The sequence below is a fragment of the Chloroflexota bacterium genome (assembly GCA_016197225.1).
Classification (GTDB): domain Bacteria; phylum Chloroflexota; class Anaerolineae; order Anaerolineales; family VGOW01; genus VGOW01.
This window is the reverse complement of the sequence record JACPWC010000095.1, coordinates 1-57,671: the sequence shown is the minus strand read 5'-3', so window position 1 is coordinate 57,671 and position 57,671 is coordinate 1. Positions and strand designations below refer to the sequence as shown.

The window sequence follows — 57,671 nt, the reverse complement described above, 5'->3', positions numbered from 1 at the left end:
TCACCGTCACCCCGGTGCGGGCGATTCGTGGTCCGTCGTGGATGAGCGTGGTGTGACCCACCCACACGCCGGGCACGTCGGTGATGGCGTTGTTCGGGCCAGCGGGATAAGTGCCGATAGTGATGCCGAGATCACGAAGTCGAGCGCGGGTCATAAAATTCCTCCTGAGAATGAAGTGCGACAAGTATAACCCGGTCTCTCAAACAGCCGCTTGACATCATTCGCTTTGACTCTATACTGTGACAAATCTTCGCTGGAGGCCGACATGAACACAACCCGTCCATCACGTTCGTGGCTGTATCAATCAACACTCCTTCTATTGCTGGTTGTATTGTTGACGATGCTGATCAGCGCCGGGAGCGGCGCGGGACTCAAGGCCAAGCGCCGTAGTGGAACGGTGCTGGCGAGTGTGGTGAATGCGCCGGTCGTTCAAAGGACGACGGCGGCTTTGCCGCCGCTGGCTGGCGGCTTCTCTGCACAAACCCGACTCGGCTACACTTCGGGCGATCAATGGGAACCGGCCATTGCCGCCGATCGTTTCGGACACGTCTACATGCTCTACCCGCAATACCTGGGCGTTCCGGGTTGCCCGTCTTGTCCCAACCCGACCATGATTCTGCAAATCAGCAATGATCGCGGCGCGACATGGGCCGCGCCGACGCAGATTGCCCCGCCCGGAACCGGCCAGTGGGATGCGCAAATTGTGGTTGACCCGGTTGACGGTCAAACCATGTACGCTTCGTGGTTGCAGAACGGAAAGAGCGACACTGTCGTCGCCAAGTCCATTGACTTTGGAGCAACGTGGTCGGTTGTCACCGCCGAAAGCACCAACGCCGGAACCGACAAGCCCATCCTGGCCGTGCGCGGCCAGAACGTGTACGTGGTCTTCAACCATGCCCAAAAAGTATGGGCGGCTTCGTCGCACAATGGCGGCGCAACGTTCACTGTTGCTCAGATCAATCCAAATGCCAAGCTGGGCTGGTCGCTGGCGGGCGGCGGCACGGTAACGCCCGACGGCAGTGTGTACTTCTCGTGGGCCGGTTACAAACAAAACGGCGGCGCGAAAGGGCCAGTGAATTTGTACGTGAGCAAATCGTCGGACGGCGGGGCCACTTGGACAAACACTGTGCTCGACGTGTCAGGCGCGCCGCCGGACTGCTCGGCCTACTTATGCGGCTGGGCTTACCTCGGCGCACAAATGACGATGGCCTCGGACGCGGCAGGCACTTTGTATGCGTTGTGGAATTCAAACGTGACCGACAAAACCCCGAGCCGCATCTACTTCGCCAAATCCACCAACGGCGGTGGGACATGGTCAACCAAAGCGGACGTGTCGCTCGCGCCTGCCAACACGCCGCACGCCTTCCCGGCCATCGCCGCCGGAGCCGCTGGCGACGTTCGCATCTCGTGGATGGATGCTCGCTCGCCCAGCGGATTCTGGAATACTTACTACCGTAGTTCCACCAACAGCGGCTTAACCTGGTCGTCTGAAGTTGACATTTCGACCTTCGTCGCCGGGCATAGTTACATCACCGCCGACGGCTTCCGCTTCCCGTTCGGCGACTACTACGAGATGGACATTGACGATCAGGGCAACACCCATGTGATTATGGGCGAAGGCTACAGCTACGACAGCCCGGGGTCAATTTGGTATACGAAGGGCAGGTAAAAACACCAGCCACGAATTGCACGAATTTACACGAAGAACAAAGGTTTCGTGATCATTCGCGCAAAGCGATTCGTGGCAAAGCCTTATGTTTCTCTTCTATTTTTCCATCAGCCTTGCCGTCGTCTCCAGCGCTCTCTATCACCTTTTTCAAAAGCTCACTCCAGTCAACGCCAATCCGGCCCTTGCCCTCCTCGTCACTTACGCTACGTCGCTTGTGCTCTGCCTGGGCCTCATCCCTTTCTACCCGATCAAAGATGGGCTGAGCAACGCCTTCAAGCAGTTGAATTGGGCCAGCCTCGCGTTAGCCTTCGCCCTCGTCGGCCTGGAAATGGGATTTTTGCTCGTCTACCGTTCGGGCTGGAATCTCGGCATCGCTGGCACGGTCACCAACGTCGCCAGCGCCTTGATTTTGATTCCTGTGGGGCTGTTGCTGTTCAAAGACAAAATCACACTGACGAATCTGATCGGCGTGGTGGTTTGCATTGTTGGGTTGGTGATGGTCAATCGAAAATAGAATTGGTAGGCCCGAGAGTCGCCATCTAATCCGCCCATCACCTTTGATCTTAAGTTACCCGGCCCCTGCTGGGATGCCGCCGCCGAAGGAACAAAGGGCATCAAAGAACCAGAGACTATTAGCGGATTAGAGAGCACCCCTTACTGCCCTCTGACTTCAAAAGAAATGCAAATCAAAACCGCCCTCCCTCACCCCACTCGCGAAATCGAAAACACCTTCATCCCGCTGGCCGACGGCACAAAGCTGGCCGCCCGCATCTGGTTGCCGGTTGACGCTGAAAGCAATCCTGTTCCCGCCATTCTCGAATACATTCCGTATCGCAAGAATGACGGCACGGCCCTCCGCGACTCGATCCGGCATCCCTACGTCGCCGGGCACGGCTACGCCTGCGTGCGGGTGGACATGCGCGGCAGTGGCGACTCCGACGGCCTCCTGCTCGACGAGTATTTGCTTCGAGAGCAGGACGATGCGCTCGAAGTGTTGAAGTGGATCGCGGCGCAAAAATGGTGCTCTGGCAACGTCGGCATCATCGGCAAATCGTGGGGCGGCTTCAACGGCTTGCAAATCGCCGCCCGCAGGCCGCCCGAACTCAAAGCCATCATCACCGTCTGCTCCACCGACGACCGCTACGCCGACGACGTGCATTACATGGGCGGCTGTCTGCTGGCCGACGAAATGCTGTCCTGGGCGTCCATCATGCTCCTCTACAACGCCAAGCCGCCCGATCCAAAATTCGTCGGCGAGCGCTGGCGCGAGATGTGGCTCAACCGGCTCGAAAACACGCCGCCCTTTGTCGAGGCCTGGCTTACGCACCAGCGGCGCGATGCGTTTTGGAAACACGGCTCGGTGTGTGAGGAGGGGCGGTTCGTGAACCGCCCCTACGGCGACATTACCTGCGCCGTCTATGCTATCGGCGGCTGGGCCGATGCTTACACAAACGCCATCCCGCGTTTGTTCGAAAATCTCTCCTGCCCGCGCAAGGGCCTCATCGGCCCGTGGGCGCATAACTATCCCGAAGAAGGCGTGCCGGAACCGGCCATCGGCTTCAACCAGGAATGTTTGCGCTGGTGGGATTACTGGCTCAAAGGGACCTACGGCACTGGCATCATGGAAGAGCCAATGTTGCGCTCCTATATTTTGGATAGTGTGCCGCCTGCCGCGCATCACCCTCGCTGGCCGGGCAAGTGGGTTGCCGACTCCACCTGGCCGCCAGCCTCAATAACCAATCACCAATTACTAATTACCAACAACGGCCTCTCCAAGACCTCTGCCCCAGAATCTCAACTCACTCTCACCGGCGCGCAAGCCAATGGCTTGATGGCGGGCGTGTGGTGTGCCTATGGTCTGCCCGGCGATTTTCCGACCGATCAGCGCCCCGACGACGCCCTCTCGCTCTGCTTCGACTCGGCGCCGCTCGACTCGCCACTCGACATTCTCGGCTTCCCCGAAGCAACTCTGAGCGTGTCGGTGGATCAACCGAACGCGCTGATCGCTGTCCGACTGTGCGACGTTTCACCAAGGGGGACTTCGACGTTAATCACCCGAGGCCTGCTCAACCTCACCCACCGCGACTCTCACGAGGAGCCGTCGCTCGTTGAACCGGGCAAACGTTATACCGTGACAGTGAAGCTAAACGCAATCGGGTATTCGATAGCCAAAGGCCACCGGATTCGAGTGGCGGTCTCCCCGACGTATTGGCCGTTTGCCTGGCCCTCACCCAAGCCTGTCATTCTTACCCTCTTCACAGGATCAAACAGTTATTTGAATCTGCCTACGCGATTTGCTCAGCCTGCCGATTCGACTCTCCAGCCGTTTGAGCCGCCCGAAGTTTCCACGCCGCTCTCGTTGACAACCTTGCGCGTCGCCAACCGCTCGCGTGAAGTGCATCATGATTTGATCAGCGGCAAACACACTCTGGTGGATCACAACGACTCGGGGCGCGCGCGCTATCCCGACGGTTTGGAGTACGACAACGACGACACTGACACTTACACCATCGTCGAAGGCGACCCGCTCTCGGCAACGGTGAAGTGTGATCGTTCGGCTGAACTGCGGCGCGGCGACTGGCGCGTTCGCATTGAAACGTCGAGCCTGATGACCTCAGACGCGACGACTTTCCGGGTCACGAACAGTGTGAATGCTCACGAGGGGAACACGCGCGTCTTCAGCAAAACGTGGACATTTGCCGTGCCGCGTGACATGGTGTAGAACATGGATGCGTGGAACGCGAAGCGAACAGATCGATCCGTTAAATTCCACGCATCCGTGTTATGACTCTGATTGCCCGATCCAAATAATCGTGCTACTCTAAGGGCACAAAACGCCGTGTGGCCGACGGCCACAACTTACAACCAAATCATCAGGAGGAGACACATGTCCACGAAACGACACTGGTATTTACCCGTTCTACTGACCCTGACCATTATGGTTTCGGCCTGCGGCAGCGGGAGCGCCACCACTGCCGCGCCCGTCGCCACCCAACCGGCGGCCACGACCGCGCCCGCTTCGGGTGAGCCGGTGGTGATGAAAATTGGCAGTCAATTCCCCCCTGACACGCTCAACCCGGCTTATGCCTTTTTGGCCGCGTCCTATACCATCTTCGATCTGGTCTACAGCTCGCTCGTCAAGGAAGGCCTCGACGGCCAGTACTACGGCGACCTGGCCGCCAGTTGGTCTCACTCCGACGATAACCTGACCTGGACGTTTACCCTCAAAGACAATATCAAGTATCACAACGGCACGCCGCTCACAGCGGAAGATGTGGCCTGGAGCATCAACGAGATTCACAATGACCCCGAGGGCTGGGCCACCCTGGTCAACTACACCAACGGCTTCAAAGAAATAACTGCCCTCGACGACAAGACGGTGCAGATCACCCTCGACTATCCCATCAGCAACATGGAATACCGGGTGTCGTTCCTGTACGCGCTCTGGCGGGCAGACTTCGAGCCTCTCGACACCACCGAGGCCTTACAGAACTTTACCAACGACCAGTTGATTGGAAGCGGGGCCTTCAGCCTCAAAACGTGGGAAAAGGATCAAAACGTCCTGATCCTCGACGCCGACCCGGATTTCTATGACGGGCGGCCCGTCGTCGATCAGCTCATCTTCCAGACGTTCGACAACTCGGACGCATTGGTGCAAGCCTTGAAGGTGGGCGATATTGACGTGATCAACCTCGTGCCGAACAGCGCCTTTGAGACGGTGAAGACATTTGATAACGTGGTGGCCGTCAACCTGCCGAGCCGTTCGTTCGACGAGTTGATTGTCAACTCGGTGCGCGACGACAACGACACGGCCCCCACCGGCAACCCGGCGCTGAAAGACCCGCAAGTGAAGCTGGCCATTGCTCAGGCCATCAACAAACAAGACCTGGTGGACATTGTGTTTCAGGGGCTGGGCAAGCCCGGCTGGTCAATCGTCGCTCCGGCTTTGGGCGGCGGCTTCTGGCACAATTCCAACGTGCAGGATGTTCAGTTTGACCCGGCAAAAGCCAACCAAATTCTCGACGATGCCGGTTATGCCAAAGGCGCGGACGGAATCCGGGAGAAAGACGGGGTGAGGTTGGAGATGCGGTTGCAGTATGATGCGACCTCGTCCGAATATGCCCGCGACGCCGATTTGATCTCCAACTGGCTCAAGGACATTGGCATCAAGGCCAGCCCGGAGGCCGTGGACGCCGACACGCTGATCGCCGCCACCACCGGCGTCGGCGATTACGACCTGGTCATTTGGGGCTGGGGCGGCGACCCCGACCCGGACTTCATCCTGAGCATCATGCTCTGCGATCAGTTCGTCGTGGGCGGTTGGAGCGACAGCGGCTATTGCAACTCGGACTACGATCAGTTGTATCTCGATCAGCAAAAGTCCGGCGACCCGGCAGACCGCCAGCAGATCATTTGGAAGATGCAGGAGATGTTGTTCAAGGACAATCCGTACATCGTACTTTACAATTACGACGATCTCTACGCCTACCGCTCAGATCGTTTCACCAATTTCCAGCTCGACCAGCCTAACGCCAATATTACCGACGCGCTGGTTCTGCAACATGCCGAGCCAGTGAAGTAGCCTGCCTGAAGCCTGAAGGAGGTCCGATGAATCGACGCGATTATCTGCTCCGCAAAGTCGTCATCGCTCTGATTACATTGGCCGTGGTGGTGACGCTGGATTTTCTGCTGTTCCGCGTCTTGCCCGGCGATCCGGTGCGCGCCGTCATCGGGCGTAATGTCCGTATTTCCAAAGAGTCGCAGGATGCGTTACGCGCACAGTTCGGGCTGGATAAACCCGTGTTCCCCGATCAGTTCTTTGCTACTTTAGGCCAATGGGCTAAAGGCAACCTGGGCATCTCGTGGTCACTGCGCCGCCCGGTCTCCGACATCCTCACCACCAAACTCGGCAACACGCTTTTGCTGGTCACTCTCGGCCAGACCTTCTCGATTGCGCTTGGCATCGCCCTGGGGTTGTTTGCGGGTTGGAAGCGCAAGACAGCGGTGGATGTTGGCTCGTTGACGTTTTCGCTGGTCACCTGGGCCATCCCCACTTTTTGGCTGGGCATCATTTTACTGGCGGCGGGTAGCACCTGGCTGGGCCTGCCCACCGGCGGCACGGTTCAACCGGAGAACATTGGCAAGCCGCTGTGGGAGGTGTGGCCGGACGTGGCCGTTCATCTCGTCCTGCCCACCCTCACTTTCACCGTCGTTTATCTCGGCGAGTACATGCTCATCATGCGTTCGTCGGTGCTGGAAGTGTTGAGCGAAGATTACATCCTCACCGCCAAAGCCAAAGGATTGAGCCACTGGCAGGTTCTGCGCCGCCACGCGCTCAAGAATGCCATGTTGCCCATCGTCACCCTCGTCGCTCTCAACCTGGGCTTCACCGTCGCCGGGGCGATTTACATTGAGACGGTCTTCTCCTACGATGGCCTGGGCAAGCTGTTTCAAGAGGCGCTCGACAAGCAGGACTTCCCTTTGCTCCAGGGCGCTTTCCTGTTGCTGGCCGTGGCCGTCATTGGGGCCAACCTGCTGGCCGACATCATTTACACCTACCTTGATCCGAGAGTGAAGGCAACGTAATGTCCGAACGCTGGAGTCTCATCAAACGCAACCTGCTCGACTTCTGGAAAGTGTTCCGGGGCAACCGGCCCGGTTTGTTGGGCGCGTTTCTCCTATTCTCGTCGTTGTTTCTGGCGTTCTTCGCGCCCTGGCTGACTCCCTATGGCACTTCCGACACCATCCGCGATGCCAACGGCAAGGCGATGACGTTTGCCTCACCCGCCGAGCATGGCCCGCTTGGCACCGACGACGCCGGGCACGACATTTGGTCGCAGTTGGCCTACGGTTCGCGCATCTCGCTCACCATTGGCTTTCTGGCTGGCTTTCTCTCGATGGCCGTCGGCAGTTTGTTTGGCATTCTGTCCGGCTACTTCGGGGGCAAGATAGACACCCTGCTCATGCGAACCACCGACGTTCTGCTCGTCATTCCCGACATTCCCCTGATGTTGATCATTGTCGCCGCCGTGCGGCAGCGCAATTTGGGCATCTCGCCATTTGTGATTCTGATTCTGGTAATTGGCCTGCTGTACTGGACGAGCACGGCCCGCCTCATCCGCTCACAAGTGCTGACGATCAAAGAAAGACAGTTTGTGGCCCGAGCCCGAGCCATCGGCGCCGGCCATAGCCACATCATCATGCGGCACATCGTGCCGCAAATCATGCCCCTCATCGTCGCCAACACCGTGCTCATCGTCTCGACGGCCATCCTGGTCGAATCGGGCCTGGCGTTTTTGGGGCTGGGCGATCCGTCTCAGCCGTCGTGGGGCACGATGATCAACTTCGCCTTCGACCGCAATGCCATTTCCAACGGGGCGTGGTGGTTTTACCTGCCGCCCGGTCTGGCCATTGTGTGGGTAACGCTGGGCTGTGTTCTGCTGGGCAACGTGCTGGAAGAATTGCTCAACCCGCGACTGGCCTCGCACCATCTTGAAGACGAGTCCAAAATGGTGGCCCGCCCCGCCGACTCAGTGGCGGCTCCCACCCCGGAACCGGGGCGATAAAACATGGCCGGTCAACCTCTCCTCAGCGTCCGTCACCTCAGCACCGATTTCATTGGCGCAGATGGCAAAATCGCTCATGCCCTGGAAGATGTCTCATTCGATGTGCATCCGGGCGAGACGCTGGGGCTGGTGGGCGAATCGGGTTGCGGCAAGACGACGACCATGATGTCGCTCATGCGCCTTCTGCCGTCGTCGGGCCGGATCACGCGCGGCCAGGTGCTGTTCGACGGCAGAGACCTGCTGAACCTGAGCGAGGTCGAGATGCGCGATTATCGCTGGAAGGAAATGGCGATGGTCTTTCAAAGCGCCATGAACGCCCTCAATCCGGTTTACACAATCGGCCAGCAAATCCGCGAAGCCATTTTGCAACACGGCCTGATGGGTCGTGAGAATGCCAACAAACGCGTGGAAGAATTGCTCGACCTGGTGGGCATTGCCAAGTCGCGCAAAGAGCAGTATCCGCACCAATACTCAGGCGGCATGAGGCAACGGGCGATGATTGCCATGGCTCTGGCCTGCAAGCCGCGCCTGCTCTTCGCCGACGAACCCACCACAGCCCTCGACGTGATGGTGCAAGCCCAGGTGCTGGAACTGCTCAAGAAGATTCAAACCGAGTTTGGGCTGGCGGTGGTGCTGGTCACGCACGATCTTGGGGTGGTGGCCGAAGTGTGCGACTCGGTGGTGGTCATGTACGGCGGCAAGGTGGCCGAGTACGGCCCGATTGATCAAGTCTACAACGCGCCGCAACACCCGTACACCCAACGCCTGCTCGAAGCCTTCCCCGATCTAAATCAACCCGGCGACACGCTGGCCTCCATTCCGGGGTCGCCGCCACGGTTAAACGCCCTGCCCCCCGGTTGCCGCTTCGAGCCGCGTTGCCACAAACGCATTGACGTTTGCTCCACCCTCTCCCCAAGACTCATCGCTGTGACCTCAGCGCCCGATTCATCCTTCATCCTTCACCCTTCATCCTTTGCCAAGCGTCACCTTGCCGCCTGCCACCTCTGCCAGGGCCAGGAGGTTCAATACTCATGAGCGCCATCTCTCCGAACGGGCGGCCCATGCTCGAAATCCGCAACCTGAAAAAATATTTCGCGATGCAACAGCCTATCCTGGATATGCTGAGCCGCCGCCCGCCGAATTTCGTCAAGGCGGTGGACGGTGTTTCGTTCTCACTGGCGCGCGGCGAAGTGCTGGCCCTGGTGGGCGAGTCGGGCTGTGGCAAGACGACGATTGCCAAAACACTGATCGGCCTTGAGGAGCAAACCGAGGGCGATATTTTATTCAACGGTCAGGCCGTCGGCGCAATGGGGCGGCGGGTGCGGGCCGCCATGCTCACTCTGGAACCCACACCGACCGGCGGCCCCGGCACGCGCGAGCAACTCGTCACCCCAAGAGTCTCCATGAAGCGCCTGCGCCAGCAGGCGCAGATGGTCTTTCAAGACCCTTACGAGTCGCTCAACCCGCGCGCCACCATCTTCGACATTGTGGCCGAGCCGCTGGAAGTGCATGGCATCGCCCGCCCCCGCGCCGAGCGCGCCCAACGGGTGAAGACCGCGCTCGAAGAAGCCGGCCTGCGCCCCGCCGAAGATTACTTCCTGCGCTACCCACACGAACTCTCCGGCGGCCAGCGCCAGCGCGTCGTCATCGCCAGCGCCATGGTTCTGCAACCCGAACTGCTCATCGCCGACGAGCCGGTCTCCATGCTCGACGTATCGGTGCGGGCCGAAATTTTGAATCTGCTCCGCGACCTGCGCCGCAGGCGCGGCATCAGCCTGGTCTTCATCACTCATGATCTCGGCACGGTTGCTTATTTTGCCGACCGCATCGCCGTCATGTATCTGGGCCGCATTGTCGAGATCGGCCCGACGCAAACGGTGCTCAAGAATCCCCAGCACCCTTATACCAAAGCCTTGCTCTCCGTCATCCCCGTCCCGAATCCCCGGTTGCGCCGCCAGCGCGTCATCTTGCAGGGTGAGACGCCCAACCCGGTCAACCTGCCCGGCGGCTGTCGCTTCCACCCGCGTTGCCCCGCCGCCTTCGATCGTTGCCCGCAGGTCGATCCGAAGTTGTCAAGAGTGGCCATTGATCATGAGGCGGCGTGTTTATTGGTGGGATAAAATAGACGCATGAGCCGCATCATTGATCTCGATCAGGGCCGTCTCATGGTCGTCACCGATTTACATGGCGACTACCCCGTCTACTGCCGTTATCGCGATCACTTCCTCGCGCTTCGCGAGGCCGGCCAGGCCGACATTCTGATCCTGGACGGCGACTTCATTCACAACGACGGCCCGGCCCCGGCCGACGGCTCGCTCAAAATCGTCCTCGATCTCATTCAACTGCAACACGACCTCGGCCCGGCCCTGATCGTCCTGCTGGGCAACCACGAGATGCCGCACATTTACGGCGTCACCCTGGGCCGGGGCAACGCCATTTACACCCCTCGCTTTGAAATGGCCCTGGGCGACCGCCGCCCGGAGATCATCGCCTTCTTCGACAGCCTGCCGTTTTACGTCCGCACCCGCGCCGGAGTCACCGTCACTCACGCCGGGGCCAGCATGGCCGCCATCACCCCCGAAGGCGTGCAACGCCTGGCCGCCTATTCCCACGCCGCCGAACTGGCCAAAGTAGACGCCATCTTGGACGAGCAGGATCGAGACTCGTTGCGCGCCGGGGTGGCAAAAATGAACGGCCAGCCTTACGAAGAAATGGTGATCGAGAATCTGGGTTTTGCCGCCCTCACCGAAAACCGCTACGACGATTTACTGCGCGGCATCTTCATGACCGCCGCCTCCGACGAGTACGACCAGCTCTGGGACGCCCTCTTCAACAAGAACGAGTACGAGTATCAGGAGTCTTACGGCCCAATTCTGAGATCGTCGTTGATGTCTTTGTCGCAGGATTATGCCCGCCAGAACTTTCTCATCAGCGGCCACATCAACGTCTTCGGCGGCGGCCACACCGTCGTTGACGGGCGGCAACTGCGGCTGGCAAGCTGGACGCACGCCCGCCCCCGCGAAGCCGGGCAGTATTTGCTTTTCGACGCTGGAAAGCCGGTGGGAAATATGGGCGAGTTGCTGAAGGGGCTGGGAACGGTATTTCGGTGACGCTTCCAACCAACAACTGACCTGAAATAGACCGGCGCGGTCTCGCGTAGTGCCCCGTAGTGAAACGGAGTGGGTGCGAAGCAGACCGCGCCGGTCTGCTGACTCCTCCACGCGCTGAACTAGAATACCGATTCCGAATAAAGTGACCTCCAATCTCGTATGATAAGTAGAAAGTAGAAAGGATCGCCAACCTGTGGCCGCATTGGCCGACTCGACCATTTCAAACGAACTGGATTGGATCGCCTGCGCTCAGCAAGGCGACCGTCAGGCGTTCGGCGAACTGGTTGAACTGCACCGGCCGGGCGTGCTCAACGTGGTGTACCGCATGTGCGGCGACCCGCAGTTGGCGGAGGAGGCCGCCCAGGAGGCCTTTGTCCGCGCCTGGCAGAACGTCCGGCGCTATAACCCGCGCTTTGCCTTTCGCAACTGGGTCTACCGCATCGCCCTCAACGTCGCCGTAGACGTTTTGCGCCGAAGGACGGAAACGATCGCCATCGAGGCCGAGCCTCTGACAGCGGACGTAGACGGCCCGGAAGCGTCGCTGGAGCGCAAGGAGCAGATCGAGCAGGTGCGGCAGGCGGTGCTCGGCCTGCCCCCGGCCAGCCGGGCGGTGCTGATATTGCGAGAGTATGAGGGAATGGCTTACCAGGAGATTGCCGACGCACTGGATATTCCAATCGGAACCGTGATGTCCCGCTTGAATTACGCTCGTAGCCAGATTCGTCAGATCCTGCGCCGCTTTTTGGAGGAGACATGAGCGAACACGTAATTGCCTGGATTACTGCTTATCACGACGGCGAATTGTATGGCGCCAGGCTATTCCAGGTTGAGACTCATTTACGCGATTGCTCCGCCTGCCGGGCCGAGCTGGAGGCGCTGAAAGCTCTATCAGGGCTGTTACAGAAAAACCCTGCTATGCCAGCGCGCACAACCCCTGAGCGTTTTGTAGCTCAGGTGCGGCTACGAACCCGACCTCATCCGGCCCAACGGCGGACGCGGCAGGCGGGTTGGCTGATCGTGCCACTGAGCCTGTTGGGAATATGGGCCTTCCTGCAAGCCGTTCTACTGTTGAGCCGTCTAGTGCTGATGGCGCTCCCGCTGTCCGGCGGCCTGCTGGGCGCTCAGACCGAATGGTTCCCCGGCCAGAGGACGGCCCAATTATTCGTGCTCGACACGGCGTTCACCGCCGTGCTGGCCGCTCTGCTTTGGGGCTGGCTGGCCGGTTGGTGGGCGGCTCACTCAAAACATAATCGTTCAGCCGACGAAACTGCCGGGTGATCCTGTTGTTAGGCGTTCGCAACTTTCAGAATGTATTGTCGTATCTATTATGAGTTTAGGAATGCCATTCGGTTTCGGTCAATCGGGTCCAATTCCGTGAAACTCATCCATATAATTCAAAAAAGGAGCAATAAAAATGAATTCAATCAATAAGACCACTGAGCTGGAAGATATGAAAATAGGTGTCAAAATGAAGCTTGCAGCGCTGTGGGCGAGTTTTATGTTTCTCTACATCTATGTAGATTATTTCCACTTATATATGCCGGGCTCAATAGAAGATATTCTGGCAGGAAAAGTATTTACATTTGATATTTCATATGTCTTTCTACTGATAGCAATGATTTTTGTAGTAATTCCAGCTCTTATGATTTTCCTTTCCGTCGCCTTGTCAGCTAAAGTAAATCGTTGGACAAACATAATCGTGGCTACGGTATATATTCCTTATATGTTGTTTAATTTGGCAGGAGAGGCTTGGGTGCACATGTATTTTGCTGCAGCTGTAGAAGTCGCTCTTCTTTTACTAATTATCCGTTATGCATGGAAGTGGTCTAACCCTGAAGATTAGCCCTAATTATAAAGAACGCCCAACAACCGCTTGTACTTGGCCGCCTCCGGCGCGGGTATGCGCGCGCTCTGGGGTAGCATAGGCTCTAGTTTTGAAAGGAGTCTTGCCAGAGTCGGCGGCAAGTGAAGCGGAGCGATAAGGAGATCGCAATGGATCATTTCAAAATTCTAAAACGCGCGTTTTCGATTACCCTGGATTATCGGGCGCTGTGGGTGTTCGGCATTCTGTTGGCCCTCACCACCGCCGGGAGCGGAGGCGGCAGTAATGGCGGCGGGGGTGACGGCGGCGGCTTCAACGGCCCTTCCACAGGAGGCTGGCCTGATATCTCTCCACAGGTGATCAGCGCCTTAATCATTGCCGGGATCGCCCTGCTCCTGGTCGTGCTGGTGTTGGCCGTGGTTGGCGCGGTGGTGCGCTATGTCTCCGAGACGTCCTTGATCCGCATGGTGGATCAGCACGAAGGCGCCGGCGAGAAGCTCGGGGTGCGCCAGGGATTTCGCCTGGGTTGGTCGCGGCCGGCCCTGCGCATCTTCCTGATGGACTTGCTGCTCGGGGTGAGTGTCACAGTTGTTTTCCTGCTGTTACTGCTCATTTCAGCCACCCCCTTGCTGGTCTGGCTGACCGACAGCGTACCGGCCCGCGTCCTCGGTACCGTGCTAACGGCTGGGCTGGCAATGCTGGTGATCTTCGCGGGGATCGCCGTGAGCATCGTCCTATCACTGCTCTTGCAGTTCTTCCGCCGGGCAGTCGTGCTGGAGAATCTGGGGGTGATGGCAGGCATGCGCCGCGGACTGCAACTCGTTCGCCAGCGCCTGGGTGATGTGATCGTGATGGGCCTGATCCTGTTCGGCCTGGGGCTGGCCTGGGTGATTGTGACGATCCCGCTCGTCATCGTGTTGCTGATAGCGGCAGTAGTGTTGGGCGGATTGCCGGCGCTGCTGGTGGGGATGATCGTCAGCCTGTTCACCGAAGGCCCCACGCCCTGGATCGTCGCCGCCATTGTAGGCGCCCCAATCTTTTTTCTGGTCATCGGCGCGCCACTGCTATTCCTGAACGGCCTGACCGAGACTTTCCAGTCCAGCGCCTGGACGCTGACTTATCGAGAACTGCTGGCGCTGGAGAGCGCCCGGCCAGCGTCCAGCGCCGGCAACGACTCTCAACCGGAGCCTCCGGCTGAGGCGTGAGCTTTCAATGGCTTTCGTGTTGCCGTTCGATCCGTTGCCCGATGTCTGTCGGTCTGTCGGCACGAAGAAGTGTTCACTACGAAAAGTTATGGGGCGCGAACCAGCGCCAGTGAAGCCTTGAGGATGGTGGCCGGCGAAACGTCCACGAAATCTTCCTGCTGTTGCAGAAGAATGTCCCGCAACAACAACTTGAGATCGTCGTGACGGTCGGCGGCAGTGACCAGGCGGTTGAGGAATGGCCGGTTGAGGAAGAGCTTGCGTAGGCGATGGCAAAACACAAACAACCTTTGGTAGCGGCGGCGCAACAAACGATCGTAGCCGGCCAACCGCTCAGGCGAAAGGTCACCGCTTTCAAACATGGCGCTCAGATGCTCGGCGGCGAGATGGCCCGATTCGAGGGCAAAGTCAATGCCCTCACCCGTGAGCGGGTTGACCAGGCCGGCGGCTTCCCCGGCCAGAAGCACCCGTTCGCCAAACGTCGGCGCGGTCGCAAAATCAATCCGGATCGGATAACCCTTGATCGGACTGACGCGGCGCGCCCCGGCCAGCAATGGGCGCAAGTTCGGACTCTGGGTGAACGGTTCAACCGCCGCCCGCGTGTTGAGCTGCGTGCCCCGCCCCGGCCAGAGCATGACGCCCACGTTGGCCGATGAGGCTGAGGTGGGAAACAGCCAACCATAGCCGGGCAAAGGCACGCCGTCGAATCGAAAGTGAAACGTGTCAGTCAGGCCGGAGAGATTCTCGTAATAAGCCCGCGCCGCGAGCGCCATCCCCGGCGGTCGCTTGAGCAGTCCCATCTGTTGCAATAGTTTATGGTTCGCACCGGTGGCGACGAGGACCAACCGCCCCCGAACCGAGAACGAGCGTCCGTCAAGGTCTCCCGTAACCAAAACGCCATCACCTTCCGGCGCTACGTTGGTCACGTGAACGCCGCCGCCAAATTTTGCGCCGCTCTTCAACGCCCCTTCCAGAATGATGGTGTCAAGGGTGAAGCGCGGAATGATCAGCGAATAGTCCGGCCACGATTCTGATTTTGGCATCCGAACGCTGACCGTGTCGCCTCTGGGTGAAACAACGTTTGCGACGTTGATGAGCCAGCCGATCTGTCGTAGCTCGTTCAGCAGGCCCATGCCGTCGAGCGCGACCAGCGCGCGGCGTCAGGCCGTCGCCGCAAGTTTTGTCCCGCGGAAAGTTCGACTTGTCGAGAAGCAGAACGTCCAGCCCGCGCCGGGCCAGGACCTGCGCCGCCGCTGCGCCGCCGGGGCCGGCGCCGACGACGATGATGTCGTGTTGAGCCGTCATCAGTCAGTGGAGCCGCCCAATCCGTGTTGCGTGGCGCACGGGCGGGCAGGAGGTGACACCTGCCTCAGTCAGTTCTACCGGGGTTGGCAGCGATTTCATGGGCTTTGTTATAAACCGAAATGGGTGGAACGCCAATGCTCAAAGAGTGAGGCGCGAAGGGTCTCCAGGCCAGCGCAAAGATGCTTCGGCCCCAAAAGCGGGCCTCAGCATGACATTACCACTAAACTGGAATACACCCAGAGTCGATATCACTGGCCGAGCATCGCCAGCACGCGCGAGGCCTCGTCGGGCGTGGCCAGGCGCGGCAGGCCGGCTTCCACGATGGCCGGTATCCAGTTGAACTCACGTACGCCGTCGGGCGTGAGTGCCGCCGAGAAGATGGCGGTGTAGTTGGCCGGGAAGCCGAAGTCGTCGAACACAAAATTGCCAAGGCTGTAAACGATCAATCCGTTTTGATAATGCTCGACGGGCTGTAGAACGTGCGGGTGCGCCCCCAGCACCAGGGCCGCCCCACCCTCAATGGCGGCCTGCGCCTCCTGGCGCTGATTGGGCGACGGCTCCAGGCGGCCTTCGTAACCGGAATGCAGAAGAACGATGATCACGTCGGCTTCGGCGCGGGCGGCAGACACGTCGGATCGAATGCGGTCGGCGTTCGCCCAGGCCACCCCTGGTGAGTCCGCTGTCGCCGTCCAGCGGCGGGTATCGAATCCCCCATCTTCCACCAGCACATTCACGTAAGCCAGAAAAGCAAGCCGCAAGCCATTGTGCTCGACAATCACAGGCCGGTGCGCGGCAGTTTCGTCTGCGCCTGCGCCCACGTAGGCAATGCCGCGTTCATCAAGCAGGCTCTGGGTGTCGGCGAGGGCCTCAGGGCCGTAATCGAAAGCGTGATTGTTGGCCAGGCTCAACACGTCAAACCCGGCCAGAGCCAGCGCCTCGGCGGCAATTGGCGGCGCGGCGAAGGTGTAGGCTTTGCGCGGCTCCGGCTGGCCGCGATCCGAGATGGCGCACTCGAGGTTGCCCACCAGCAAGTCCGCCGAGTCGAATGTGGATTGCACTCCGGCAAACACAAACTGCGGCCCTTGCGCCAGAATTTGCTCGCCAATGGCGCGGGCCAGCATGAGGTCGCCGACGGCCATGAGTGATACTTCGCGGGATGGCGTGGGCGAAGGTTCAGTCGTGGCCGAAGGGAAGGGGGTGAGCGTGGGCGACGCGGTTGGCCGTAATGCAGTTGGCGTGAGGGTCGGAGCAAGAGTCGCCGCAGGTAGAACAGTGGCGACCCGAGGTGGTGGCAAGGTGACGATGAGTGTGGAGGGGGGTTGGGTGCAAGCAGTGAGTATGACAACGAGGATGAAAGCGGCGGGCCAGCGGGGCATGAGTGGCAATGATCCTGTTCAAAATTGAGGTTGTGCAATCCTGCTGCAAAAATTGCTCTTGCGTCGGGCCAACGATGGGCATCACCCGCACGCCTGCCCAAACTTGTGCGGCCAAGACCGGCCAGTACAACAAGCGCGCAGCGCGAGTCGGTGGATGCAGCGGTGGGCGGCGCTACGCCTTGCCTCACTGTGTGAATGTAAATATAGGCATACGGAATCCTGCCGCGGGCGGTGCACTCTAGGTTACTGTTCAAGGCGAGTGAGACTCGAATTGCACTTCTGGATAATCGAGCGATGGACCGTTCAGCAGCGGCGACGGCTGATTCTTCAGGTACTTGTCAAAGAACGCGAGCATATATGCATCCACAACATGCAGAGTGCGTTCGCCGTTCAACGTGCCCCTCTCTGGCAGAAGCCCGCCGAGCGGCGTCAAGAGCGGATAATCGCCAAAGTCATCATGGAGGACACCCGCGAGCTTAAGATGAAAAGCAGGTGCACTGACTCCTTGATACAGCATGTCGAGACGCGCTAGATTGTCCATCTTCCACATTTTCGTCTCGCTTTGCATGAACATGAACGGCTGGCGCAACGGTTCCGAGACCACTCCCTCAGGCAGAGGCTCATACCAACCGTCCTGGGCGAGTCCAGCTTTGCAACGCACATCAATATGACATGTCCAGACCATTGCCCCGCCGCCGAGCGAGACGCCAGTCAAACCGATTCGTTGCAGGTCGAGTTTCCCTGCAAAGCGCGAATCCAGTTTGCCCGCGTCCAAGAGTTGCAATTGATCCATCACGAAACGCTCATCGGCGACTAGAGTCGCTTCCAATTTTTCGCGCGCTTCTTGATCGCCGGGCTGGTTTCGTCCCGCCGGAGGCAACATTGCGGGATCATTCACCACGACACGCCCGTCCGAGAAAACGGTGAACATCGAGGCGTAGGGATGGTCAATAGCGATGGCAACATAACCCGAGCTTGCCAGCGCTTCCATCTGATTAAAGCTGGCGGTACGGTAACCTGTGTAGCCGTGAGAGTAAATGATGATGGGGTACGGCGCTCCGTCGTTCAGAACCGGCGTGTCTCCGTAAGAATGCGTGCGCACCAGGCGCAAATGTTCCAGAGTAAAGGAAGGCACCCCGAGAAAATCGCCGAACGCGGGTAACGCCGCATCGAAATTGTCCAAGAAAGGAGTCATCTTGGCATCTGCCATTAGTTGGGCGGGATACCAAATCTGAACCATCAATTCGCGCTTGGCATTCGGGTCGGACGAATAAGTTTCGGCGCGCGTCGTGTCCGTCCAATCGTACAAGACAGAACCGACCGCATAAGGACCGGGCGGCGTTGGCAAGCGCGGCACCGGAAGTATGATTGGCAATGTGACGGCAACGAGCCACAACAGGAATGCGAATCCACCGGCGACGAACGCCAACGCGCCGCGCGGCGGAATTTGGTCAGTGTTTTTCAACAGACCCGGCAAAGTGAGCAAAAACAGCACGGCAGTCAACACGTAAGAGAGCGCCATCTGCCAGCGGTATTGTTCCACGATCAGATGCACGAGGGTGATGACGACGATCCCGGCGGGTAAAAACTTGACCCAACGAAGTCGAGGGCGTAACGGGATGTACACCATCAACAAGGTGACCAAGTTCAACAGCAGAATTATTATTTCGAGTGAGCGCATCAAGATCCTTTCAACAAATCAGCGCGGGACAGTCCGGCCGAATATGATTAGCCTTCATTTCGACCTGAAACCAAAATATTGTGTAAACCGCATAAGATACCCGTCAGGGTCTTGGACGAGAAACTCAAATTGACCTTCTTCTCTATCTGGCGCTATTTCATACCAAGATTCTTTTGGATTGCTGAAAAATGTAAAGCCAGCCGCGCTTAATGAATTTGACACGGATTGTATATCTGGGACTTCAATTTGGAAATTGACGCCTCTGCCTAGCGGGCGCTCTAAAACATCAGTTCGCCATGTCGTATCATGCTCTTGCTCAAGCATTAGTTGTGCCTGCCCAAGTTCAATGTAAGCGAAATCTGGATTGTTGCGACTAAATCGAATCGAAAAGCCAACAGCCTTATAAAACCGCAGAGACTCTTCAATGTTGCTCACGGTTAGTTCTGGTACCAGGGGATTCCAATAATCTTCAACCATAATGAAAAAACGCCCAATGTTCCGCGTCAGTGGTTTTGCTCCGCGCACTTTGCGGAGCAAAACCACTGCATGTGGGGGTTAGCCCGCCGTTTGATCGGAAAACGACCATATTTCATCAACAACAATCCCAATTGTATAGAACTCTGGAAAAATCCCGTTTCTGCAAGTCTTGTTCCAAGACAAAGAAATTCCCTATGCCACTATCGCCCCACATAATATCTGCTTTTCCATCAGTGTCCATTTGGAAAAGCAAAATGTAATTCTCGTCTTTATATTTTTTACTATGTCTGGGGTCGCTTTGTGTGAAATAAGGATAACCGCCAATCTTATGCCCCGCTGAACTAAAAAGTTGTTGATATTCATCGCAAATCTTGTAAAACTCATCCTTAGATTGAGGGACATTTTGTCCAAAGATTTTCGGCTCAAATTGATAATCGGCGGTGGGTATTGGAGCGTAGTGTAGGTCAAAGGTAAGTGAGCATGATTTTTGCAAAGGCAACATATCAAATTTAGGCAAAAACCTAAAATCCGTTACCAGTTTGCTTTCATCCTTAAGAACGTCGGGAAAATAAAGGATTGTAAAACCGTCCTGTTTTGCCAAATCTTCAAAACATATACCATAAACATCGTCCCCGCCCGAAATATAAAATTGTAAAACCCCTTTTTCAGGGAAAGTCTCTAATTTTGGGGTTTCAGCAAAATTGATTTGAGCAAGTAAAAACATTGCCTGCCCGTTGGAATCTTTAGGGTAGTGAAAGTTTTTCGGAAGATATGGAAAACCACCGAATTTACTTTGCCATAGATGAAGGTTGCTTTCCGTTTTTGCCTCTATCTCTACATGTGGCTTAATGCTGGATTCGATATTTTCTTTGAAAGCAACCAACTCGTTGGGCAACTCAATATCTAATTTGAAATTCATGTGCGACTTTCTGCGGCATATTGAAAACAGAGCGGGCTAACCGTTGAGTCCATGGAAAAATTCCATGTAAAACACAACCTTTTATACAGAATTTCGCTTCTGCAAAATCATCTGCTGGGGCATTCTACTTCCGGCCCCGCTTCTTCGCCAGCAGTGAAGAAGCCGTGGACTCGCCGCTGGCCGGGGGCGCGGGTGGCGGGCAGGCTCGATTGTGCAATCCTGCCGCAAAAATTGCCCTTGCCATTCGGCCAAATCGGCATACACTATTGACAAGCGACTCGTAAGTCCCAGTGTCACTGGCTCCATATTTGGGAGTCCCAATCCGCTATTTTGAGCGGTGGTTATCGGTGCCTGGGGGGAGCCGCTTTTTTATTTGCGAGTGCGTTTCTTTGCTAACAATGAAGCCGCCGTGGTCTCGCCGCTGGCCGGGGGCGCGGGTTGCGGGTTGGGCGGCGGTGTGATGATGGCTGGCGGGGGTGAAACCTCGGCAGGCGGTTTGGCGGCTGAGGGATCGAGCGGCGATTGGGTTGTAGGGGCAATCCTGGGTGATTGCCCTGACTCTGGGCCGACAGGGCCGACACGTGGGTCGGCCCCTACGCCGGAAACGCCCGCGCGTTGCTTGGCCTGTTGCAAACGCGACATGGCTTCGACGCGCACCTGCTCGGCCTTCGGGCGGCTGACGCCTTTGGCGATTTCGACGAGGCGGGTGTAGGCGCGTTGTAAATCGTAACGGCTGATGACGAGTCGCCGAATGGCAATGTCGAACGGCAGGAGCAGGACGGCCAGGAACAGCAGATACGGCCAAAGCGGGCTGGTCACCTGCCGGGCAATCAGGTCGTGGTTGAAGGCGGCGTCCGGCCCGGCCACGCGGCAAAACACTTTGCTTTCAGGAATCGGCTCGTTGGGAACCGGCACCACACAGCCGCCGGCCGTGAGTTGGGCGGCGCGGCCCAGCGCGTTCGGGTCGGCGGTGAGCGTTTTGTATTCGGGTGAGTAGGTCAACACCCAGCCGGACGTTTCTCCAACCGAGGCGGCGTCTCCGTTCGGCCCGGCGATGCGAATCAAATATGCGCCCGGCTCGGTCGGCGTAAAGTCGGCTTCGTAGCGTCCCGGCGCGGTCTGAATCATCTCCACCAACTGCGACGTTCCATCCGGCGAAATGACGTTGGCTTGCAGGGCCAGGTTGTTGATGAACTGGCCGTCGTTGTTGTAAGCGTCCACGGCCAGAGTGGCGGTTTCGCCGTCGAGAGTCACGTCGGCGGTGATGTCCGACTGCACGCTCTCGTTGATCGTGTAGCGCACGGCCTGAGCAAAGAACGTGGCAAAGCCGTCCCACTTCACCCACTGCTCGGCCCAGCGCCCGGTCGCGTCCGAAGTCCAGGCCACCGACTTGCCGAGGCCGTATTGCCACGAAGCCAGAAGCGGATCGCGCGAGCCGTCGGCCAACTGCGAAACGAGAATCGTTTGCGCCGCCTCTTTCGGCGATGTGCCCACGTAGCCCAACAACTGCGGCACAGCCGAGATGCCTTCGAGGATCGGGCTGATGCCGACGCGCTCCGGGAAGAACGTCTCTTCGATGATGTAAGCGCGGGTGGCAAGCGTGGTCTCTTCAGTGAAGATTTCGGGGATGCTGGCCGGGTCGGCGGCGAAGTGGTAGCGGCCACCGCCAACTTGGGCCAACTGCTCCAGCAGTTTCTTGTCGGCGTCGTTGCCCATCGCCACCGACGACAGGGTGATGTTGTTCTCTTCGTACAACTGTTGAACAAGTTCAGGAATGCCGGTCGCGCTGGCGATGCCGTCGGTGAGCAGGATAGTGTGCTTGAGTTGGGCGTCGTCGTCCGGCAGTTCGGAGGCCATCAACCGCACGCCGGCCATGATGTCGGTGCCGCCGTCGGCGCGGATCGAAGCGATGCGATTGATGACAGTGTCCGGGTCGTCGAGCGGCGTGATTGGCACGACCCAACTGGCCGAGTCGTCGAACTGCACCACGCCCACCTTGTCGGTCGGCGAAAGAAGTTCGACGGCGCGAATGGCGGCTTCTTTGGCGAGTTCGATCTTCTGCACGCCGCCGCTGGTCTCCGACATACTGCCGGAATGATCAATGATGAAGACGATGGTCAGCCGGGGCCGCCGCTTCTGATCCTTCAACTGCATGTCAACCGGGAGAACGTCTTCCAGCGGGGTGCGGAAGTAGCCGCCCACTCCGAAACTCTGCGGGCCGCCGATCACGAGCAGGCCGCCGCCGAGATCGCGCACGTATTGTTCAACCGCCGCTTGCTGGCGCGGCGTGAATTGCTTGGCCGGAACGTCCACCAGCACCACCGAAGCATACTCGGCCAGCAGAGGCAGTTCGGACGGCAGGCCGGTTGGCGGAACGCGGTCGAGATCGATTCCGGCGGCGTCAAGCGCGGCGACCAGAGCCGCGCCCTCGTCCGTGCCTTCTTTGTTTTCGCCGACGACGACCAGGACTCGCGGCGGGCCTTTGACCTGTGAGAACGCGGCCAGTTCGTTGTTCTGGTAAAAGGTGTCGCCGCTGTTCGCGGGGGAAAGCTGGACTCGGTACGAGATGAACCCCGGTTTGCCCGCCTTCAGCGGAATTGTGTACGAATGCTCGCCCACCCGCAGGTCGAGCGTGCCTTCGTAAACCACCTCCGACCCGGCAAAGACGCGCACGCCCGCCTTTTGCACCCTCGTCGAGTTCACCGTAATTTCAAGATCGAACTCTTCGCCCTGCCGCAAAGACGAAGGCGCATCTACCGTCGTGAGCAGGGCTTCGTCGAAGGCCTCAAGGTTGCGGACAATTGGAACGGCCATGATCTGCACGCCCGCCGTCGCCGCCAGCCGGGCCGCCTCTTCGGCGTTGCCCGTCGTGGCGACCCCGTCCGACAAAATGACAATGCGCTTGGCGGCCTGACCGGGGAACAGGGCCAGCGCCAGGCGGATCGCTTCGGAGAGATCAGTCTGCGTCGTCGTCGGAATCGAAGTGAACTCTTGAATGAGGCGCGAGGTTGACATGGGATGCTCGACCAGCGCATCGCCGCCGAACAAGACGATAGCCGCCTTGTCGTCCGGCCCCATCTTGCTCATCGAGTCGCGCACCCACCCCACTGCCAGCGCCTGGCCCTCGTCCGGCATCGAGTCCGACACGTCCACCAGAAAGACGACGGCCAGATTGTCCGCCGCCCGCACGGCTTCGAACCCGGCCAGCGAGAGCACGATGGAGGCAAAAATGATCAGCCGCACGATCAGGCTGAGAATCTCCCGCCGCCGCGCGGCCGAGCGCGACGGCCACCCCAGCCAGAGAATGAGCGGGGTGAGGAGGAAGAGGAGGAGAAGGAGGGGGGTGGTGAAGGTCACGAGAAACAGCAAGATTATTGTGGTTGTCGCTGAAAATGGGTAAAGACTGTAGAGAGTTTCAAGAACATGCCACTCATAAATAGGCGGAAGACAAGATTGAGGCTACTGAACTTAAAGACCATCTCTTCCAGAAGCGCTAACCCTAGAACAAAACCGAAGGTCAATAAAGCCAAAACAAACTTCCGCTTCTTGATATGTTCTGCAAAATAGATCATGAACCATCCAGATGCAAAGGCAATAGCCGCCAACAGAGGTATCCAGTCAGGATTTTCCTTTACAGTCGCGCCAAATCGCCATGCATAGCCTTGAATTGAATCCACTGCCAGGTAAATCCAGACAATTCCTAACAGACTGCATACAATTGCATAAACCCAATGTTTTTTGGAAACCGTCGAGTCGACCACAGTGTTATTAGCCCCATTAGCATCCTGTGTATTTATGCGCATTGCAACCTCCTAGCAGGCCTTCAACGGATTTGAAAACGGACAAACGGATGCTCGCGCGCCTCATCCGTTTTTCCGATTCCCATCCGTTGAAAGATAGTTGCCCCACTTTCCACAGCCAGCGTCCTGAGCGGAGTGCGGCCCGAAGGGGTTCCGCGCGCAGTCGAAGGATGCGGCCCCTTGCGCAAGCACCGCACCCCCTTCGGCAAGCTCCGGGCATGCTTCGACTACGGCCAACGAACAGCGTGCGGGCATCCGCTCAGGGTGCTTGCCCGTTCATAATTCTCCACACCTCATCAAACTCTCCCGCTTCCGGCCCCTCAAACCCACGCGCCACACCCAGCAGAAAATTGTCTGGCACGGCGCGCTCGCCCCACAGTTCGCCTTTGCGGCTTGCGTTGCGCTGGCGGCAGACGACCAGGGGCACGTCGAACCACACACCGACGGCGGCGGATCCGTGCTGGCGGGCGATAGCCAGCGAGTCGGCGCGCCAGGTGCGGCGGGCGTGGGTCGCATCCAGAATCACGTTTCGGCCCCGCTGCAGTTCGCGTTCCAACCGCTCGTTGAAAATCGCAAATACCCGCCCATTGTTCATCGCGTCCTTGCCTTGCGCCTCAAGCTCGTTCCGAATCTCGTCCGACGAAATCACCTCAGCCTCCAACCAGCCCGCATTCTCGTTGGCCCACACCGACTTGCCGGAGCCTTGAAGGCCGATCAGCAGGTAGACGGTTGCCATCAAGCCCACGCCAAGTCAAACGTGAAACGACAAACGGCAGGCCCGCTCCGCGTGTCGCTTGACGTTTGACGTTTCACTCTTCACGCCCCCACCTTCTTCCTCTGAAAGAACCCTCTCCACCCAGAAGCGCCAGGCACGGAGGAACCGCGATGATACACCCACCACTCGACGATCAAAATGGCAAGCGCGGCGGCGGCCACGTAGGGCCAGAACTCGCGCTGGCCCACCTGCCCGCGCACGGCGGGGGACACTTGCGCCCGGCCAATCGTCAGCGACTCGGCGGGTTGAATCCTGCTCTCCAGTGGGTCGAACAGGTTGACGGCGAAGAAGCCAGCGAACTTGCCGCCCTCTTGCACCGAGGCCGTGCCCACGCCGTAAATACCAAGCTGGCCGGTGTCAGAAAACAGCACCCCGGCCTCGCTGGCGGGCGCTACGAAGAACTGGCCGTCCGGCGCTTGAATGCCGACGGCCTGTTGCCCAACTTCCGGCCTAATCGTCACCGTGTCGCCAGGATGCACCGTCTCGCCCGACTCTGAAATTACGGTTGAGGGCGTGAGCCAGGTGATCAAGTTCGAGACCAAAATTGGATAAGCAATCTGAAGCGGCAGGTCGGAGTCACGCAGGTCGAACGTAAAGACGGCAATGCGGCGGCGGTCGAGCGTGCCGACGAACACCAGCGGCTTGCCGTCAACCGAGATCAGCGTCCGCGCCCAGGCCGGGGTTTGCACTTCTCGCGCGCGCAAAACGTGAACGTTGCTGAAATCCACGAAGCTCAGAAGTGGATCATCCACAAGCGTGATCGTGCCGGTGATGGTCGGGGTGAACACGTCGCCGACGGTGAACAGCGGGTTCGGCGGCGGATTGACGAGCAGAAGTTCTTTCGACGGCAATGTGTTGGAGATCACGCCGTCGTAAACGTAGAGGTCGAACGGGTCGGTCGGGAGTTGCGCATCCACCGACTGGCGGAACGGTTGCAGGCCGGGGAGCGCGGCCAGCAGTTGCTCGATGAAGATGTTGCCGTCGCGCGAGATGAACAGAGCGCGGCCAGTTTGCGGCGGGTTATACACCGCCCAGGCCTTGTCGTCTGTGGCCAGGTGATCAGTGTTGGCGGCCCCGACAGGCGGCGATAGCACCGCCTCGGCCAGCACGGTGCCTTCGTAAGCCTGAACGATCACGTTCGACGTTTTGCCTGCCGGAACTTCAAGCTGTTGGGCGTTGAAAAGTTCGCCGTCGAGGTTGAGGGTGAGAATGGTTCTGGCGTTAGCATCGCCATAATTGGTGACGCTGGCGAACAGTTGAGGGCCGCCGCTCGCTGGGCGAAGCGAGAGGGCGCTGATTCCCAGATTGGCCGGTTGACTGCCGACTGGAACGTAACGCACTTCGCCGGTGAGCGCCGGAAGTTTTTCGGGGAGGCCGCCATCTGAAATGAGCACCGTGGTCGAATTGGCAACGCTTCCATTGGCCCCTGCCGCCAACGCAAAGGCGGTTTCCCAATTGGCCGAGCCAATCGTCGGCTGGGCAGCGTTGATTGCGTTTCGTAGTTCCAGCTTGTCATTCGTGGCCGAGGCCAGCACGCGCGGCTGAGGGCCGACGAGGATGATTGTCATAAGGCCTTCCTGAGTCAGATCGTTGGCAAGCTGGCGGGCCACTGCCTGGGCCGCCTCGAAGCGCGACGGTTGAACGTCGGTGGCATTCATGGAAGCTGAGGCGTCGAGCAGAACCGTGACCTGCCCCGAAGCCACAACCGGAACCGGAATGAAAGGCCGGGCCAGCGCCACCACGAGCAAAGCCAGCAGAAGCAGTTGCAGAAGCAGAAGCAGGTTGCGCCGCAGGCGTTGCCAGGGCGCGTTGGCCTCGCGGTCGCGCAGAACCATGCGCCACAACATCGTGGACGACACTTCCGTCTCGCGGCGGCGCAGTTTGAGCATGTACAGAATCACAATCGGTACAGCTAGTGTACTGAGAGCGAGAAAGAGAGGGGCTAAGAAACTCATCAGAACAATAAAAGAGGGTCAGCATCCTGAGCGGAGCGGCGGTGCTGCTCGCCGCGTAGTCGAAGGATGCGATCCCATTCGCGAGACCCGCATCCTTCGACTACACTCCGCTTCGCTCCGTTCCGCTCAGGATGCTAGTTGCGTTATTTCACCAGCCCCATCCGTCGCATCTGATACAACACCACCTCATCCCACTTCGTCGAAGTTGTCACCGGCACGTAGTTGACGCCGCGCTTGAGGCAGTGCGTTTCGATCTCGTCGCGCCAGCCCTGCACCCGGCGCTTGTAGAGATCGCGCAGTGGCCCGTCAATCGAAACATCCTGCGGGTCGCCCGTCTCGGAGTCGATCAGCCGCAAGTCGCCGGCCAGGGGCGGGTCAACTTCTTCGGGCGCAAGCAGGTGAAGCAGGTTGACTTCGTAGCCCTGGCTTTGCAGAGCGTTCAGCCCCGGTTGATAACCGGCGGGTGAAAACAAATCGGTGAGCAAGAAGCCCAGCCCGGCGCGCGAGCTTGCCATTGCATAATCGCGCAAAGCGCCGTTCAGGTCGGTCGTGCCGGACGGCTTCAACTCGGTGAGGAATTTGATGAGGCGGAAGGTGTTGCCGCGCCCGCGCACCGGACCGAAACGAACCGGGCGAGCGTCATCGCCGCTAAAGGCAATCATCGTCAGGCGGTCGCCGGCGGCCAGGGCAATGTGGCCGATGGCGGCGGCCAGGTGGAGGGCGTATTGAAACTTGTTGCGCTCTTTCGCAGTGGCGTTATCCCCGTTCGTTGACTCGTCCGGCCAGTTCATCGAGCGCGAGGCGTCAATCAGCACATGCACCGACAAGTCCTCTTCTTCCTCAAACAATTTGATGAAGGGGCGCTCAAGTCGGGCGTAGACGTTCCAGTCCACCCGGCGCAGATCGTCGCCTTGCACGTAATCGCGGTAGTCGGCGAACTCGAGGGACGTGCCGCGCTTGGTCGAGCGGCGCTCGCCCTTCATCTGCCCGGCGCGCACCCGCGAGGCCACGAGGGAAAGCTGGTCGAGCTTGCGGAGAGTCGATTCGTCGAGAAACACAAATACCTGCTTTACTCTCACTCGCCCGGCGATGAATCGCCGGGCCAAAAAACAAAGCCCGATGAATCGGGCTGACGAATTGCGATCTAGTTGGCTTTAGCCAACTTCGCATTTTCAGCCCGGAGTTTCAACTCCGGGCGAAGGTGCAGGAACAGTTTTGCCAGGAACATCCTTCTTCAAAGTGGCTTCGGACTCGGCGATCTGCTCAAGCAACTTCTCTTTATACTCAAACAATAGTCGCTTTGGCAATCGCAACGAAACCAGCTTGGCACGCAACATGTCTCGATACCAATCCACTCCCAACTTCAGCCCGGTACCCGCTTGGTGTGGTGGATTGTAAAAACTATCATGCTTGCTCCACTCCACAGCCCAATATTCCACAACATCCTGTGTCTCATCCAAAGCATTTCGGTCAAATGTTCCCGCTTGATCGCGCGAAAAGGAGGCTTCACCACTGCTGTAATCAAGCATATGCTCAAATGGGTCGTACCACGACCCAAGTAAGTGGCCAACGAAAGCTTTGGCCTCCCAACCAATTTCGCTCATAAGAGACTGAAACTCTTTGGTGAATCGTATTTGATCGTGAGCATCAAGCTCGGCGACTGAAATCCATTCCTCGCTGCGACTGATAGGCATTTTTCACAACCACCTTATGTGTCCGGGCTGTTAGGCCGCCGTTTTCTCTCTTTCTCTTCGCTCCGGCGGTTGCTTCGACACTGTCTTGAGCAGTTCGGCGGTGATGTCGTCGGGCGAGACGCCCTCGGCCTGGCCCTCGAAGTTCAACAGCAGGCGGTGGCGCAGGGCGGCGGGGGCGACGATGGAAATATCTTCAAAAGCCACGTTGTAGCGGCCCGACATCACCGAGGCGACTTTCGCGCCCAGGATGATGGCTTGCGCGGCGCGCGGACTGGCGCCGTAACGGACAAATTGCTTCGCCATCGGTGTGGCCGACTCGTGCTCCGGGTGGGTGGCCACTACCAGCCGGGCTACGTAATCCGAAACGTGGGTGGCGACGGGAGTCTGCCGCACAAGTTCGCCCATGCGTAAAATAGTTTCCGCATTCGCCACCTTGTTGGCCGTCGGCATTTCTTTGCCGGTAGTGCGCGACAGAATTTCAACCAGCTGGTTGCTCGTCGGAAATTCTACCGACACCTTGAACATGAAGCGGTCAAGCTGGGCTTCGGGCAGAGGATACGTGCCTTCCATTTCAATCGGGTTCTGGGTAGCCAGCACGAAGAACGGCTCGTCGAGCTTGTAGGTCTTCTTGGCCACCGTTACCGAATGTTCCTGCATGGCTTCGAGCAATGCCGACTGAGTCTTGGGCGTGGCCCGGTTGATCTCGTCGGCCAGCACCAAGTTGGCGAACACCGGGCCGGGCTGGAAACGAAATGCGCGGCGGCCCTCTTCACTTTCTTCGATGATGTCGGTGCCGACGATGTCGGCGGGCATGAGGTCGGGCGTGAACTGGATGCGCGAGAATTTCAAATCCAACACGCTCGACAGAGTGCGGATGAGCATCGTCTTGCCCAGCCCCGGCACGCCTTCGAGCAGAGCGTGGTTGCCGGTGATCACGCAAATGAGCACGTGCCGCACTACCTCCTGCTGGCCCACAATCACTTTGCCAATCTCGGCTTCAATGGTTGTTGCCGTGTCACGAAATTGTTGAATGGTTAGTTGGTCGGGCATGTGCTCCTCTTCGAAAGTTAGGTAGCACCCTGAGCAGAGCGGCGGCCCTGAGCGAAACGAAGTGAAGCCGAAGGGTCGCCGCGCAGTCGAAGGGTGCGGTGCTTGCGATTGCGTCGCATCCTTCGACTACAGCCCGCGAACAGCACGCGGGCCTCCGCTCAGGATGCTGGTACTTCATTGCTAAAGTTAAGGCTCTAACGAACTAAAGTAATCTTTGATCACCGGCTTCAACGTCACCGGCGCCTGGCCGCTGTCAACTGCGTGTTGCGCGGCATCGTTGTATTGATTGTAGACTTCGTTGTACGGCACTTGCGACGCACCATCCGTCGGCGGACTGCTGGGGCCTTCGCCCACAATTTCCGAGCCGGGGTCGCCGGTTCCGGGAAGATTCACTTCCGGCCCGCCCGACCCGCCGAGACGATAAGGCGAAAAGATCGGCTCATAACTTCGCGTGCCGCCGTCACTCGGGCCGCCCGCATTGCCGGGCGAGTTCGGCGCTTCGCCGCCTTGCGATTCACCGTTGCCTTCGCCAGAGCCAGCATTGCTACTGCCTTGACCTTGTCCTTGACCTTGTCCCTGCCCCTGTCCTTGTCCCTGCCCTTGTCCTTGACCCTGTTGACCTTGACCCTGTTGACCTTGACCCTGGCCTTGCCCTTGTTGCCCTTGCCCCTGTCCTTGTCCCTGGCCTTGTTGTCCTTGCTGACCCGACCCGGCCTGAGTGACTTGTTGCCGTCCACTGCCCACCTGCCCGGCCGCCGTGGAAGCCGCCTGCGCCTGGGCAACCTGGGAGGCCGTTTGGGCCAACGTGCTGGCCGCCGAATCGAGCGCGGCCTGGGCGGCCTGGGTGTTGCCGCTTTGCAATGCCTCGGCGGCCTGTTGCAGCTGCCCGGCCAATTCAGGATTGGTGGCCTGCAAATCCTGCGCCGCTTGTTCCAGCGTTTGGGCTAACTGCTGTTGCTCGGCGGCAGTCATTTGCGACACGTCAATGTTGCCCAAAGCCGTGGAGGCCGACGACAGATCGCCGTTTTGCAGGGCTTCGCCCAGCCCCTGAGTCTGCTCGTTTTGCGACAGGCCTTCGCCCGCATTCTGCAGAGCCTGCGCCTGCTCCAGCACGCTCTGGTCGGCCAACTGCTGAAGCTGAGTCTCCGACTGCGAAAGCACGGAGACGGCCTGCTCCTGAGTCAAGTCCGGGTTTTGCAATTGTTCGATGGCTTCGTTGAGCGGCTGAGTCAATTCTTCCTTCTGGTCGTCGCTCAACGCCGGGTTGTCTTCGATGTTGTCGCGGATGGCTTCGAGCTGTTCCACCTGCTCGGCAATTTCTTCTTTGACGGCTTGCTGTTGGGCCAGCACCGCAAATTGCTCGTTAGGGATCGCCAACGAAGCGATGACGAGAGCAAACGCCAATAACAACGAGAGGATTTCGATCCGCGACATGCGGATGGGAAGTTGAGCGCGGGGATTGACAGAACGGGCCGCTTCAACCGAGTCGGCCAATTGTTTGTCCACCCACCACGCGGGCGCGTCAATCTTCCGCCGCGCCAGTTCAAAAGCAGTGCTGGTGCGTTCGCCCAGGTCAAACTGCAAATCAAAATAGCGGGCCGCCGTCAGCCGCGAGTAGGGCCAGGCCAGGGCCACGATAGCGCCCCAGGCAAAGCCGAGCACCCCGGCCAGGATGCTGATCTGAATCAACTGTTCCAGCGAGAACACGGCCCGGAGCCGGGCGACGATGGAAAAGCCGAAGGCGATCATCAACCCCAGCATCAGGCCGCGCGCCGCCCAGTTCACCATTTGCCGGAAGCGGAACCAGCTCAGCCAGCCGTTGAGGGTGCTTTCGAGTTCGTTGATGGAAGCTGCCATGTTTGATTGACAAAACGACAAGATGGCAAGATGAAGTATTCATCCTGTCGTCCACTCATCTTGTCATCCTGTCACGTCGTTTCCTTCCGCCGCACCAGTTGAATGCTGATCAGAATCACGATAAGGCTGAAGAATAAGCAGAAGAGCACGTAGGGTATCCATGGAGAAAAAATCGGGATGGAGTTGCCGTTGCTGAGCGGGAAGGTTGAGAAGAACGCGCTCTGGTCATTGATCAATATCGTCTCGGTGACAAAAGCTGTTGCCAGCGGGTTGACGCAGATCAGGATATAAAATGCGTAGACCAAAATTGATTGCAGAAGCGGGCTGGGCGAAAAATTGTTGTAAGAACTGCCATAAAAGAAAAAGTCGTAAGCCGGGATGAAGGTGAGCATCAACAGCGGCAGGCCGAGCACGGCGATGAGGGCGGTAGCGTAGGTGAGCACGCTGGCTCCTAAAGTGCGCCGCATGATGGTGGAAAAGAAAATGCCCGCCGAGCCGGAAGCCAGGGCTGTGACCAGCAACATCGCCAGCGCAATCAGCACTTCTTCAAGCGCAACGCCGCCCAGCAAGAAGGCCAGGCTTTGCAATGGCACGGCGGCGATGAGCAGAAGCACGATGAACGACAGGGCCGAGGTGAGCTTGCCCAGCACCAGCGACCGGGCCGGCAGAAGCGTCGTCCGCAATAATTCATACGTTTGCCGTTCGCGCTCGCCGGAGATTGCGCCGGCAGTGAAAGCCGGGGCGATGAAGCAGACGAGAAACAACTCAATGCCGACCAGCCCGGCGAAAACGACCTTCCCGGCAATCTGTCCGCCGCTCGGCCCGTAAACGTCCACATTCGACGAAGCCGTGTAAGCCAGATACAGCAAGGTGGTGAACAGGCTCATCAGCCCCAGATAAATGGTGAGGATGACAAAGGCCCGGTTGCCGCGCATCCGGCCACGCAGTTCTTTGAGCACCACCGGGTTGGAGGTCAGGCGCTCGCGCAGGGTTCGCGTGGGGCGGGCAACTGGTTTTTGCGGAGCGGGTGCGGCAATTTCGGTCATGATCAAGGGGTCTCTTTCTCAACTCACAATGCCCTGCGTGGCGCGCATGAACACTTCTTCCATGTCACGCACGTCTTCGCTGAAATGAAAGACGGGGATGCCGGCGGTGATCAATTGAGCCAGGATGGCGCTTACTTCTGTGTCACTGCCGTTGTACTCCACCACCAGCTTGTGACGACCGGAGGAGGCCGCCTCTTCTTCCGAGCCTTCGCTCTCCACCTTCGACACGCCCTCAACCCCAACCAGGGCGGCGCGGGCTTCTTCTATGCGGCCCAGCAGGGTGATGTGAATGCGGCGGTGTGGCATGAGCATTCTCTGCATCTCTTCCAGCTTGCCCGTCGCCACCAGCCGCCCGGCTTCCACGATGCCCACGTGGGTGCAAATTTCGGCCACGTCGGCCAAAATGTGAGTGGAGAAGAAGATCGTCTTGCCCATTCGCGCCAGTTCCACCAGCAGTTCACGAATCTCAATGCGGGCGCGCGGGTCGAGGCCGGAGGCCGGTTCGTCGAGAATCAGCACCTGCGGGTCGTGAGCCAGCGTTCGAGCCAGGGCCAGCCGTTGCTTCATGCCGCGCGACAAGCCCTCAACCCGGTCATCCTTGCGATGCGCCAAATCCACCAACTCCATCAAATCGCCGTTGATGGATTGCCGTTGCGCCTCGGGAATCTCGTAACAGGCGCCAAAGAAATCGAGATATTCCCACACCGTCATGTCATCGTACACGCCGAAAAAGTCCGGCATGTAGCCGATGGACTTGCGCACGCTACGCGGGTCTTTGGTCACCGAGTAGCCGGCCACTGTCGCCTCGCCGCTGGTGGGCGACATGAGGGTAGTGAGGATGCGCATCGTCGTCGTCTTGCCGGCCCCGTTCGGCCCCACAAAGCCGTAGATCGCTCCCGATTCCACTTGCAACGACATGTCGCTCACGGCGGTCAGCTTGCCGTAGCGTTTCACCAGATTCTTGATTTCGATGATGGGGGCCATGCTTACCTCTGCACCTCCAGAGTGAAGTCCAGGGCTTCGACACTCACCGAGGTGGAGAAACTTGGGCTTTCGAGGCGCGCGTCAATGCGGCCATCACCGCCCACAAACCGAGCCGGCGATTTGATCACTGTGTCGCCCCAGTTGAGGTTCTTCAGTTCAACCCACACGCCTTCCTGTTGATCCCACAGGCTGACCAACAGAGGCGCTTGCCCGGTTGCGCCGTAAGAGGTGAAGTGCAGGGTTAGCGAGGACACCGAGTTGTAATCAAGCACGATAGAAGGCCGGAAGCGGAGGGAAAAGTAGCCCTGACTCAAATAAGAATCGTAGGGTGCGCCGCCGCCGTTCTGGCCGGGATCGATCAACTCCCATGTCATCAGGCCCGGCGGCACGGTGATGATGCCGTCGCTGACCACCACCTGCGGGTCGAGGCGGATGAGGTAGATCGTCTTGTCTTCCACGTTGAAGCTGTCTCCCACCAGAGACGCTTGCACCGGGGAAACGTCCGACCAGCCGACGAGGTAGGTGCCGCCGCCGCGTCCGCCGGTGCTGTAGGGATCGAACAGCCAGGTGAGCAATGAGTAGCGGCGATAGGTTTCGCGATCATCGTAATAAGAGGTCGTGCCGAGAATGTCCTCGATGGTGGTGTCGTAGCCAGAATAGTAGGTGGAAGGGTAGGACAGGCTGATGCCGACCGGCAAAATCTGGGTGGTATTTTGCGAGATGGATGAGGCGCGGGTGGCGGTGAGCGACACTTTGGCCGTCACCGAACTCCCGGGTTCAATGTCGCCCACACGCTGGGCGCCGCCCGCCGAAAGCACAACGGCGTCGCGCAGGGTGAGGTCACTCTGATTGGTGATCGTGCCTTCAAGGGCCGAGCGACTGCTGCTGATGGAATAGGTGAGCGACGAGGTGAAGCGCGGGGCCGCCGCCTGCCCTTGAGCCACAAACGGGGTGATCGCGCCCACGTCCACCCGAACGTGACGGACGAAGGAGGCGTCGCTTTGCTCCATTTGCGCGCCGTCAAGAGAAAGGTTGACCGAGCGATAGTAAGTGTCGGAAGGCAGTGGCCGCAGAAGCATGTCACCGTCCACTTGCAGATCGTATTCGGAGCGGCGGGGCGAGAAGATGCCGATCAGCGATTCGATCTGGGCGCGGTCGGAGTTCTCCCATACCTGGGCCACCGTGAGGCGGTGCAAGGTGGGCCGCGTGCCGCGCAGGCCAAAGCCGGCGATGTAAGTGATGGCGGTGAACAGCAAGACCATGCTAGGGATGGTGATCCAGGCCAGTTCACGGCGTTTGAGGCGGCGCAGTAACACGTAGTTCAGCGGGCCGATGACGAAGACATAGCCGCCGAGAAAAGTGCACACTTGAAGAGGGTGCGGCAGACCAATGCCGGGGATGGCGTTGACGGCTTCACCGGCATTGTACCAGTTGCGATAGGTGCTCGACCAGCCGGGCCGATCCGTTGACACCGCCAGCACATTCCGGTAGACGCCTTCGATCCCTCTCCAATTCTTAATTGGCGAGAGCGCCGGATCAAAGGTGAACAGGATTGATTTGCCGTAACCATAAAGCCGCTCGGCCACCAGCGGCACGCCGCCGGCGCTCACGACCACCGCCGAACTGGATTGGAGATCGCCAGTGGCCGAGATGAGTGAACCGCCCGGCGCAACGTCGCTGGCGTAAGAGCCGAGCGTGGCAAAGCTGGAAAGCGTGCGCGTGCCGGTGGGGACAATGGGCAGAATGTCGGCCAGGCCGGCGGCCAGCTTTTGCCAGTTGGGGCCGGCCACGGTGATGAGCCGCCCGCCGCTCGACAGCCAGGCTTTGAGGGCATCCTTTTGCTCGGCGTTCAGCAAGCCGGTGTCAATGTCCGAGATGATCAGCACGTCGAGGCCGCGCCAGGCCTGGGCGGCCGGCGGCAGGTCTTCGACCGTCAGCGTGGCCACGCGAGCCTGCCCATTAACCGGGTCAATGTCGCCTAGAATGTTGTAAGTTGAGGGGCTGGAGGCCAGCACCCCGTAGATCAAATCGGAGGGAGAAGTTTGTGTCACCCGGGCCGAGGCGTTGCCCAACACATCCCTGCCGTTGCGATACAAGACCGTGATCTTGCTCACGTAGCCTTCGACGGTCACGTACATGAAGACTTCTTTGCGCGACCCGGCGGGCATTTCCACCGGGCGGACGTATTCTGCAGTCGTGCCGTCGTAGCGCGGGGCGGCCACCACCACCTCTCCGTTTATGTCCGAGCCAGTGTTTGAGAGCGTAATGCGGACCGGAATCCACTGGGCATCTTCGTAGAAGCCGTCGAACCCGGCCCGCACGGTGATAGCAACCGAGTTGGCCTGAGCGTTGGCGCTGTTGGCCGCCGGCGACAGCACTAGAACAGCAAGGATAATGATGAGGAAGAAGCGCGTTTTGGACATGGTGACTCTCAGGAAAAGTCCGATCATTGTGAACAAGACGCTACAAGTAAAAGGTCGGTTCCTGTTAGGATAGCACAGGGCCAGTGAGTTGACTACCCCACTTTAGCGCCTTTTTGTGGTCTGTTCGTGCCTTAGCAAACCCTAAAGGTCTTGAAGACCTTTAGGGTTTCTTACCACTCTATGTAAAACGCCGCCCGCCCGTCCACACTCACCGGAATCCGGTAAATGCCGGGGATTAAAGGCGCGATCACTATAGCATTTCCGTTGACCTGTTGTGGATTAGCAGGTAGTGAGAGAGTCACCTCGCCCTCGGCCCGGCGGCCAAGATCAATGACAAACCGCAGATGACGTTCAGCCGCCGCCCACTCAGCGACTTCGCCGCCCTGAGAAAAGTGAAACGATGAACCAACGAACTGCGTCGCTTGAAGGACGGGGCGAACAGCCAGCAAACGTCCGCTGTGTGGCGGGAGAGTGAAGCTGACGTGGTCGCGATGATAAGCCTGACTCCAGAAATCGTGAATGTGACCCGAGGCGGCAAGTGTTCGATCCACGGGGCGGTCGCCCCAGTTAAACAGGCCGGACACTGTCCACTCCCCGACAGCGCCCTGCAGAGGCAATTCCAGCCGCTCCGGCATTTCCTTTTCCAGCCAGTCGCGGGCCAGCGCCGTTTTGCCTAGCACTGGCAGGAGCGGCTCGATCAACTTCCGGCGCTCAGGCGAGAGGCCGGTCAGATCGTCGGAGACCAGAAACATGCCGCCTGAGAGGGCGATGACGCTCGCCAGGGCCTTCACTTCATCCAGCGTCAACTGAGTCGTGTCGCGCACCAGCAAACAATCGGGGTCGTTGAGCCACCAGCGGCGGTGCAGAGCAGCGCGAGTGAGGGTGTTGCGAATGGCGTTGCGGGCCGAGGGCATGGCCGGCTCGTCACGAAAGACGGGCGAGACGCCCTTATAAGCAGGCCGCCAGCGCGCGTCAACGTCGGCGCTGATTCGCATTCCGTCCACAAGGCCGATGGCAGAGCCGAGCGGGCAGCCACAGCCCAGCAAAAACGTTTCCGGCCCGGCGGCTTCGCGGATGAGTTCGAGGCCGAGGCGCAAAGCCTGAGCGCGAGTCCGGGTTGGGTCGTGGCGTTTGCCGGGGAGGGCCGCCGCGTACAAAAAGTCCAGTTTGAGGTAAGGGTAGCCCCATTCATTCACGGCGGTGCCGATCAGTTTGCGGGTGTGGTCTTGCACTGCCGGGTGAGTCACGTCGAGGCCGCGACAAAATTTGTCGAAGACAAACCCGGCGTTGCCGGGCAGGCCAAGCGTGTTGCGTAAGAACCAATCTGGATGTTCACGCGCCAGTTTCGAGTCCGGTTTGGCGATGAAAGGAGCCAGCCACAGGCCCGGAATCAAGTTCCGGGCGCGGATCGAGTCGGCGACCGCCCGAAGACCGGAGGGAAACTTAGAGTTGGTTTCAAACCAGTCGCCGACGTTGGCTTCAAAGCCGTCATCCAGTTGAACAAGTGTGAGCGGCAGGCGGGCCCGGTTTGCATCCACTTGCTCCAGGTTGGCGCGCAGGTCGGCCTCAGTCACTTTGTCGAAGTAGTGATACCACGAACACCAGCCGGTGGGCGTCTGCGCCGGAACGCGGGCGTTGTTCTCGCGGGCGACGGCTTCGGCGTAGTCGCGAAGCGGATCAAGATCGTATTCAGTGAGGAGTTGAACATAGGTGTTATCGGTTATTAATGATCCGCCGGGCGGCAGGGTCACGTCGTCACACTGGGCGCGCAGGCGGAGCGAGGGTGAGAGCGCATCGGCCACGACATCAATCGAGCCAAACTGTTCGCGTTGTGAGGTAAACCCGGCGACGATGGCGCTGTGGCGCGTTGGGTCGGCCAGCACGCCAAACATGTCGCTGGAGAATTGCCGCCGGAAGTCGGATTTGGGCGTGAGCGGGTTGTGGCTGACCGGAGCCTGGATTGGACCAAGATTGGTGTAAGGCTGAATCTGTTTTGTGATCAGCGTCCCGGCAAAGCTCCACGATTGCCAGCCGTTTGAGAAAAATGTGGGCGGGGCAGAGTTGGTTGAGAGGCGAACATTGCCCAGGCGGTGCAACGGGCCGGCAAAGAGCGGGTTGAGGCGGGCGACGCGAAACGCTTTATCGCCCAAATTTTGGACGCGGAGCCGGATGAGTAGGAAGGGGCGCTCTTTGGGCAGAGCGAACTCAATCGTGATCGCCAACGTTTCCAGGCCGCTGACGGCGCGGGCGACGATCATCTCCAGCGGGCCGTGAACCGACTCAGCCTGGCGCTGAAAAACATCAGCGCCGTCGAGGCCGCCGCGCCAGTGCCAGGGTTGAAGGCCGGCGAGGTGCGGCCAGTTGAGGTCGGGAAAGCGAAAGAGGCCATTGAAGCGCGCGCCTTCGATGGACGGCGTTTCGCTGGTTTGGGTAAAGAGTGACCACGACGAGGTTGAGGGGTCGAGGGTAAATTGCAGATGAGGGTTGGAAAGGGTGAAGGCCATTGACGGCTAATGTTACCCGGCGATTGAAATCGTGGCAATGTATGGTATTGAGCAATTCCGGACCTCTACCACACAACATTACTTCCACCACTCCGGGTCTGACGCGCCTGTGCCCAGCGAACTGATCGCCCCCGTGTCGAAGTTGTAGAGTACCACCTGGGAAACGCCGTTCGTTACTTGCTCGTAAGCCACCCAGTTGCCCTCAGGAGCGATAGTGAAGTCGGGGCGCTTGAGGGCGTCTTTGATGAGCGGCACGGGCGGGTCGTTGTCCGTCAAGTCAATGGCATACAAACTGAAAGCCGAGCCAATGGGAGAGCCGTCACGCACGCGCAGAACCAGGTGCTTGCCGTCGCTGGTCAACAGGCCGCCGGTCACGTCGTCTTGCGGGCGGCGGGCCAGCAAAAGCAAAATGTCCGTCTTGAGCGAGCGCGACAGTTGCTCCACGAACACAAAGCCCTCCGCCTCCGCCGAATACAAATACAAACAGGTCTGCTCGGCAATCAAACAGGTCTCGGCCTTGAAGACCACTTTGAGTTGGCCGGGTTCACTGGCGTCAAGGCGGGCCGCGTTGAACGGGTTCGTGAGCGAACTGCTCGTCTTCACCTTGAGGGCGTTGGCAGTGACAAACGCCTGGTCAATGCCGGTGATGGCCGGTTGCGGCTCGATGCCGGTGACCGGATCAAGCACTTTGGCAAAGTGCTCGCCGATAGCCTGAAACGACGAATCGATCAGCAACAGCTCGTCGCTGGGCAGGTAGACAACCGTGCCCGGCCCGGGCTGGCCCACCTGCTTGAGCAGGGTGATCGGGGCCGAGCCGTCGAGCGGTTGGCGAATCAAATTATGCAACTGGTCAACATAGATGACGGCTTCGCCGTCAGGCGTGAGCAGGGGCGCAAAACGAACGTCGGGGCGGCGGGCGTAAAACGTGATCTCCGGCGACGAGCCGGGAACCACGTAAAGATCGCCCTCGCTCACAATCGCCATTTGTTCTCCAGAGGCGGCCATATCGGCCACACCGGCGGGGACGCAGGAAGCGAGCAGTAGGCAGTAAACAGTGAGCAGTAAGCAGCAAAACTTGAGGCGCGGAGCGTAGAACGTGTCCCGGCTTCCAATTTCCAACTTCCAATTTCCAACTTCTATTCTCATGGCGTCACCGTGGGAGCAGGTGTATTGGTAGGCAATGGCGTGCGGCTGGCCGTGGCCGTGTTCGTCGGCGTGCGGGTGAGGCTGGGCGTGAGCGTCAGGGTCGGGGTGCGCGTGACGGACGGGGTGAGGGTGGCGGTCGCCGTTCGAGTCGGCGTGCCCAGACTCGACTGTTGCCGAAGTTCTCCGGCCGCATCGTAGAAATAGAATCGAGTCTGCCCGCCGACAATTGCATCCAAAGCCAGGGTTGAACCGTCGGCTGAAAAATCGGCGTCACGGATCGAGTCCCAGCCGTCGTTGATCGACTCGGCCACGATCACGCCGTCGGTTTGAATAAGATACAAGTTGCGCGAAGCGCCGTCCAGCACGTCCACCGCCAAAAGCTTTAGTTCGGGCGCGTAGTCGAGCACGCGCAGGTCGAGCTTGTTGGCCAGCAAAAGCACCGGCCCGCCGCTGGCCGGGAGGGCAAAGAGCGAGAACGTGCCGTTGGCCTGCTGGCTCTTGTAAGTCAGCAAGCCACTTTCAAACTTCGGCGTGGGCACAAGCGTTGAGGTTGAGGTGGCTGTCGGCGTCGTGGACGGCGTGAGCGAAGGCGTGAAGGTGAGCGTGGTCGTTGACGTCGTGGAGGGCGTGAGCGACGGCGTGAAAGTGAGCGTAGGCGTAGGCGACGACAGCGGGGCCGAAAGCGGGTTGTCGGGCACAAAGCCACACACGCTACTGAAAATGGTGGGGCAGGTGGCAAAGACAAACGTGCCGCCACTGCACAGGATCATAAACGCCACCAGGATGCTCACCCAGAGCATGGCGCGGTTGGGCGGAATCAATTCACCTTTGGTGGTGGCGATGAAACTGTCGCTGGCCGCCGTCACGTTGAACGTGGCCGGCTTGCCTTTCACCTGCAAGTTGGCCGTTTTCTTCTCGCCCGGGCTGAGGGTGAACACTTGCGGCTTGAAGATGAACGTCAACTGATCGGCGTCATCGCTGGCGGCCAGAATCACTTTGCGCGGCGGGTCGTCGGTCGAGCGTTGCATGTAGTTGACCGAGACGGTGAAATCGCGCGGCGAGCGTTTGGGCGAGAGCCGGACGATGATGGGGCGCGGCGGCGCGGGCTGGGTGGACGTTGGCGGCGGCGGTTGAGCCGCCGCTTGCTGGGGCGGCGCTTCGGGCTTACGGGACCTGGCTTCGGCCAGCGGCGGCTCCGGCGCGCGCGGGAGCCACACCGGCGGCGGCGCGCTGGCCGGACTGAGCAGGGCGTCTGAGCCGCCAAACCGGATCGCTTCCGTGCCTTTGAGGGTGTAAGGCGCGTTGGGCGCGAGCGGCTGGTTGTCAATCAGCGTGCCGCCGGTCGAGCCTAAGTCTTCCAGAGTGAAGCGCCCATTCTTGAATGTCAGCCGGGCATGGTTGGCCGAAACGGTGCGGTCGGGAATGATCAGGTCGTTGCTCACCCCGCGCCCGATAAGGACGATTTGCTGTTCGATGTTGTAGGACTGCACCCGCCCGTCCGACAGGCGCAGATGAATAGTGGCGTAAGTCATTGGAGAGAGATTTTACTCTGATTCTGATCTTGGGGCATCCACCGAAATTAAGGGCAACCACCTCCCCTGCCCGCCCATCAACGGCGCGCCGGGGGTCAGGTCAACCCAGTAATAGTTGAAGACCATACCTGCATCTCCGCCTTCACCGTGCACAATGTGTGCCCACGAGTCGGGTTTGCCGACGACGAGCGCCAGATGAAAGACATGGCGAGTGAGACACTCTTATTAGCCCGCGTCCTCGCGGGCGTTCCCAACCGCGAGGACGCGGTTGAGGAGCATTTATTAAACAGGCGCTTGGAAATCACCGGCCGGCCTGCACAAAAAACGGATCGCCCGCAAATGCCGCATACGCCGCCTGAGTTTCGGGCGAAGAGTTGATGCGCCAGTCGGTCTCCTTATCAAGGTTGAACCAGGTCACGGCGCGGACGAGCGGATACTTGGAAGCAAGAGAGTTTTGGGCGTCGGCGATCCACTGCGCCTTGTGGCCGCCCATTTCAGTGGAGGCAAACTCGGCAATCATCACCGGCTTGTCGTGCGCCGCGGCCCAACCGGTGTAAGAGTCGGCAAATACTTCGTCGAACGATTGCCAGCTCGTGGCCGGGTGGGCGGTTCCCCAGTTGTAGCCGTCCATCCCCACCCAGTCCACGTAATCGTCGCCGGGGTAATAATTGTCAGGCCAGTTCCACGAGTCGGTCGGCACGCCGTGCAGGACGTTCGGGCTCCACACCCAACTGACGTTGAGCGCGCCCTCGTCGGCAAACAAATTGTAAACGTGGCGATAGGCGGCGATGTAACGCTCCGGCCCGTCGGGCAGAGCCGGGTCGCCAAAGCCGCCCAGTCCGCCGCCGCCGTTCTTGGCCCCGCTCCAGGGCGACCAGTCGCCGTTCATCTCGTGCGCGAATCGAAAGAAGACCGGCGAGCCAAGTTCGCGAATCGCCCGCGCCCACGCTCGCAGGCGATCATCGCGTTGCCCGGCCAACAGGTCATCCAACGATCCGCGACGCGGCTCAAAAGTGATGAAAGGGATGACGCCGGTTTCGACCAGTTGACGCATCCCTTCCATCTCCGGTTCCCAGGCCGCAACATACCACATGCCAATCGCCGGCAAGTGGCCGGTGAGCGATTGATACTCGGCCAGTTGATCCGGCGCCGACCTCTCGCCGTTGAAGTCTATCGTCACCCCAAGATACGCGCCCTGCTCCGGCACGGGAACTTTGTTCACGGATGTTGAGGGTGTTGAGGGAATGAATGTGATCGTCGGAGATGACTCAGGCTGACGGCTCGACGCGAACCATCCCAGCCCGAACAGCAAACAGGCGATGATCAGGGCCAGCCGCCATGCCTTAGTTTGGCGTTTCATTTCCCCGGCCCGGCCTTGCGGGCAACGAAGCCAGCAAAACGCCCAAAAGAATCATCGCGCCGCCGGCGAAGAACTGCGCCCCCAGCGGCTCCTTGAGCAACCAGGCGCTGAGAATCGCGCCGACGACAGGCTGGGCAAAAAACAGCAGAGAGGCCACCGTCGTGTCGAGCAATTCAAAAGACTTGTTCCAGAGATACACGGCCAGCGCCGTGCAGACCACGCCCAGAAACAATGTGCCGCCAATCACGCCGGTTGTGATCCGGCCAATCGTCGCTCGCGCAAAAACAAGCTCCCAAATTGCCAACGGCACGGCCACGGCCAGGCCGCCTGCCGGAGCCATCACGGTGATGGACAGAGTCGGCGTCCCCTGCGCCGCCGCCCGCTTCACCAGCACCGAGTACAGCCCCCACGTCACCGCCGCCCCGAACAAGGCGACGTTGCCCCACAACACGTCCGCGCCCAACCGCACAGCTTCAAGATCGAAGACGACGGTGACGACTCCGAGCGTGGCCAGGACGAGGGCGGCGAGGCGGGCCGGAGTGAGCGACTCGCGCAGAAGCCAGAAAGCGAAAACGGCAATGAAGGCCGGGGCCGCCGACGTGATCAGGGCGCCGTTGGCGGCAGTGGAGAGCTTGGTTCCCCAAAACTGGAAGCCAAGCGAGAGGCCGTAGCCGACAAAGCCAATTCCGAGAAGCGGCAGGAGTGAAGTTCGCGGGTGACGGCGTCCGGTTCGCGGCGTGATCAGCGCGGCCATAATGGCCAACGAGATCATGCCCAGCAGTAGCCGCGCCACCAGCAATGTGAATGGCGGCACCGTCTCCAGCACCACGTCGCTCACCACGTACATGCCGCCCCAGATCGAAGCGGCGGCCAAACCGGAGAGAGCGCCGAGGAGTTTCATGGGGTGGAGGTTGGAGATTAGAGAATTAGAGAATTTATTTTTGATCGCCCTTCAGCAGTTCTTCGGCCAGGGCGTGGTAGGCTTGCGCGCCGGCAGAGCTGGCGGCGAAGGCGGAGATAGGAACTCCGTGCGAGGGCGCTTCGGCCAGACGCACACTGCGCGGAATGATGTTCTTGAACACCTTGCCCGGAAAGTGCTTACGCACCTCTTCGACTACTTGCATCGAGAGGCCGGTGCGGGCGTCGAACATGGTCATCACCAGGCCGCGAATGGTCAGGCTGGTGTTGAGCGACGAGCGCACCCGGCTGATGGTCTGCGCCAACTGGCCCAGGCCTTCGAGCGCCAGATACTCGCATTGAACCGGAATGATGACCGCTTCGGCGGCGACGAGGCCGTTGACGGTGAGCAGGCTGAGCGAGGGCGGGCAGTCAATCAAAATGTAGTCGTACTCTTTTTTGAGCGAGGCCAGGGTTTGCTTGAGGCGCGTCTCGCGGCCAATCTCGCTCACCAGCTCTACTTCTGCGCCGGAGAGGGCGGGCGTGGATGGCAGAAGCGCAATCTTGAGTTTGGCGTTGAAGAGGATGACGTCGGCAGGTTTGACGTCATCCATCAGCACGTCGTAGATGCTGGCGTCTACTTTGCGCTTGTCAATGCCCAGGCACGAGGTGGCGTTGGCTTGCGCGTCCAGGTCCACCAGCAAAACGCGCTGGCCGAGTTGGGCCAGGTAGGCGCTGAGGTTGATGGCCGTCGTCGTCTTGCCGACGCCGCCTTTTTGGTTGACGAGGGTGTAGATGTGGGCCATAAGAATACACAATACTCAATACTCAATACCCAATATTCAATATTTGATTTTCAGTATTGAGTATTGGATATTGAGTCTTGTTTAGGCACTCCGTCAATGCCAACTCGCGTGATCGAGTCGCTGGCGAGGGCAACGGCGAACCGGGCCGATTCTAACACGTTGCGCGTTTGCCAGAAGCGAACGAAGAACGAGGCGGCAAAGATGTCGCCCGCGCCGGTCGCATCCACTTCGGCCACAGCCGGGGCAGGGACATGGTAGCGGCTTCCCCGCTGAAAGACGGTGGCCCCGTTCCCGCCTTCGGTGACGACAAAGATATTGGCGATGCCGGCCCAGTGTTCGATTAAATCCCGGTCGCCCGACACATCTTCAATGCTGATCACGGTGGCCGTCGCCGATTTCAACGCCGACTCCGCCGACTCCCATTTCGACTTTGATACTCGCCCTGCCCCGTCCCACTGCCGCATCCAGCCTTGCGGGGTGAGGCAGACGAGCGCGCTCGAAAAGCGATTAGCAAGGTCGGCATCCACTTCGCGGGCGATAGGCGCAAGGTGGACGATGGGCGCGGCCCGCCACTCGGCGGGAACCGAGTCGAACGTCAACGGCCCGGCCTGCGCGTGCAGAGTCTGGGTTCGCCCGTTCGGGCCGTATTTATTTTCAAAGGTGGTGCTTCGTGGCGAGGGAAGGCAATGCAGAGTGAGCCGCTCGAGACCGTCGGTCACCGCGCCCGGCGCGGCGGCGGTGACGACGCCGGTTCGCAGGCCGAGCGCGTGGGCAGTGAGGGCGGCGTAGGCAACCGTGCCGCCCAGTCGAATGCCGTTAGGCGTGATGTCCTGAGCAATGTGGCCGATAGCAAGATAGTCAAGCACAAAATTCTCAATGCGTAATGCTCAATTCACAATTAGGGCTTCATTTGCGCATTGTGAATTGTGCATTGTGAATTCTCAAGCGCCGTAGAAACCCCGCCACAGAGGCCGCACTTCTTCGACAGTGATAAAGGCCGAGTCGTCAGCGCCCAGCACCAGCTTTTGCACCTGGTCTACTTCTTTGCGGCGGACGGTGATGAGCAGGACGTTGACCACGCCGTCCTTGCCCCGGCCCGGCATTTCGGTGACAGCATAGCCGCCGGAGCGCAGGGCGCTGGCAATGGCCTGGCCTTTGGTCGAGGAAATGATTCGCATCTGGCCGAAGCCGAGGGCCATCCGCTCTTCGATCATCATGCCCACGATGACCCCGGCGGCAAAACCGCCGGAGTAGCCGACGATGTTCCAGACGTTATCGAGCTGGCTGAGGACGCGGCCAATGGCAATGACGAAGATGGTAGCCTGGGCAAAACCGATGGCTCCCGCCACAAACTTGCGCCCGCGCATCATGAACAACACGCGCAACGTGTCGAGCGTCATGTCGGCCAGACGGAGGAAGAAGATGAAGAGGGCGGAGAGGAGGGCGTCCACTGGTTAAGTTTTAGATTGCAGCCGGAGAAGTCCGCCTAACTTTGAACCTTCATCCCCGCCTTCATCGCCGGAACGTACATCTGGCTGGTGTAGTCCTTGAGCATGCGCCGGGTGCTGAACAGCGGGGCCAGGGTGGCGATGCACTCCTTCATCTTGTGAATCCAATCGCGAGGCAGGTCTCGCTCATCGCGCTTGTAGAAGAGCGGCGCGATTTCTTTTTCCAGCACCATCCAGAATACTGCAATTGAGCACGCCGTTGATGGCCGCCTTCTGGCCGCTGGTGCCGGAGGCCTCGTGCGGGCGGCGCGGTGTGTTGAGCCACACGTCCACGCCCTGAATCATGTGGCGGGCAATGTTCTGGTCGTAGTCTTCGATGAACATCAGCCGCCCGGCGAACTCGGCCCGCTTGATGTTGCGGTACAAGTCCTGAATCACACGCTTGCCGGGGTCGTCGGCAGGGTGGGCCTTGCCGGCAAAGACAAATTGCACTGGCATGTCTTCCCGGTTTACCAGCTTGAGCAGGCGGTTCATGTCACGGAAGAGCAAACCGGCGCGCTTGTAAGTGGCGAAGCGGCGGGCAAAGCCAATCGTCAGCACGTTGGGATCCATGAGCGCCCCGGCGGCGATGATTTGCACCGGATGGATGCGGGTGGTAAGCCACAACTCGCGGGCGCGGCTGGTCATGAAAATTTGCAGCCGCCGTTTGAGGTGGCGGTGGACGTTCCACAATTCCTCGTCGGGAATCGAGAGGAGGCTGTCCCAGGTTTCGGGGTCGTCGAGGTGGTCGTACCAGTCGGGGCCGAGACTGCGATCAAACAACAGCCTCATACGACGGGCCAGCCAGCTACCGGTGTGAATGCCGTTGGTGATTGAACTGATGGGCACGTCGTTTTCTGCCGCGCCCGGCCAGAGCGTACGCCACATGTCGCGGCTGACCTTGCCGTGCAGTTCGCTCACGGCGTTGCGCCGTTCGCTGAACCGCAGAGCCAGGGTGGGCATGGAAAACGTCGGCCCCCACTGTTGATCAAGGTTAGCCAGGGCCATGAATGAGTCGCGGTCGAGTCCCATGCGATCCCAGTAATGCGGAAAATATTTCTCCATGAGCCAGAGCGGGAAAGTCTCGTTGCCGGCCGGGACGGGGGTGTGGGTGGTGAAGACGGTGCTGGCCCGCACTTCGCGGGCGGCGTCGTCAAAGCTCACGCCGGTTTGCACCAGTTCGGCGATGCGCTCGAGGATGGTGAAGGCCGAGTGGCCTTCGTTCATGTGCCACACTTTGGGGTTGATGTTCATGGCTCGCAGGGCGCGCACGCCGCCGATGCCAAGCACGATCTCCTGAGTGATGCGCACGTCGAGGTCGCTGGAATAGAGGCGGGCGGTGAGATCGCGGTCGGCGGGCGAATTGGTGTCGAGGCTGGTGTCCATGAGGAATAAGGGGACACGGCCCACGCGAATCTCCCACACCCGGATGTGGACAAGGCGGCCCGGCAGTTCGACGGCGACGATGACATCTTCGCCGTCTGGCGTTTGGGCCGGTTTGATCGGCAGGTCGGCCACGTCCAGATTTTCCCAGAAGGCTTCCTGCCAGCCGTCTTCGGTAATGTGCTGGCGGAAGTAGCCTTGCTGGTAAATGAAGCCCACGCCCACGAACGGCAGGCCGATGTCGGACGCTTCTTTGGAATGATCGCCCGACAGCACGCCGAGGCCGCCGGCGTAGATGGGCAGGCTCTCGTGCAAACCAAATTCCATTGACAAGTAAGCCACTACGTCGTTTTTGAGTTCGGGGGAGCTGGCGGCGAACCAGGTGTCGTGTTGATTGAGGTAAGCGTCGAACTGGGCGATGACCCGATCGTAGGCTTCGAGATAGTTAATGTCGGCTAAAGCGGCGTTGAGGCTTTTTCGTTCGACCTTGCGCAGGAATTTTACGGGGTTGTGGTTGACGCGGTGCCACAGTTGCTCGTCGAGTTGCGAGAACAGCCGCCCGGCGGCGGGGTTCCATGTCCACCAGACGTTGTACGACAGGTCGGCCAGCCGCCGGATGCGACGCGGGAGATTAAGGCCCGAGATTGCGCTGGCCGGAATGAGTTGGGGCTGATTGAGCATTGAGGAGTCTCCTGAGCGATAGAAGATAAGGGCAAGCAAAGCGGCGACTGTAAGCGTCGCCGCCAATGAATTTTACTATATCACGTCTGCCGGTGTGGTTTTGGCGTAAAGCTGTACAGGCTTTGGCAGGGATTTGCACGGTTACGGCAATTTACGGCCACAAAGGCCCTTAGGGTCTTTTGGATAAGCTCTTACTTACACCGGCGCTTTGCTGAAGTAGCGCTGAAAGGCTTCGGGGCGAAGGAAGAAGAAGACGGAGAAACAGGCAAAGAAGCCGCCGAGGTGCGCCCAGTAGGCAATGTTGTAATCGGTGTTGTTGAGCACCACGCTCAGGGCTGGAATGATGTTGACGATGAGGAAATAGATGACGATAAAGAAGGCGCGAATTTTCGGCCAGGTGGGAATGATCCACAGAAACACCAGGGTGCGGATGCGGCCACCGGGAAACAACAGCAGGTAAGCGCCCATTACGCCCGAAATGGCCCCGCTGGCGCCGATGGCCGGGATGACCGAGTCGGCGCTGAAAATGACGTGAGCAATGTTGGCCAGGAAACCGCACGTCAGGTAGAAGAACAAGAAGCCCCAGGGGCCGCAGGCGTCTTCCACGCGGCGGCCAAACACCCACAGGGCCAGCATGTTGCCAAACAGATGAAGCAGGCCGCCATGTAGAAACATGGTGGTGATGGACGACAAGGTCCCTCCGCCCTGGCTCGACAAGAGCAGCGCAGGCACTGTGCCGTATAAGTCTAGGAGTTGCCGGAACCCGTCGCGGCTCTCTTGAAGAACAATAAACTCAAAGCCCATGACCATGACATTGATCCAGATAATGGCGATGGTCATGAAGGGGAAATGGCTGTAGCGATTGGGTTCGGTGTCGTTGAGAGGGAGCATATCTTTTTAGCGCAGAGAGGCCCGGTACACGTCCAACCGAATCCACGCTTGCCAAAGCAGCAGCGCGAAGGGCATGATCAGAAAGAAAAAGCCGGTGAGGCCAATCGGCAGACGCAGGAAGAAACGGCTCACGCCGTCCGGCCCCAGCCACCACGTCCACATCGGGTGGCGCGGTGTGGCAAAGGCGCTGGCCATCAGAAAGCCGCCGATGAGTACACCAAAGCCGGCCACGTAAAAAATGGGCGAGGCGCCGAGCGGGTCCAGGCCGGCCTGGGTGAGCAACATCAGCCCATATAACAGTGACGGCCCGACCGTCAGGCGCGCCAGAGTCAACGTGGGGTTGATCGCTTTGAAGCCGGGGATTTCTTTCAGTCGTTTCAAGTCGGCCAGCCGTCGCTCGGCGTCGCGTTGCCCGACCACCGTCCTGGCTTTCACCGTCGCCATCAGGTAGGCCGACTCGGCGCGCGCCAGATCGCCCTGCTCCACAAACATGTCGCCCATCGTCAGCGGATCATTTTGCCAGCGCTTCAACGTTGCCAGTTTGTTCTTGACCCAGCCGTTTTGCGGGTTGACGGTCAGGGCGTTTTCCAATGCCATAATCTGGTCGCTCACGTCGTCCACCATCTCGCTCAACATGAGCCAGGCGGTTTCGTTGTTCTCGTATTCGTCAACAAGTTGAAGAAGGAGTTCCCGCGCTTCATGAGTCCGACCGGCGGCTTTGGCCGCTTCGGCCTCGGCTAACAAGGTTTTCTGTCGCTGCCGCACGGCGGCCTCGCGTTGTTCGTAGAGGCCGGTCAGCCGGGCCATCGCTCTGGGTTGGTCGGGAGAGATGGCCAGCGCCCGTTCGAGGGCCATGATCTGGGCGTGGATGTCTTCGGCCACGTCGCTGAGCCAGAACCAGGCGACGGCATTGTTTGGCTCGGTCTCCAACACGTCTTCGAGCAAAAGGATCGCTCGCTCACGGTTGCCGGCTCTGGCTGAACGGATGGCTTCTTTGAGATAATCGGCGGGGGTCATGCTGAGGCGCGGTCGAAAAACCTGGCGGCGAGGTTGGAATGGTGAAGAGCGCAGGGGTCGCCGCCGGGTTTTAATATATCATGCTTGTCATCAAGCTTGCCGGTTGTGATTGTAGCGCAAAGCGGCGCTGTTGTTGCACGCTTACCGCAATCCACAGGCGCTGGTACAATCTTTCTACTTTCTTACCTTCGGAGTCAACTACATGACCGCCCTTCCCATTTCATATTTTGCTGAACGCGCCGACTCGTTCGTTGAGGCGTTGCGCCGTTATATTGCCGTCGAATCCCCTTCCACCGATAAAGCCGCCGTGAACAGGATGGGCGCGGTCGTGGCCGAGGAACTACAGGCGCTGGGGGCGGGAGTGGAAATCGCTTCTCAAACAGAGACGGGCGACCATGTTGTCGGGCGGTTAGGCGGCGGCGCAGGCAAACCCATCGTCATCATGAGCCATCTCGACACCGTTCACGACGTGGGCGCGGTGCGGGCCAATCCGATCCGAGTCGAAAATGGAAAGTTGTTCGGGCCGGGGGCGATTGACATGAAGGGAAGCGTGGTGATGGTGTTGGCCGCCCTGCGGGCGCTGAGCGAGAACGCGAAGCTGCCGGCCCGGCCCGTCATTGCCCTGTTCACTTCCGATGAAGAGATCGGCTCGAACTCGTCGCGGGCGTTGATCGAAAAACTCGGCGGCGAGGCCGGGCTGGTGCTGTGCATGGAACCCGCCTTGCCTGACGGGTCGCTCAAGACCTGGCGCAAAGGCATCGGCGGCTACGACATTTCGATCCGGGGCCGCTCCACCCATGCCGGAGCCGACCACGAAAACGGAGTCAACGCGATTGTGGAGATGGCGCATCAGGTGCTGGCTTTGCAAAGACTCACCGATTACGCCAAAGGCACGACGGTGAACGTGGGCGTGATTCGCGGCGGCACGCGCTCGAACGTGGTTCCCGACGAGTGCCTGATCGAAGTAGACTTGCGGGTGATGACGCCTGCCGACGCCGAGGCCGTTTGCCGGGCCATCGAATCGCTCAAGCCGGTCAATGGCCGGGCGGCCCTGACCCTCTCCGGCGGCATGAACCGCCCGCCGATGCCGCGCACCGAGTTGATCGCTTCCACGTTTGCCAGGGCGCAACGCATCGCCGCCGACCTGGGCCTGACGATTGGCGAAGGCGGCACGGGCGGCGGCTCGGACGCCAACTTTGTGGCCCCGCTCGGCGTGCCGGTGCTCGACGGTTTGGGGCCGCTCGGCAATGGCGCGCACTCCGAGCGCGAGCACGTCTTCATCAAGAGCCTGCCGGAGCGCACGGCTTTGCTGGCTGGGATTTTGAGTGAGTGGGCGCTGTCACTTTAGGCCAATTTGAGTTTCGGCTTCAAACCTCTTCTCCAACTTCGCCTTCTCATCCGCCGGTAACAAAGTCGCCCGCACCGCGTTCAGCGAGAGCTTCTCAATCACATCCAGGCCCCAGCCAAACGCTTCGGTGGCGGCCAGCCACTCATCCGTGAGCGTGGTGTTGAACATGGGCGGGTCGTCGGAGTTGAGGGTGACGTAGAGGCCCGCTTCAAGCAGTTTGGGCAGTGGGTGTTCGGCCAGCGAGGGCGCAACCTTGAGGCAGACATTGCTGGTCGGGCACACCTCCAGCGGAATCTGGCGGGCGCGCAGTTCGTCAATCAACTTCGGGTCTTCAAGGCAGCGCACGCCGTGGCCGATTCGCTCGGCCTTCAATGAATTCAACGCGCCCCAGATGCTCTCCGGGCCAACCGTCTCGCCGGCGTGAGGCAGGCTGGCCAGCCCGGCGGCCCGCGCCCGGTCAAAGGCAGGTTTATGCTTCTCCGGCGGGTTGCCCACTTCGTTGCCGCCCAGCCCAAAGCCGGTCACCCCGTTCCCCAGTCCGCGAATGGCCCAGTCCGCCGAGATCAGTCCGTCGTCGGGACTCACTTCGCGGGCAATGTCAATCGTCAGAGTCATCGTCGTGTTCAGTTCCGCCGCCGCCCAGGCTCGCGCCCGGTTGATGGCCGCCAACTGATCGTCGAATGGGAGGCGATGAAGTTGATAGAGAGTGTAGGCGGTGTAGGTTACTTCGCTGTGAACAATGTTCTGCTCGGCCTGGCCGATGAGAAATTCGCGGGTGATCAGTTCGATGTCGTCGGGCGTCTTGAGGCAACGGGACATCGTCACATAAATGTCCACGAAGTGCGGGAAGTCGGTAAAGGTGTACCACTGGCGCAAGCCTTCGACGGTGTTCGCCGGTAGGGCCACGTCGTGGCGGCGGGCCAGCTTGAGCAGGGTTTCGGGCCGGATCGAGCCTTCGAGGTGAACGTGAAGCTCGACTTTGGGCATGGCGCGGATGAATGAGGTGAGGGGCATTAGTAAGCCATTTCTCCTTTGACAAACGCCGCCGTTCTTGAATCGGTTGGGCGATCAAAAAAATCGGTGGTTGGTGCGAGTTCGACAAGTTTACCACCGAGAAGCAAGCCAACACGATGCGCCAGCCGCCGGGCTTGAAAGATGTTGTGGGTGACGAGGACGATGGTGGCGCCGTGAACCGTGTTTTGTTCGCGCACAATGGATTCGATGAGGCCGACGTTGTACGGATCAAGATTGGCCGTCGGCTCGTCGAGCAATAGCACTTCGGGGCGAAGCACCAGGGCCCGGGCCAGCGCCACTCTCTGCATCTCGCCGCCGGAGAGCTTGTGGGCGGCTTCCCCGGCAAAGCCGGCCAGCCCCACCCGATCCAATGCTTCAGCCACCCGGCCACCAACAGGCAGGCCGCGCAGTTGCAAACCGTAAGCCGCGTTATCGCGCACCGAGCGATTGAGAAGAAGCGGGCGTTGAAAGACGGTCGTGACGCGGCGGACTAACGACAACAGCGGTTGAGGTGAAACGGGCTGGCCGTCGAAAAGGATGGCTCCGGCTGAAGGCGGCTCCAAAAAATTGAGCAGGCGAAGCAAGGTGGATTTGCCGGCGCCGCTCGGCCCGACGAGGGCCAGGATTTCACCGGCCCTCACCGACAACCGTTCCACATCCAGAACCGTCCGCCCGGCGTAACTCTGCTTGATGCCGTTGAGTTGATAGAGATCAGGCATTCGGTGAAATTGTTGAGCGAATTGTCAATTCGCTCTACGCCCCGACAGCCGCACCAGCAGTAGATTCGAGAAGAAGGCCAGGGCCAGCAGAACACCGCCCAGCGCCAGCGCCAGCTCAAAATTGCCTTTGCGCGTTTCGAGGACGATGGCCGTAGTGAGCACACGGGTGCTGCCTTCGATGTTGCCGCCCACCAGCATGACGGCCCCCACTTCAGAGATGATGCCGCCGAAGGCGGCGACGATGGCCGCCACTACGCCCGACCGGGCTTCGGCCAGCACCGTCCACATCACTTGCGCCGGAGTCGCGCCGAGAGCGCGCACCTGCAGGCGCAGAGCCGGGTCAACGCTCTGCACAGCCGAGAGGGTGAGACCGACGACGAGCGGCAGGGCAATGATGACCTGGGCGGCGATCATGGCCGAGGGTGTGAAGAGCCAGCTTAGCCGGCCCAGCGGCCCGGCCCGCGAGAGCAACAGATAGACAAACAGGCCGACGACGACCGGCGGCAAACCCATACCGGTGTAAATCAATAATTCGATGAGGCGTTGGCCCGGAATCGGGTGCAGGGCTAACGATGCGCCCAGCGGCACGCCGATCACGGCGGCAATGATCAGCGCGACGCCGGAAACATAGAGGGAGAGCGTGATGACAGGAAGAAGATCCGCGAGCACTTATCAGGTTTCACCACAGAGCACACAGAGAACACGGAAGACACTTTTCAATGACTCTGTGATCTCCGCGCTCTCTGTGGTGAATTCATTTATGGGTGCGCTGTCTTCCAGGCCTCCGAGCTTGGGTAGAACAACGGCTGGCCGAACTTGTCTTTGCCATAGTCGGCGATGGATTGCTGGGTTTCAACAGACGTAATCCATTCGGCAAACTGAGTCGCCAATTCAAAGTTGACGCCGGCGTGTTTCTCCGGGTTGACGGGGATGACGCCGTAAGGGTTGAGCAGGCCTTTGTCCTTGTTCGCGTCAATGCTGGCCCCGCCCACCATCACGTCCAGGTTTGGCAGGTTTTCTTTTTGCGACAGCCAGGTGCCCCGATCCGTTAAAGTATAAGCGCCTTTCTCGTTGGCGAAGGACAGCGTTTCGCCCATGCCCTGCCCTAACGAAAAATACCAGCCCGAATCGGGCGAGGGTTCGAGGTTGGCTTTCTTCCAAATGGATTTCTCTTTGGTATGCGTACCCGAATCGTCTCCACGCGAGGCAAACGGAGCATTTGCCTCTGCAATTTTGGCGAAGGCCTCGGCGGCAACTTCCAGGCCCGCAACTCCGGCGGGGTCGTCAGCAGGGCCGACGAGGATAAAGTCGTTGTACATCACGTCCAGCCGGTTAACGCCGTCGCTATTGGCGACAAATTCATCTTCGCGCGCCCGCGAGTGAACCAGCACCACGTCCACGTCGCCGTTCGCGCCAAGTTCGAGGGCCTGGCCGGTGCCAACGGCAATCACTTCAACATTAGCGTTGAACTTCGATTCAAAGTCTGACAGGATGGCGTCGAGCAAACCTGAGTCGGCAGTAGAAGTGGTGGTGGCAAGACGAAGGGTTTGAGGCGGTTGAACCGGAGTCGGGGCGGCGCAGGCGGCGAGAAGGAAGGTGATGAACAGAGAGAGGTGAATGAGGTGGAGGCGGCGCAGGGTGAGATTCTTTTCGTTATGATTTTTTATCATAGCGCCACATTATACTCGATGAATCAAAAAACCCCGTCACCCAATAAATGAGTGACGGGGTTTTGAGCAGTTGAACGTCTGGTTACTTTAGGATAACTTCGGCAGCCTGCAAGCCCTTCGGGCCTTTCTCGACGGTGAATTCCACCATCTGGCCTTCCTGGAGGGTGCGGAAACCCTCGGACTTGATGGCGGAGAAGTGGACGAAAACGTCCTCGCCGCCGTCGCGGGCAATGAAGCCGTAGCCTTTGCTGTTGCTAAACCATTTGACCGTTCCAGTGATACGCTCTGACATTGTGTTTGCCTCCTTATGGCAAAAAAGAAAATAATTTAGACGCAATGTTTGTTCCTTTAGGAGCGGTCAAAACAAAACGGCTCACGGCAGGAAATCCGTGAACCGTTGTCTTTCTCACTACTACCAACAAGAACTTACGTGCATCCTACAGAGCGATACTATAGCAGGCTCAAGGTGATGAGTCAAGCATGTGATTGCGACTCGAGGCGGCGCAAAACCGCCAACAGCAAAATTGAAACAGCCAGCAAAATGGCCGAGAGGGCCAGAGCCAGACTCAGATCGCTCTCAAAGCCGAGATAGATCGCCAGCGGCATGGTTTGGGTGCGGCCCTGAAGATTCCCGGCGAACAGGATCGTCGCCCCGAACTCGCCCAGCGCCCGCGTCCAGGCCAGAATGGCGCCGCTGAGAAGGGCGCGCCCGGCCAGCGGCAACATGACGAAGCGGAACAACTGCCACTGGCTTGCGCCCTCGGTGTAAGCCGCCTCTTCCAGTTGAACGTCTATTGCGGCAAAACCGATCCGGGCCGAGCGGACGTAGAGCGGCGCGGACACAAACGCCTGGGCCAGCACCACCGCCGCCATCGTGAAGGGCAAGCTGATTCCAACCAAGCCCAGCGCCGGGCCGAGCAGGCCGCGACGGCCAAAAGCCATGAGCAGGGCCAGCCCGGCCACTGCCGGCGGCAACACCACCGGCAAATCAATCAGCAACTCAACCCCGGCCCGGCCCCGAAACCGCCAGCGGGCCAGCGCATAAGCCAGCGGCGTGCCGGTGAAAATGGCTAACAGCGTGCTGAGAGTGCTAGTGACTAAACTCACCCGAAGCGCATCGAAGGCAGAAGGGGCAAAGAGGCTACCCATAAAGTCGGTCATTGCCGCCCGCCACAACAAGGCGACAAGCGGCAGGGCCAACAGGCACAACAGCACGCCGCCGGGGAGGATAAGCAACCAGATTGATTTACTGCGTGGAGGAAAGGCGGGGATCAAGGTGTGACCGGGGTGAAGCCCCATTTTTTCAGAGTCGCCTGCCCGTCGGGCGAAAGCACGTAAGCCACAAAGGCCTCGGCCAGAGCGCGGCTGGGCGCATTCTTCATCACCGCAATTGGATACCGGGCGGTGACGTTGAACTCGGCAGGGATGGCCAGCGTTTGCAGGTTGGGCGTTGCCACAGCGTCCGAATTGTAAACGATCCCGGCGTCGGCTTCGCCAAGTTGAATCTTGGCCACCACCTGTTTGACGTTGTTCTCTTCGGAGACAAGGTTGGCCAGCACTTGATCTTTGAAGCCGGGGCCGAGGCTGGCTTCAAGGTTGTCCAACGCCTGGCGCGCATAGTTGCCCGCCGGGACATCCTCGGCGGCCAACACCAACGAGAGGCCGGGCCGGGCCAGGTCGCTCAACGTTTGCACGTTCGCCGGGTTGCCGTTTGGTAGAATGACGATAAGTTCGTTGGAGAGGAAGATTTGAGAATTGGAGATTAGAGATTGGGTGGCAAGGGCATCCATTTCGCTTTGGTTGGCCGAGGCGAACACGTCGGCTTCAGCCCCCTGCTCCAGTTGAGTACGCAAGCTTTGCGAGCCGTCAAAGTTGAAGACGACGGCCACGCCAGGGTTGGCCGCCTCAAAGGCTTTGCCGATCTCGTTGAAGGCATTGAGGGTTGAGGAGGCGGCAAAGACGGTGAGGGTTTTGGGCGACGAGGCCGGGCCGGCGCAGGCGGCCAGAAATATGATCCACGAAGTCACACGAAGGAACACGAAGACAGCTTTATGAGGAGCCAAACGTGTCACGGTATTTTGCTTCCACAGTTTTTTCGACGGCGGCGTTGAAGCGGGCGAACTTGTCGAGGTATTCCTGCGCGGCGGGGGTGAGAGTCGCGCCGCCCCCGTGGTGGCCGCCGACCTGAGTCTCCACCAGCTTCAGGCCGAGGCGCGTTTCCATCTCGTTGATCTTCTGCCAGGCAGTGCGGTACTGGATTTTCATCTGCGCCGCCGCGGCGCTGATCGAGCCGGTTTCGCCGACGGCTTTGAGCAGGGCCGCCCGCCAGGTGGAGAAGACCACTTCGTCGTCGGCTTCGAGCCAGAGGTTGAATTTGGGTTGCATAGCTTTCGCGCGGAAAACGACAAACGTCAAACGTCAAACGACACCTGACGTTTGTCGCCTGTCGTTTCACGTTTCACACCTTCAACCGGGCCTGTTTGCACCAGAATCACCGCCGCCAAGATCAGGGCCGCGCCCAGCCATTGCTTTTCGTTGAGCGTCTCGCCCAGCAAAAAGATGGCCATGATGGCGGTGAGAGCCGGTTCGAGGGTGGCGATTAGCGAGGCCACGCTGGCTTGCAGGTAACGCAGGCTGAGGGTGTAGAAGCCGAAGCCCATCAGTGACGGCCCGACGGCGAGAATGATCAGGATCGTCCAGCCGTCCCAGGCTTTCATGGTGAACAGCGTATCAGGCCGCTGGGTCAGACTGAGGCCGATGGCGGCGAAGAGGAAGCCATAAGCCGTCACCGTCCACGGGCTGACAAAGCGTTTGCCACTCCAGCGCCCGGCCAGGTTGTAGAAGGCGAAGGCCAGCCCGGTGCCGAGGCCGACGAGAATGCCAACCGGGTTGACCTGCCAGGCTTCGGCGGAGTAGGCTTTGGCGACAAACACGCACCCGGCAAGACTCAACCCGACGGCAACGAGTTTGCGCGAGGTGATGGCCTCTTTGAGAACGGGCCAGGCCAGCAGGACGGTGAAGGCGGGCGAGCTATAAGCCAGCACCGTAGCCACCGCGGCGCCGTTGAATTGCACGCTGAATGTCCACAAACTATTGAAGATGGCGAGGCCGAAGAAGCCGTAGACGACAAAAAACGGAAGGTCGCGGCGAGAAATTTTGAGGGCTTGCGGTTGCCAGAGGCGCAGGATGAGAAGGAGCGCGAGGGCGATGATCAGATCGCGCCAGAAGGCCAGGGTGAGCGGCTGGAGATCGTAGTGCTTGAGGAGGTAGCTGATGAAGATGCCGGTGGTGGCCCAGACGGTAGTGCCGGCGAGGGCGATGAGGATGCCTTTGGAATGGGAGGTCATAGAGGTAGAGTGTGAGGCCGATAATAGCACAACTCACCCGACAACGGAAAGCGCGATTGCGCTCCCGGTATATTGGGTGTAAATTGGAACAGCCCGAGCGCCACTAACTGGCCGTCATGAATTTTCTCGGAAACTTCCGCACCGGGACATCCAGCGGA

51 protein-coding genes and 1 pseudogene (1 of these 52 running past the window's edge) are annotated in these 57,671 nt (G+C 59.6%); 14 read left to right on the top strand and 38 right to left on the bottom strand.

Annotation, left to right across the window (positions count from 1 at the left end):
• A protein-coding gene (locus HYZ49_16520; GenBank protein ID MBI3243889.1) for a P1 family peptidase crosses the window boundary here: on the bottom strand, window positions 1-154 show its start. 926 nt of this gene lie to the left of the window's left edge; only the first 154 of its 1,080 coding nucleotides appear in the window; it begins with the start codon at window positions 152-154; the stop codon falls past the left edge of the window.
• A 111-nt stretch (window positions 155-265) separates the two neighbouring features.
• Between HYZ49_16520 and HYZ49_16515 the strand changes: the two genes are divergently transcribed.
• From HYZ49_16515 to HYZ49_16455, 13 genes are all read left to right on the top strand, one after another.
• Complete coding sequence (locus HYZ49_16515) at window positions 266-1,669, top strand: exo-alpha-sialidase (GenBank protein MBI3243888.1); 1,404 nt, start codon at window positions 266-268, stop codon at window positions 1,667-1,669.
• An 85-nt stretch (window positions 1,670-1,754) separates the two neighbouring features.
• Window positions 1,755-2,183: an EamA family transporter gene (locus HYZ49_16510; GenBank protein ID MBI3243887.1), complete on the top strand. Its 429-nt coding sequence runs from the start codon at window positions 1,755-1,757 to the stop codon at window positions 2,181-2,183.
• A gap of 165 nt (window positions 2,184-2,348) precedes the next feature.
• Complete coding sequence (locus HYZ49_16505; GenBank protein MBI3243886.1) at window positions 2,349-4,391, top strand: CocE/NonD family hydrolase; 2,043 nt, start codon at window positions 2,349-2,351, stop codon at window positions 4,389-4,391.
• A gap of 165 nt (window positions 4,392-4,556) precedes the next feature.
• Complete coding sequence (locus HYZ49_16500; GenBank protein MBI3243885.1) at window positions 4,557-6,251, top strand: ABC transporter substrate-binding protein; 1,695 nt, start codon at window positions 4,557-4,559, stop codon at window positions 6,249-6,251.
• A gap of 26 nt (window positions 6,252-6,277) precedes the next feature.
• Window positions 6,278-7,255, top strand: a complete 978-nt coding sequence (locus HYZ49_16495) for an ABC transporter permease (GenBank protein MBI3243884.1) — start codon at window positions 6,278-6,280, stop codon at window positions 7,253-7,255.
• The gene (locus tag HYZ49_16490; GenBank protein MBI3243883.1) at window positions 7,255-8,235 is read left to right on the top strand and encodes an ABC transporter permease; all 981 of its coding nucleotides are present in this window, start codon (window positions 7,255-7,257) and stop codon (window positions 8,233-8,235) included. Before HYZ49_16495 ends, HYZ49_16490 begins: the two co-directional genes overlap by 1 nt.
• Before the next feature lie 3 nt (window positions 8,236-8,238).
• On the top strand, window positions 8,239-9,270 hold the full coding sequence (locus HYZ49_16485; protein ID MBI3243882.1) for an ABC transporter ATP-binding protein: 1,032 nt from the start codon (window positions 8,239-8,241) through the stop codon (window positions 9,268-9,270).
• A 5-nt stretch (window positions 9,271-9,275) separates the two neighbouring features.
• Entirely contained in the window at window positions 9,276-10,355 is a 1,080-nt protein-coding gene (locus HYZ49_16480; GenBank protein MBI3243881.1) for an ATP-binding cassette domain-containing protein, read from the top strand.
• A 9-nt stretch (window positions 10,356-10,364) separates the two neighbouring features.
• The gene (locus tag HYZ49_16475; GenBank protein ID MBI3243880.1) at window positions 10,365-11,345 is read left to right on the top strand and encodes a metallophosphoesterase; all 981 of its coding nucleotides are present in this window, start codon (window positions 10,365-10,367) and stop codon (window positions 11,343-11,345) included.
• 193 nt (window positions 11,346-11,538) lie between these two features.
• Window positions 11,539-12,102, top strand: coding sequence for a sigma-70 family RNA polymerase sigma factor (locus HYZ49_16470; GenBank protein MBI3243879.1), 564 nt, complete (start codon window positions 11,539-11,541; stop codon window positions 12,100-12,102).
• Entirely contained in the window at window positions 12,099-12,623 is a 525-nt protein-coding gene (locus tag HYZ49_16465) for a zf-HC2 domain-containing protein (GenBank protein ID MBI3243878.1), read from the top strand. The genes HYZ49_16470 and HYZ49_16465 overlap by 4 nt, the downstream gene beginning before the upstream one ends.
• A gap of 136 nt (window positions 12,624-12,759) precedes the next feature.
• Window positions 12,760-13,188 (top strand): hypothetical protein, encoded by a 429-nt coding sequence (locus HYZ49_16460; GenBank protein ID MBI3243877.1) that lies wholly within the window; start codon window positions 12,760-12,762, stop codon window positions 13,186-13,188.
• A 149-nt stretch (window positions 13,189-13,337) separates the two neighbouring features.
• On the top strand, window positions 13,338-14,372 hold the full coding sequence (locus HYZ49_16455) for a hypothetical protein (protein ID MBI3243876.1): 1,035 nt from the start codon (window positions 13,338-13,340) through the stop codon (window positions 14,370-14,372).
• Between the two features lie 86 nt (window positions 14,373-14,458).
• Here HYZ49_16455 and HYZ49_16450 read toward each other — a convergent pair whose 3' ends face one another.
• The 28 genes and pseudogenes from HYZ49_16450 to HYZ49_16315 form a co-directional block, all read right to left on the bottom strand.
• On the bottom strand, window positions 14,459-15,412 hold the full coding sequence (locus HYZ49_16450) for a hypothetical protein (protein MBI3243875.1): 954 nt from the start codon (window positions 15,410-15,412) through the stop codon (window positions 14,459-14,461).
• A complete protein-coding gene (locus tag HYZ49_16445) occupies window positions 15,354-15,674 on the bottom strand; it encodes an FAD-dependent monooxygenase (GenBank protein MBI3243874.1) in 321 nt (106 codons plus the stop codon). The genes HYZ49_16450 and HYZ49_16445 overlap by 59 nt, the downstream gene beginning before the upstream one ends.
• A 248-nt stretch (window positions 15,675-15,922) precedes the next feature.
• Window positions 15,923-17,050 (bottom strand): CapA family protein, encoded by a 1,128-nt coding sequence (locus HYZ49_16440; GenBank protein MBI3243873.1) that lies wholly within the window; start codon window positions 17,048-17,050, stop codon window positions 15,923-15,925.
• A 250-nt stretch (window positions 17,051-17,300) separates the two neighbouring features.
• Window positions 17,301-18,734, bottom strand: a complete 1,434-nt coding sequence (locus tag HYZ49_16435; protein MBI3243872.1) for a hypothetical protein — start codon at window positions 18,732-18,734, stop codon at window positions 17,301-17,303.
• 51 nt (window positions 18,735-18,785) lie between these two features.
• Complete coding sequence (locus HYZ49_16430) at window positions 18,786-19,208, bottom strand: VOC family protein (GenBank protein ID MBI3243871.1); 423 nt, start codon at window positions 19,206-19,208, stop codon at window positions 18,786-18,788.
• A gap of 115 nt (window positions 19,209-19,323) precedes the next feature.
• Complete coding sequence (locus HYZ49_16425; GenBank protein ID MBI3243870.1) at window positions 19,324-20,127, bottom strand: DUF1963 domain-containing protein; 804 nt, start codon at window positions 20,125-20,127, stop codon at window positions 19,324-19,326.
• 369 nt (window positions 20,128-20,496) lie between these two features.
• A complete protein-coding gene (locus HYZ49_16420; GenBank protein MBI3243869.1) occupies window positions 20,497-23,484 on the bottom strand; it encodes a VWA domain-containing protein in 2,988 nt (995 codons plus the stop codon).
• Window positions 23,485-23,498: 14 nt separating this feature from the next.
• On the bottom strand, window positions 23,499-23,930 hold the full coding sequence (locus HYZ49_16415) for a hypothetical protein (protein MBI3243868.1): 432 nt from the start codon (window positions 23,928-23,930) through the stop codon (window positions 23,499-23,501).
• Between the two features lie 256 nt (window positions 23,931-24,186).
• Entirely contained in the window at window positions 24,187-24,663 is a 477-nt protein-coding gene (locus tag HYZ49_16410) for an ATP-binding protein (GenBank protein ID MBI3243867.1), read from the bottom strand.
• Window positions 24,664-24,743: 80 nt separating this feature from the next.
• The gene (locus HYZ49_16405; GenBank protein ID MBI3243866.1) at window positions 24,744-26,657 is read right to left on the bottom strand and encodes a BatA domain-containing protein; all 1,914 of its coding nucleotides are present in this window, start codon (window positions 26,655-26,657) and stop codon (window positions 24,744-24,746) included.
• Window positions 26,658-26,800: 143 nt separating this feature from the next.
• Window positions 26,801-27,715: a DUF58 domain-containing protein gene (locus tag HYZ49_16400; GenBank protein ID MBI3243865.1), complete on the bottom strand. Its 915-nt coding sequence runs from the start codon at window positions 27,713-27,715 to the stop codon at window positions 26,801-26,803.
• Window positions 27,716-27,829: 114 nt separating this feature from the next.
• Complete coding sequence (locus HYZ49_16395; protein MBI3243864.1) at window positions 27,830-28,351, bottom strand: hypothetical protein; 522 nt, start codon at window positions 28,349-28,351, stop codon at window positions 27,830-27,832.
• A 30-nt stretch (window positions 28,352-28,381) separates the two neighbouring features.
• Window positions 28,382-29,401, bottom strand: coding sequence for a MoxR family ATPase (locus tag HYZ49_16390; GenBank protein MBI3243863.1), 1,020 nt, complete (start codon window positions 29,399-29,401; stop codon window positions 28,382-28,384).
• A 186-nt stretch (window positions 29,402-29,587) separates the two neighbouring features.
• Entirely contained in the window at window positions 29,588-31,258 is a 1,671-nt protein-coding gene (locus tag HYZ49_16385) for a hypothetical protein (protein ID MBI3243862.1), read from the bottom strand.
• A gap of 71 nt (window positions 31,259-31,329) precedes the next feature.
• Window positions 31,330-32,304, bottom strand: coding sequence for an ABC transporter permease (locus tag HYZ49_16380; protein MBI3243861.1), 975 nt, complete (start codon window positions 32,302-32,304; stop codon window positions 31,330-31,332).
• A gap of 18 nt (window positions 32,305-32,322) precedes the next feature.
• Window positions 32,323-33,279 (bottom strand): ABC transporter ATP-binding protein, encoded by a 957-nt coding sequence (locus tag HYZ49_16375; GenBank protein MBI3243860.1) that lies wholly within the window; start codon window positions 33,277-33,279, stop codon window positions 32,323-32,325.
• An 11-nt stretch (window positions 33,280-33,290) separates the two neighbouring features.
• Window positions 33,291-35,711 carry a hypothetical protein gene (locus tag HYZ49_16370; GenBank protein ID MBI3243859.1) on the bottom strand — a complete coding sequence of 807 codons (2,421 nt, stop codon included), beginning with the start codon at window positions 35,709-35,711 and terminating at the stop codon, window positions 33,291-33,293.
• Window positions 35,712-35,881: 170 nt separating this feature from the next.
• The gene (locus tag HYZ49_16365; GenBank protein MBI3243858.1) at window positions 35,882-38,215 is read right to left on the bottom strand and encodes an alpha-galactosidase; all 2,334 of its coding nucleotides are present in this window, start codon (window positions 38,213-38,215) and stop codon (window positions 35,882-35,884) included.
• A gap of 78 nt (window positions 38,216-38,293) precedes the next feature.
• A complete protein-coding gene (locus HYZ49_16360) occupies window positions 38,294-39,220 on the bottom strand; it encodes a hypothetical protein (protein MBI3243857.1) in 927 nt (308 codons plus the stop codon).
• Window positions 39,221-39,357: 137 nt separating this feature from the next.
• Window positions 39,358-40,893 carry an FHA domain-containing protein gene (locus HYZ49_16355; protein ID MBI3243856.1) on the bottom strand — a complete coding sequence of 512 codons (1,536 nt, stop codon included), beginning with the start codon at window positions 40,891-40,893 and terminating at the stop codon, window positions 39,358-39,360.
• A 301-nt stretch (window positions 40,894-41,194) separates the two neighbouring features.
• On the bottom strand, window positions 41,195-42,253 hold the full coding sequence (locus HYZ49_16350; GenBank protein MBI3243855.1) for a hypothetical protein: 1,059 nt from the start codon (window positions 42,251-42,253) through the stop codon (window positions 41,195-41,197).
• Window positions 42,237-43,154, bottom strand: coding sequence for a DMT family transporter (locus HYZ49_16345; GenBank protein ID MBI3243854.1), 918 nt, complete (start codon window positions 43,152-43,154; stop codon window positions 42,237-42,239). Before HYZ49_16345 ends, HYZ49_16350 begins: the two co-directional genes overlap by 17 nt.
• 34 nt (window positions 43,155-43,188) lie before the next feature.
• Window positions 43,189-43,956: a ParA family protein gene (locus tag HYZ49_16340; protein ID MBI3243853.1), complete on the bottom strand. Its 768-nt coding sequence runs from the start codon at window positions 43,954-43,956 to the stop codon at window positions 43,189-43,191.
• Window positions 43,957-44,006: 50 nt separating this feature from the next.
• Entirely contained in the window at window positions 44,007-44,822 is an 816-nt protein-coding gene (locus tag HYZ49_16335; GenBank protein ID MBI3243852.1) for a ribokinase, read from the bottom strand.
• A gap of 75 nt (window positions 44,823-44,897) precedes the next feature.
• A complete protein-coding gene (locus HYZ49_16330) occupies window positions 44,898-45,407 on the bottom strand; it encodes a DUF2179 domain-containing protein (GenBank protein ID MBI3243851.1) in 510 nt (169 codons plus the stop codon).
• 35 nt (window positions 45,408-45,442) lie between these two features.
• A pseudogene (gene glgP, locus HYZ49_16325) lies at window positions 45,443-47,507 on the bottom strand (alpha-glucan family phosphorylase).
• A 195-nt stretch (window positions 47,508-47,702) separates the two neighbouring features.
• Complete coding sequence (locus tag HYZ49_16320; GenBank protein MBI3243850.1) at window positions 47,703-48,398, bottom strand: rhomboid family intramembrane serine protease; 696 nt, start codon at window positions 48,396-48,398, stop codon at window positions 47,703-47,705.
• Window positions 48,399-48,404: 6 nt separating this feature from the next.
• Window positions 48,405-49,415 carry a hypothetical protein gene (locus tag HYZ49_16315; protein ID MBI3243849.1) on the bottom strand — a complete coding sequence of 337 codons (1,011 nt, stop codon included), beginning with the start codon at window positions 49,413-49,415 and terminating at the stop codon, window positions 48,405-48,407.
• Window positions 49,416-49,617: 202 nt separating this feature from the next.
• Between HYZ49_16315 and HYZ49_16310 the strand changes: the two genes are divergently transcribed.
• Window positions 49,618-50,763 carry a M20 family metallopeptidase gene (locus HYZ49_16310; GenBank protein MBI3243848.1) on the top strand — a complete coding sequence of 382 codons (1,146 nt, stop codon included), beginning with the start codon at window positions 49,618-49,620 and terminating at the stop codon, window positions 50,761-50,763.
• Here the strand turns inward: HYZ49_16310 and add are convergent.
• From add to HYZ49_16265, 9 genes are all read right to left on the bottom strand, one after another.
• The gene (add, locus tag HYZ49_16305) at window positions 50,755-51,777 is read right to left on the bottom strand and encodes an adenosine deaminase (GenBank protein MBI3243847.1); all 1,023 of its coding nucleotides are present in this window, start codon (window positions 51,775-51,777) and stop codon (window positions 50,755-50,757) included. The two genes, HYZ49_16310 and add, sit on opposite strands and share 9 nt — an antisense overlap.
• Complete coding sequence (locus tag HYZ49_16300; GenBank protein MBI3243846.1) at window positions 51,777-52,496, bottom strand: phosphate ABC transporter ATP-binding protein; 720 nt, start codon at window positions 52,494-52,496, stop codon at window positions 51,777-51,779. Before HYZ49_16300 ends, add begins: the two co-directional genes overlap by 1 nt.
• 24 nt (window positions 52,497-52,520) lie before the next feature.
• On the bottom strand, window positions 52,521-53,165 hold the full coding sequence (locus HYZ49_16295) for an ABC transporter permease (GenBank protein MBI3243845.1): 645 nt from the start codon (window positions 53,163-53,165) through the stop codon (window positions 52,521-52,523).
• Window positions 53,166-53,254: 89 nt separating this feature from the next.
• A complete protein-coding gene (locus HYZ49_16290; protein MBI3243844.1) occupies window positions 53,255-54,166 on the bottom strand; it encodes a substrate-binding domain-containing protein in 912 nt (303 codons plus the stop codon).
• An 82-nt stretch (window positions 54,167-54,248) separates the two neighbouring features.
• A complete protein-coding gene (locus HYZ49_16285; GenBank protein ID MBI3243843.1) occupies window positions 54,249-54,458 on the bottom strand; it encodes a cold shock domain-containing protein in 210 nt (69 codons plus the stop codon).
• Between the two features lie 182 nt (window positions 54,459-54,640).
• Window positions 54,641-55,465: a molybdate ABC transporter permease subunit gene (modB, locus tag HYZ49_16280; protein ID MBI3243842.1), complete on the bottom strand. Its 825-nt coding sequence runs from the start codon at window positions 55,463-55,465 to the stop codon at window positions 54,641-54,643.
• Window positions 55,438-56,181 (bottom strand): molybdate ABC transporter substrate-binding protein, encoded by a 744-nt coding sequence (modA, locus tag HYZ49_16275; protein MBI3243841.1) that lies wholly within the window; start codon window positions 56,179-56,181, stop codon window positions 55,438-55,440. Before modA ends, modB begins: the two co-directional genes overlap by 28 nt.
• A gap of 34 nt (window positions 56,182-56,215) precedes the next feature.
• A complete protein-coding gene (locus tag HYZ49_16270; protein MBI3243840.1) occupies window positions 56,216-56,551 on the bottom strand; it encodes a LysR family transcriptional regulator in 336 nt (111 codons plus the stop codon).
• 26 nt (window positions 56,552-56,577) lie between these two features.
• Window positions 56,578-57,513 (bottom strand): EamA family transporter, encoded by a 936-nt coding sequence (locus HYZ49_16265; GenBank protein MBI3243839.1) that lies wholly within the window; start codon window positions 57,511-57,513, stop codon window positions 56,578-56,580.
• Between the last annotated feature and the right edge of the window lie 158 nt (window positions 57,514-57,671).

Coding starts and splice junctions, on each gene's coding strand:
- HYZ49_16515 (MBI3243888.1), top strand. CDS start 266: ATGAACACAACCCGTCCATCACGTTCGTGGCTGTATCAATCAACACTC.
- HYZ49_16510 (MBI3243887.1), top strand. CDS start 1,755: ATGTTTCTCTTCTATTTTTCCATCAGCCTTGCCGTCGTCTCCAGCGCT.
- HYZ49_16505 (MBI3243886.1), top strand. CDS start 2,349: ATGCAAATCAAAACCGCCCTCCCTCACCCCACTCGCGAAATCGAAAAC.
- HYZ49_16500 (MBI3243885.1), top strand. CDS start 4,557: ATGTCCACGAAACGACACTGGTATTTACCCGTTCTACTGACCCTGACC.
- HYZ49_16495 (MBI3243884.1), top strand. CDS start 6,278: ATGAATCGACGCGATTATCTGCTCCGCAAAGTCGTCATCGCTCTGATT.
- HYZ49_16490 (MBI3243883.1), top strand. CDS start 7,255: ATGTCCGAACGCTGGAGTCTCATCAAACGCAACCTGCTCGACTTCTGG.
- HYZ49_16485 (MBI3243882.1), top strand. CDS start 8,239: ATGGCCGGTCAACCTCTCCTCAGCGTCCGTCACCTCAGCACCGATTTC.
- HYZ49_16475 (MBI3243880.1), top strand. CDS start 10,365: ATGAGCCGCATCATTGATCTCGATCAGGGCCGTCTCATGGTCGTCACC.
- HYZ49_16465 (MBI3243878.1), top strand. CDS start 12,099: ATGAGCGAACACGTAATTGCCTGGATTACTGCTTATCACGACGGCGAA.
- HYZ49_16460 (MBI3243877.1), top strand. CDS start 12,760: ATGAATTCAATCAATAAGACCACTGAGCTGGAAGATATGAAAATAGGT.
- HYZ49_16455 (MBI3243876.1), top strand. CDS start 13,338: ATGGATCATTTCAAAATTCTAAAACGCGCGTTTTCGATTACCCTGGAT.
- HYZ49_16450 (MBI3243875.1), bottom strand. CDS start 15,412: ATGCCAAAATCAGAATCGTGGCCGGACTATTCGCTGATCATTCCGCGC.
- HYZ49_16445 (MBI3243874.1), bottom strand. CDS start 15,674: ATGACGGCTCAACACGACATCATCGTCGTCGGCGCCGGCCCCGGCGGC.
- HYZ49_16440 (MBI3243873.1), bottom strand. CDS start 17,050: ATGCCCCGCTGGCCCGCCGCTTTCATCCTCGTTGTCATACTCACTGCT.
- HYZ49_16430 (MBI3243871.1), bottom strand. CDS start 19,208: ATGGTTGAAGATTATTGGAATCCCCTGGTACCAGAACTAACCGTGAGC.
- HYZ49_16425 (MBI3243870.1), bottom strand. CDS start 20,127: ATGAATTTCAAATTAGATATTGAGTTGCCCAACGAGTTGGTTGCTTTC.
- HYZ49_16415 (MBI3243868.1), bottom strand. CDS start 23,930: ATGCGCATAAATACACAGGATGCTAATGGGGCTAATAACACTGTGGTC.
- HYZ49_16410 (MBI3243867.1), bottom strand. CDS start 24,663: ATGGCAACCGTCTACCTGCTGATCGGCCTTCAAGGCTCCGGCAAGTCG.
- HYZ49_16405 (MBI3243866.1), bottom strand. CDS start 26,657: ATGAGTTTCTTAGCCCCTCTCTTTCTCGCTCTCAGTACACTAGCTGTA.
- HYZ49_16395 (MBI3243864.1), bottom strand. CDS start 28,351: ATGCCTATCAGTCGCAGCGAGGAATGGATTTCAGTCGCCGAGCTTGAT.
- HYZ49_16390 (MBI3243863.1), bottom strand. CDS start 29,401: ATGCCCGACCAACTAACCATTCAACAATTTCGTGACACGGCAACAACC.
- HYZ49_16385 (MBI3243862.1), bottom strand. CDS start 31,258: ATGGCAGCTTCCATCAACGAACTCGAAAGCACCCTCAACGGCTGGCTG.
- HYZ49_16380 (MBI3243861.1), bottom strand. CDS start 32,304: ATGACCGAAATTGCCGCACCCGCTCCGCAAAAACCAGTTGCCCGCCCC.
- HYZ49_16370 (MBI3243859.1), bottom strand. CDS start 35,711: ATGTCCAAAACGCGCTTCTTCCTCATCATTATCCTTGCTGTTCTAGTG.
- HYZ49_16365 (MBI3243858.1), bottom strand. CDS start 38,215: ATGGCCTTCACCCTTTCCAACCCTCATCTGCAATTTACCCTCGACCCC.
- HYZ49_16360 (MBI3243857.1), bottom strand. CDS start 39,220: ATGGCCGCCTCTGGAGAACAAATGGCGATTGTGAGCGAGGGCGATCTT.
- HYZ49_16355 (MBI3243856.1), bottom strand. CDS start 40,893: ATGACTTACGCCACTATTCATCTGCGCCTGTCGGACGGGCGGGTGCAG.
- HYZ49_16350 (MBI3243855.1), bottom strand. CDS start 42,253: ATGAAACGCCAAACTAAGGCATGGCGGCTGGCCCTGATCATCGCCTGT.
- HYZ49_16345 (MBI3243854.1), bottom strand. CDS start 43,154: ATGAAACTCCTCGGCGCTCTCTCCGGTTTGGCCGCCGCTTCGATCTGG.
- HYZ49_16340 (MBI3243853.1), bottom strand. CDS start 43,956: ATGGCCCACATCTACACCCTCGTCAACCAAAAAGGCGGCGTCGGCAAG.
- HYZ49_16320 (MBI3243850.1), bottom strand. CDS start 48,398: ATGCTCCCTCTCAACGACACCGAACCCAATCGCTACAGCCATTTCCCC.
- HYZ49_16315 (MBI3243849.1), bottom strand. CDS start 49,415: ATGACCCCCGCCGATTATCTCAAAGAAGCCATCCGTTCAGCCAGAGCC.
- HYZ49_16310 (MBI3243848.1), top strand. CDS start 49,618: ATGACCGCCCTTCCCATTTCATATTTTGCTGAACGCGCCGACTCGTTC.
- add (MBI3243847.1), bottom strand. CDS start 51,777: ATGCCCCTCACCTCATTCATCCGCGCCATGCCCAAAGTCGAGCTTCAC.
- HYZ49_16300 (MBI3243846.1), bottom strand. CDS start 52,496: ATGCCTGATCTCTATCAACTCAACGGCATCAAGCAGAGTTACGCCGGG.
- HYZ49_16290 (MBI3243844.1), bottom strand. CDS start 54,166: ATGATAAAAAATCATAACGAAAAGAATCTCACCCTGCGCCGCCTCCAC.
- HYZ49_16285 (MBI3243843.1), bottom strand. CDS start 54,458: ATGTCAGAGCGTATCACTGGAACGGTCAAATGGTTTAGCAACAGCAAA.
- modB (MBI3243842.1), bottom strand. CDS start 55,465: ATGGGGCTTCACCCCGGTCACACCTTGATCCCCGCCTTTCCTCCACGC.
- HYZ49_16270 (MBI3243840.1), bottom strand. CDS start 56,551: ATGCAACCCAAATTCAACCTCTGGCTCGAAGCCGACGACGAAGTGGTC.
- HYZ49_16265 (MBI3243839.1), bottom strand. CDS start 57,513: ATGACCTCCCATTCCAAAGGCATCCTCATCGCCCTCGCCGGCACTACC.